52 protein-coding genes and 3 pseudogenes (1 of these 55 cut by a window edge) are annotated in these 57,151 nt (G+C 69.2%); 36 read left to right on the top strand and 19 right to left on the bottom strand.

What is annotated here, in order from left to right; all coding sequences use genetic code 11:
* Positions 1–868, bottom strand: the beginning of a protein-coding gene (locus tag ITI46_RS05220) for a DUF2075 domain-containing protein (RefSeq protein WP_209238188.1). 1,007 nt of this gene lie to the left of the window's left edge; only the first 868 of its 1,875 coding nucleotides appear in the window; it begins with the start codon at positions 866–868; its stop codon lies beyond the left edge, outside the window.
* 1,412 nt (positions 869–2,280) lie between these two features.
* Positions 2,281–3,474, bottom strand: coding sequence for a CdaR family transcriptional regulator (locus tag ITI46_RS05215; protein ID WP_209238187.1), 1,194 nt, complete (start codon positions 3,472–3,474; stop codon positions 2,281–2,283).
* A gap of 143 nt (positions 3,475–3,617) precedes the next feature.
* Between ITI46_RS05215 and ITI46_RS05210 the strand changes: the two genes are divergently transcribed.
* The 3 genes from ITI46_RS05210 to ITI46_RS05200 all read left to right on the top strand — a co-directional run bounded on the left by ITI46_RS05210 (position 3,618) and on the right by ITI46_RS05200 (position 6,584).
* The gene (locus tag ITI46_RS05210; protein WP_209238186.1) at positions 3,618–5,045 is read left to right on the top strand and encodes a sodium:solute symporter family protein; all 1,428 of its coding nucleotides are present in this window, start codon (positions 3,618–3,620) and stop codon (positions 5,043–5,045) included.
* 65 nt (positions 5,046–5,110) lie between these two features.
* Complete coding sequence (locus ITI46_RS05205) at positions 5,111–5,248, top strand: hypothetical protein (protein WP_209238185.1); 138 nt, start codon at positions 5,111–5,113, stop codon at positions 5,246–5,248.
* A gap of 46 nt (positions 5,249–5,294) precedes the next feature.
* Positions 5,295–6,584: an NAD(P)/FAD-dependent oxidoreductase gene (locus tag ITI46_RS05200; RefSeq protein ID WP_209238184.1), complete on the top strand. Its 1,290-nt coding sequence runs from the start codon at positions 5,295–5,297 to the stop codon at positions 6,582–6,584.
* A gap of 354 nt (positions 6,585–6,938) precedes the next feature.
* On the opposite strand, the pseudogene ITI46_RS05195 reads toward ITI46_RS05200, so the two are convergent.
* Positions 6,939–7,096: pseudogene (locus ITI46_RS05195) on the bottom strand (transposase); the annotation flags it as partial.
* Between the two features lie 293 nt (positions 7,097–7,389).
* On the opposite strand from ITI46_RS05195, the gene ITI46_RS05190 reads away from it, so the two are divergent.
* The 7 genes and pseudogenes from ITI46_RS05190 (at position 7,390) to ITI46_RS05160 (ending at position 18,832) form a co-directional block, all read left to right on the top strand.
* Positions 7,390–8,946, top strand: coding sequence for a choice-of-anchor P family protein (locus tag ITI46_RS05190; protein ID WP_209238183.1), 1,557 nt, complete (start codon positions 7,390–7,392; stop codon positions 8,944–8,946).
* Between the two features lie 214 nt (positions 8,947–9,160).
* Positions 9,161–10,075 (top strand): cupin domain-containing protein, encoded by a 915-nt coding sequence (locus tag ITI46_RS05185; protein WP_209238182.1) that lies wholly within the window; start codon positions 9,161–9,163, stop codon positions 10,073–10,075.
* A gap of 327 nt (positions 10,076–10,402) precedes the next feature.
* Positions 10,403–11,168, top strand: a pseudogene (locus ITI46_RS05180) (ISL3 family transposase); the annotation flags it as partial.
* A gap of 658 nt (positions 11,169–11,826) precedes the next feature.
* Positions 11,827–12,165 (top strand): trypco2 family protein, encoded by a 339-nt coding sequence (locus tag ITI46_RS05175; RefSeq protein WP_209238181.1) that lies wholly within the window; start codon positions 11,827–11,829, stop codon positions 12,163–12,165.
* Between the two features lie 75 nt (positions 12,166–12,240).
* Positions 12,241–14,925 (top strand): hypothetical protein, encoded by a 2,685-nt coding sequence (locus ITI46_RS05170; RefSeq protein WP_209238180.1) that lies wholly within the window; start codon positions 12,241–12,243, stop codon positions 14,923–14,925.
* Between the two features lie 1,503 nt (positions 14,926–16,428).
* The gene (locus tag ITI46_RS05165) at positions 16,429–16,674 is read left to right on the top strand and encodes a hypothetical protein (protein ID WP_209238179.1); all 246 of its coding nucleotides are present in this window, start codon (positions 16,429–16,431) and stop codon (positions 16,672–16,674) included.
* Between the two features lie 811 nt (positions 16,675–17,485).
* Entirely contained in the window at positions 17,486–18,832 is a 1,347-nt protein-coding gene (locus ITI46_RS05160) for a hypothetical protein (RefSeq protein ID WP_209238178.1), read from the top strand.
* A gap of 235 nt (positions 18,833–19,067) precedes the next feature.
* Here ITI46_RS05160 and ITI46_RS05155 read toward each other — a convergent pair whose 3' ends face one another.
* Positions 19,068–19,235: a hypothetical protein gene (locus tag ITI46_RS05155; RefSeq protein ID WP_209238177.1), complete on the bottom strand. Its 168-nt coding sequence runs from the start codon at positions 19,233–19,235 to the stop codon at positions 19,068–19,070.
* A 453-nt stretch (positions 19,236–19,688) separates the two neighbouring features.
* Here ITI46_RS05155 and ITI46_RS05150 point away from each other — a divergent pair, with 453 nt between their 5' ends.
* From ITI46_RS05150 to ITI46_RS05140, 3 genes and pseudogenes are all read left to right on the top strand, one after another.
* The gene (locus ITI46_RS05150; RefSeq protein ID WP_209238176.1) at positions 19,689–20,432 is read left to right on the top strand and encodes a hypothetical protein; all 744 of its coding nucleotides are present in this window, start codon (positions 19,689–19,691) and stop codon (positions 20,430–20,432) included.
* A gap of 119 nt (positions 20,433–20,551) precedes the next feature.
* Positions 20,552–20,712, top strand: a pseudogene (locus ITI46_RS34570) (transposase); the annotation flags it as partial.
* 493 nt (positions 20,713–21,205) lie between these two features.
* Positions 21,206–22,426, top strand: coding sequence for a hypothetical protein (locus ITI46_RS05140; protein WP_209238174.1), 1,221 nt, complete (start codon positions 21,206–21,208; stop codon positions 22,424–22,426).
* Between the two features lie 282 nt (positions 22,427–22,708).
* Here ITI46_RS05140 and ITI46_RS05135 read toward each other — a convergent pair whose 3' ends face one another.
* Positions 22,709–23,098, bottom strand: coding sequence for a nuclear transport factor 2 family protein (locus ITI46_RS05135; protein ID WP_209238173.1), 390 nt, complete (start codon positions 23,096–23,098; stop codon positions 22,709–22,711).
* 80 nt (positions 23,099–23,178) lie between these two features.
* Here ITI46_RS05135 and ITI46_RS05130 point away from each other — a divergent pair, with 80 nt between their 5' ends.
* The 3 genes from ITI46_RS05130 to ITI46_RS34565 all read left to right on the top strand — a co-directional run bounded on the left by ITI46_RS05130 (position 23,179) and on the right by ITI46_RS34565 (position 24,705).
* Positions 23,179–23,979, top strand: coding sequence for a helix-turn-helix domain-containing protein (locus ITI46_RS05130; RefSeq protein WP_443742832.1), 801 nt, complete (start codon positions 23,179–23,181; stop codon positions 23,977–23,979).
* Positions 23,980–23,988: 9 nt separating this feature from the next.
* Positions 23,989–24,270 (top strand): hypothetical protein, encoded by a 282-nt coding sequence (locus tag ITI46_RS05125; RefSeq protein ID WP_209238197.1) that lies wholly within the window; start codon positions 23,989–23,991, stop codon positions 24,268–24,270.
* Positions 24,271–24,420: 150 nt separating this feature from the next.
* Positions 24,421–24,705 (top strand): tyrosine-type recombinase/integrase, encoded by a 285-nt coding sequence (locus tag ITI46_RS34565; RefSeq protein WP_247745494.1) that lies wholly within the window; start codon positions 24,421–24,423, stop codon positions 24,703–24,705.
* Here ITI46_RS34565 and ITI46_RS35390 read toward each other — a convergent pair.
* From ITI46_RS35390 to ITI46_RS05080, 9 genes are all read right to left on the bottom strand, one after another.
* Positions 24,665–25,141 (bottom strand): protein kinase domain-containing protein, encoded by a 477-nt coding sequence (locus tag ITI46_RS35390; protein ID WP_307808063.1) that lies wholly within the window; start codon positions 25,139–25,141, stop codon positions 24,665–24,667. The genes ITI46_RS34565 and ITI46_RS35390 overlap by 41 nt on opposite strands.
* A complete protein-coding gene (locus ITI46_RS35385; protein ID WP_280634716.1) occupies positions 25,138–25,602 on the bottom strand; it encodes a serine/threonine-protein kinase in 465 nt (154 codons plus the stop codon). The genes ITI46_RS35390 and ITI46_RS35385 overlap by 4 nt, the downstream gene beginning before the upstream one ends.
* A 482-nt stretch (positions 25,603–26,084) precedes the next feature.
* Complete coding sequence (locus ITI46_RS05110) at positions 26,085–26,858, bottom strand: hypothetical protein (protein WP_209238172.1); 774 nt, start codon at positions 26,856–26,858, stop codon at positions 26,085–26,087.
* Between the two features lie 394 nt (positions 26,859–27,252).
* Complete coding sequence (locus ITI46_RS05105; protein ID WP_209238171.1) at positions 27,253–28,296, bottom strand: LLM class flavin-dependent oxidoreductase; 1,044 nt, start codon at positions 28,294–28,296, stop codon at positions 27,253–27,255.
* Positions 28,293–28,430 carry a hypothetical protein gene (locus ITI46_RS05100; RefSeq protein WP_209238170.1) on the bottom strand — a complete coding sequence of 46 codons (138 nt, stop codon included), beginning with the start codon at positions 28,428–28,430 and terminating at the stop codon, positions 28,293–28,295. The genes ITI46_RS05105 and ITI46_RS05100 overlap by 4 nt, the downstream gene beginning before the upstream one ends.
* Before the next feature lie 5 nt (positions 28,431–28,435).
* Positions 28,436–29,923, bottom strand: a complete 1,488-nt coding sequence (locus tag ITI46_RS05095; protein ID WP_209238169.1) for an aldehyde dehydrogenase — start codon at positions 29,921–29,923, stop codon at positions 28,436–28,438.
* On the bottom strand, positions 29,916–30,647 hold the full coding sequence (locus ITI46_RS05090; RefSeq protein ID WP_209238168.1) for an alpha/beta fold hydrolase: 732 nt from the start codon (positions 30,645–30,647) through the stop codon (positions 29,916–29,918). Before ITI46_RS05090 ends, ITI46_RS05095 begins: the two co-directional genes overlap by 8 nt.
* A 5-nt stretch (positions 30,648–30,652) precedes the next feature.
* The gene (locus ITI46_RS05085; protein WP_209238167.1) at positions 30,653–31,204 is read right to left on the bottom strand and encodes an amino acid synthesis family protein; all 552 of its coding nucleotides are present in this window, start codon (positions 31,202–31,204) and stop codon (positions 30,653–30,655) included.
* The gene (locus ITI46_RS05080; RefSeq protein WP_209238166.1) at positions 31,201–31,830 is read right to left on the bottom strand and encodes an amino acid synthesis family protein; all 630 of its coding nucleotides are present in this window, start codon (positions 31,828–31,830) and stop codon (positions 31,201–31,203) included. Before ITI46_RS05080 ends, ITI46_RS05085 begins: the two co-directional genes overlap by 4 nt.
* Before the next feature lie 278 nt (positions 31,831–32,108).
* Between ITI46_RS05080 and ITI46_RS05075 the strand changes: the two genes are divergently transcribed.
* The 4 genes from ITI46_RS05075 to ITI46_RS05060 are packed head-to-tail and all read left to right on the top strand — an operon-like array spanning position 32,109 to position 35,417.
* Complete coding sequence (locus ITI46_RS05075) at positions 32,109–33,710, top strand: BCCT family transporter (RefSeq protein ID WP_209238165.1); 1,602 nt, start codon at positions 32,109–32,111, stop codon at positions 33,708–33,710.
* Positions 33,697–34,122 (top strand): ester cyclase, encoded by a 426-nt coding sequence (locus ITI46_RS05070; RefSeq protein WP_209238164.1) that lies wholly within the window; start codon positions 33,697–33,699, stop codon positions 34,120–34,122. Before ITI46_RS05075 ends, ITI46_RS05070 begins: the two co-directional genes overlap by 14 nt.
* Positions 34,123–34,173: 51 nt before the next feature.
* Entirely contained in the window at positions 34,174–34,692 is a 519-nt protein-coding gene (locus tag ITI46_RS05065; protein WP_209238163.1) for a flavin reductase family protein, read from the top strand.
* A gap of 20 nt (positions 34,693–34,712) precedes the next feature.
* Complete coding sequence (locus ITI46_RS05060) at positions 34,713–35,417, top strand: GntR family transcriptional regulator (RefSeq protein ID WP_372451846.1); 705 nt, start codon at positions 34,713–34,715, stop codon at positions 35,415–35,417.
* A 42-nt stretch (positions 35,418–35,459) separates the two neighbouring features.
* On the opposite strand, the gene ITI46_RS05055 is transcribed toward ITI46_RS05060, so the two are convergent.
* Positions 35,460–36,221 (bottom strand): hypothetical protein, encoded by a 762-nt coding sequence (locus ITI46_RS05055; RefSeq protein WP_209238162.1) that lies wholly within the window; start codon positions 36,219–36,221, stop codon positions 35,460–35,462.
* 443 nt (positions 36,222–36,664) lie between these two features.
* Between ITI46_RS05055 and ITI46_RS05050 the strand changes: the two genes are divergently transcribed.
* The gene (locus ITI46_RS05050; protein WP_209238161.1) at positions 36,665–37,057 is read left to right on the top strand and encodes a carboxymuconolactone decarboxylase family protein; all 393 of its coding nucleotides are present in this window, start codon (positions 36,665–36,667) and stop codon (positions 37,055–37,057) included.
* Between the two features lie 4 nt (positions 37,058–37,061).
* Positions 37,062–37,277 carry a hypothetical protein gene (locus ITI46_RS05045; RefSeq protein WP_209238160.1) on the top strand — a complete coding sequence of 72 codons (216 nt, stop codon included), beginning with the start codon at positions 37,062–37,064 and terminating at the stop codon, positions 37,275–37,277.
* A gap of 59 nt (positions 37,278–37,336) precedes the next feature.
* Here the strand turns inward: ITI46_RS05045 and ITI46_RS05040 are convergent, their stop codons facing one another.
* Positions 37,337–37,792, bottom strand: a complete 456-nt coding sequence (locus ITI46_RS05040; RefSeq protein WP_247745493.1) for a VOC family protein — start codon at positions 37,790–37,792, stop codon at positions 37,337–37,339.
* A gap of 179 nt (positions 37,793–37,971) precedes the next feature.
* Here ITI46_RS05040 and ITI46_RS05035 point away from each other — a divergent pair, with 179 nt between their 5' ends.
* Positions 37,972–39,282 (top strand): MFS transporter, encoded by a 1,311-nt coding sequence (locus ITI46_RS05035; protein WP_209238158.1) that lies wholly within the window; start codon positions 37,972–37,974, stop codon positions 39,280–39,282.
* Positions 39,283–39,296: 14 nt separating this feature from the next.
* On the top strand, positions 39,297–39,956 hold the full coding sequence (locus tag ITI46_RS05030) for a helix-turn-helix domain-containing protein (RefSeq protein WP_209238157.1): 660 nt from the start codon (positions 39,297–39,299) through the stop codon (positions 39,954–39,956).
* A 49-nt stretch (positions 39,957–40,005) separates the two neighbouring features.
* On the opposite strand, the gene ITI46_RS05025 is transcribed toward ITI46_RS05030, so the two are convergent.
* Entirely contained in the window at positions 40,006–40,590 is a 585-nt protein-coding gene (locus tag ITI46_RS05025; RefSeq protein ID WP_209238156.1) for a hypothetical protein, read from the bottom strand.
* 279 nt (positions 40,591–40,869) lie between these two features.
* Here ITI46_RS05025 and ITI46_RS05020 point away from each other — a divergent pair, with 279 nt between their 5' ends.
* The 5 genes from ITI46_RS05020 (at position 40,870) to ITI46_RS35695 (ending at position 48,049) form a co-directional block, all read left to right on the top strand.
* Entirely contained in the window at positions 40,870–41,622 is a 753-nt protein-coding gene (locus ITI46_RS05020; RefSeq protein WP_209238155.1) for a GntR family transcriptional regulator, read from the top strand.
* A 119-nt stretch (positions 41,623–41,741) separates the two neighbouring features.
* A complete protein-coding gene (locus ITI46_RS05015; RefSeq protein WP_247745492.1) occupies positions 41,742–41,984 on the top strand; it encodes an SPOR domain-containing protein in 243 nt (80 codons plus the stop codon).
* 137 nt (positions 41,985–42,121) lie between these two features.
* Positions 42,122–44,707 carry a SpoIIE family protein phosphatase gene (locus tag ITI46_RS05010; RefSeq protein WP_307808062.1) on the top strand — a complete coding sequence of 862 codons (2,586 nt, stop codon included), beginning with the start codon at positions 42,122–42,124 and terminating at the stop codon, positions 44,705–44,707.
* Positions 44,708–45,022: 315 nt separating this feature from the next.
* Positions 45,023–47,137 carry an ATP-binding SpoIIE family protein phosphatase gene (locus ITI46_RS05005; RefSeq protein ID WP_247745490.1) on the top strand — a complete coding sequence of 705 codons (2,115 nt, stop codon included), beginning with the start codon at positions 45,023–45,025 and terminating at the stop codon, positions 47,135–47,137.
* Between the two features lie 249 nt (positions 47,138–47,386).
* Positions 47,387–48,049 carry a response regulator transcription factor gene (locus tag ITI46_RS35695; protein ID WP_209238153.1) on the top strand — a complete coding sequence of 221 codons (663 nt, stop codon included), beginning with the start codon at positions 47,387–47,389 and terminating at the stop codon, positions 48,047–48,049.
* A gap of 199 nt (positions 48,050–48,248) precedes the next feature.
* On the opposite strand, the gene ITI46_RS04995 is transcribed toward ITI46_RS35695, so the two are convergent.
* Positions 48,249–48,965: a response regulator gene (locus tag ITI46_RS04995; protein WP_247745489.1), complete on the bottom strand. Its 717-nt coding sequence runs from the start codon at positions 48,963–48,965 to the stop codon at positions 48,249–48,251.
* On the bottom strand, positions 48,962–50,338 hold the full coding sequence (locus ITI46_RS04990) for a sensor histidine kinase (RefSeq protein ID WP_307808061.1): 1,377 nt from the start codon (positions 50,336–50,338) through the stop codon (positions 48,962–48,964). Before ITI46_RS04990 ends, ITI46_RS04995 begins: the two co-directional genes overlap by 4 nt.
* Positions 50,339–50,505: 167 nt before the next feature.
* On the opposite strand from ITI46_RS04990, the gene ITI46_RS04985 reads away from it, so the two are divergent.
* The 7 genes from ITI46_RS04985 to ITI46_RS04955 all read left to right on the top strand — a co-directional run bounded on the left by ITI46_RS04985 (position 50,506) and on the right by ITI46_RS04955 (position 57,007).
* Positions 50,506–51,450: an ATP-binding cassette domain-containing protein gene (locus ITI46_RS04985; RefSeq protein WP_307808060.1), complete on the top strand. Its 945-nt coding sequence runs from the start codon at positions 50,506–50,508 to the stop codon at positions 51,448–51,450.
* Between the two features lie 124 nt (positions 51,451–51,574).
* Positions 51,575–52,348 carry a DUF2705 family protein gene (locus ITI46_RS04980; RefSeq protein WP_209238151.1) on the top strand — a complete coding sequence of 258 codons (774 nt, stop codon included), beginning with the start codon at positions 51,575–51,577 and terminating at the stop codon, positions 52,346–52,348.
* A 253-nt stretch (positions 52,349–52,601) separates the two neighbouring features.
* Positions 52,602–52,727 carry a lasso RiPP family leader peptide-containing protein gene (locus ITI46_RS04975; RefSeq protein WP_209238150.1) on the top strand — a complete coding sequence of 42 codons (126 nt, stop codon included), beginning with the start codon at positions 52,602–52,604 and terminating at the stop codon, positions 52,725–52,727.
* A gap of 561 nt (positions 52,728–53,288) precedes the next feature.
* Positions 53,289–55,208, top strand: a complete 1,920-nt coding sequence (locus ITI46_RS04970) for an asparagine synthase-related protein (RefSeq protein ID WP_209238149.1) — start codon at positions 53,289–53,291, stop codon at positions 55,206–55,208.
* Positions 55,205–55,465: a lasso peptide biosynthesis PqqD family chaperone gene (locus ITI46_RS04965; RefSeq protein ID WP_209238148.1), complete on the top strand. Its 261-nt coding sequence runs from the start codon at positions 55,205–55,207 to the stop codon at positions 55,463–55,465. The genes ITI46_RS04970 and ITI46_RS04965 overlap by 4 nt, the downstream gene beginning before the upstream one ends.
* A gap of 11 nt (positions 55,466–55,476) precedes the next feature.
* Positions 55,477–56,043 (top strand): lasso peptide biosynthesis B2 protein, encoded by a 567-nt coding sequence (locus ITI46_RS04960; RefSeq protein WP_307808059.1) that lies wholly within the window; start codon positions 55,477–55,479, stop codon positions 56,041–56,043.
* A complete protein-coding gene (locus ITI46_RS04955; RefSeq protein WP_209238146.1) occupies positions 56,030–57,007 on the top strand; it encodes an ATP-binding cassette domain-containing protein in 978 nt (325 codons plus the stop codon). Before ITI46_RS04960 ends, ITI46_RS04955 begins: the two co-directional genes overlap by 14 nt.
* Positions 57,008–57,151: the final 144 nt, after the last annotated feature.

Genomic DNA, 57,151 nt, shown 5'->3' with positions numbered 1-57,151 from the left:
CAGCGAGGCCACGCCGGTGGAACTCGCCGAGAAGAGCCAGCGCGATAGCGCTCTTGCCGGTCCCCGGGCCCCCTGTGACGATCACTACCTCTTTCTGGCCCGAACGCTGTGTTCTTCGGACCGCATGTAGTACTTGCTGGTAGGCGATGCGCTGCTCGTCGAGGAGCACGAATTGTTCTCGCTGGCGGACCTCATCGGCGGCGACCGCCATGAGCTGCTTCGAGGGGCGGATCTTCCCGGTGAGCAACTCGTCGGCCGCCGCTGCCCCCGCCTCGGGCGCCAGGTAGTCCGTCAGGAAGGCTATGAAGTCTCTGCTGCGCTCCGCGCTGAACAGTCTTCCGTGCGTGCTCTGCCTCCGTCTGTACAAGCCGGCGATGCCGAACTCGGTTGCGTTGTACAGATAGGCTGCACCCGATACCCGATCTGGGTGTTCAGCGAGCGCCTCGTTGAAAGACACCAGGTAGTCGCAATAGCGGCGGACCTGCTCGATCGGGTTGAGCACGGGTCGGGGGAACGAATCGACCCGGCACAGCAGTGATTCCTCGTCCTCCGGCTCCGCGCTGCTCCATTGCTTCAACTCAATGACGACGTATGAGGGCTGTCCGCTCTCCGGATGCACCCCGGCAAGTATCACATCGGCTCGCTTGGAAGTGCGCGGCAGCCCATACTCGATCATCATGTCGACCTTCCCGAGCCCGGCATGCAGCAGCACGCTGGAAAGAACCGGGATGCCCCGCTCCCAGAAGCGTGTCTCAGATACGCCGGGCTCGTAGCCGTACGCGTGGACGAATCGCTCATGCAAGAGAAATAGCAGCGAACCGTCGCGGGCATTGGCGGCCACTTCGTGTGCAGGTGCATGGAACAGCAAGGAGTGCCCCCAGGCGGCGTTCAGGGTCGTGGGCGAGTTCGGAGGGACTTCTGAGCTTCCACTTCGGGGGGAGTGCGTCCGGATGAAGCTGTCAGAAGACCTGCTCAACCTTATCTCCGTAAGTGCTTCCACTTTGCTCGCCGGGAGGCCGTATGCACAGCGTGCTTCGGCAGCCAGGGTGAGACTGGGTACAGCGATTTACTTTCGTCGCCACCACGATGTCAGGAGGTGGCGGAAGATCCTGGCGAGTTCTCGGATGATCTCGGGGCGGTCGGCGGAGCGGCTGCCCCGAAGAGCCGCATTGACGATCCGGCACGTGGTGACACAGATGGCCACGCAGCAAGTGACCAGCGTGAGGGCGGTGATGGAGGCAGCAATGAAAAGGGGGTCGGAGAGCAAGGCAGTCCTTTCGGCGCTGCGCCGAACCCAGACTAGGCGCGTGGCCAGGCTCGTCGCAGCCCATCAGTGGGCGGTCTGAGCGTTAGACCGTGCGGTCGGAACTGGCCGACGACGCCGTGGAGACTGCCCAGTCCCAGCGTGCTGTGCGGTGCGGCACGGGGGAGTCCGTCGCTGCTTGGCGACAGCGGAACGCGCGGAAAGGCATGGAAAAGCTCCGATGGCTGTTGAGGACGTGTCTACAGGAGTAGAAGTCCGATGTTTGCCAGTTGGGGCTGGACTATACATGAGAAACGTCGCTGAATGACAGCGAGTTGGGCCACGAAGCCCCATCCGTTCCGCCCAGAGCGCGCAGCCCCTCACGTGCCCGCGACGAAGAGCACGATCAGTTCTGTGTGGAGGTTGTCGCTGGACCTGCTGCACGTCGATCGACCTTCATCCTGGTGATCGCATTGCACATCGGGGATGGTGCCCGCCAGAGGCGAAGATCCGGCACTTGAAGTGGAGAGCAACGTGGGGGCAGGAACATCGACACTTGACCGAGTGGCTCATGCGTATGCAACGGAGCTGGTCATGCGGGGCGCGCTACATGAACCGCCAGTGTGCTGGATCCGTGCAGGATGTGAGGTCGAGATACACCGTTTCCGCAGGTGACAGTGCTGCGGTCGACGTTCCGCTTCAACGTGTGAGTTGTTGGGGCGGGCGCCCTTTTACTTGCTTTGATGCAGGTCGGGCGGTTTCTCGCCTGCGGATGTGGTTGGAGTTCCTCCGGGACATCAAAACAAGGGTGGTTCGGGGCGTGCGACTTGCGTTTGTGCAGGTCAGCGCTGTGCGGCGGGATGGTTGAATCCGGTCGGGGATTCCGGTTGGTGGATTTGCGCTGGTTGATTTTGATGGGCCGTCACCCAGGGCGTGGTCGGCGGCACTCTGCTGTCGGCAGCGGAACGCACAGGTCGAGCAGGGCCGGTCCCGTCAGGACCGGTCCCGCTCGCCGTTGTTGGCCGCCGGCCGGGGGGTCAGCCCTGGTCGGCGGGTGGCGCCATCTCGTCGATCAGGCAGGCCAGATACAGGGCCAGGTAGTACTGGTGGTGGCGGGTGGGCCGGCCGGTGATCCGGGCGATCTTCTCCAGCCGGTAGACCAGCGTGTTGCGGTGGATGCGCAGAGCCTCCGCGGCCTGGACGAGGCGAAATCCGGTCTCGCACCAGGCGATCAGGGTCTCTCGCAGCGCCGGCCAGTCGTCCTGCCTCCGCAGCGGACCGGCGACAGTGGCCAGGAGGGTGTCACGGGCTCGGTGCCCTGCCGCCGAGAGCAGTTCGTACAGCCGGAAGTGCGAAATATGGTGCACGCGGCCGTCGGGTCCCTGGTGCAACCGCGCGGTGACCCTGCTCGGCAGTCCGGAGCCGAGCCGTACGGCGGTGAGAGCGCCCTGGCACGACTCGTGGATTCCGGCGACCGACGAGGCCGGGTCGCCGATGCCGATCCGCGCGTCGACGCCGTAGTGCGCGTGGAGGGCCTTGCGTGCGCGTGCGCCCAGGTCGAGGGCGGCGGCTGCCGTGTCCTGCGCAGGTGTGTTGCGGGGGATACGGTGCAGCACCACGAACCGCGCGTGGCCGGTGGCGCCGACGACGTCCTGGCTGTCGCGGAAGACTGTGCGCAGCAGCCGGACGACCTCCGAGTGGGGGCAGTCCGACGGCTGCTCGGCCTCTACTACTGCGGCGACCCGGGTGGATGTGAGGTCGAAGCCGAGCTCGCGGGCGGCCGTGACGAGGACCTCGGCCTCGACGACATCGGGGTCGTAGTGGACCAGGTCGCGCAGCAGGTCGGCGACCGCCTTCTCACGCACCATCTGGGAGCGCAGCACCTGTGCCTCGCGCAGGAGGATCTCGGTCTGCCGCCGCACCATCAGGCCGAACCTACGGACGGTCCTGGGCGCTCCGGTGATGCCGACGGTTCCCATGACGTCCCCGTCGAGCAGGAGCGGCAGGGTGACCCCCGGTTTGACGCCCGTGAGCCGGCCGGCCTGCTCGGCGCCGTGCGTGGCGGGGGCGAGTGTCCGGATGACGTCCATCGAGGCCTCGTGGAACGTGCCGACGCGGGTGGGGTCACCGCTGCCGATGATGATGCCGTCCTGGTCCGTCACCACGACGTTGAAACCGATGATCTCGCTTGTCTCGCGGGCGATCTCCTGGGCGAGGGGTTGACTGAGCACGGCTGCCTCCGCGGATGCGTCCTGTACGGAACATACAGACGGGGCGCGGAAATGGCTATGCGGGCTGGGCAGAAGAAACAATGACTTTTCGGCCTTGCCGCGCCTAGCGTGAAGCACTTCACACCCCCGAAAAGGGAGGTCTCGTGTCACTACTCGACTGGGCGATGCTGGCCGTATATTTCGCGCTCCTGATCATCATCGGTGTGCAGACGATCCGACGCGTCAAGACGACCGACGATTTCGCCGTGGCGGGAAACAGAATCATCTGGCCCGTCTTCTTCGGCAGCCTCGCGGCAGCTTTCCTCGGTGGCGGCGCTTCACTCGGCAACTCCGGAGCCGTGTTCCGCGACGGCTACGCCTATATGTTCGCCTTCTTCGCCTTCAGCGTGCAGACCGTGCTCGTCGGGCTGTTCGTCGCACCGCGGCTCAAGCGCTACATGGGTGCCCACACCGTCGGCGATGTCATGGAGCACCACTACGGCCGCGCCAGCAGGCTGCTCACCGGTCTGGTTTCGCTGGGCCTGTGCGCGGGGGTGCTCGGCGCCCAGGCGCTGGCCATCGGAACGATCGTCGACGCGACCCTCGGGCTGCCCCCGGTGCCGTCCATCGTCATCGGAATGGCGGTCGTCGTCCTGTACTCCAGCTTCGGCGGAGCCTGGGCGGTCGTCCAGACCGACATGCTCCAGTTCGTATTCCTGGGCGTCTTCATTCCCGTCACACTGCTTCTGGCGCTCGGCAAGGCGGGAGGTCCGGGCCATGTGCTCGCGGCGGTGCCGGACGCGCATCTGTCGCTCACCGGCGGCTGGACGATCGGCGCTTTCCTCGGTCTCTTTCTGGCTTTCCTGCTCGGCGAAACGCTGGTGCCGCCCTACGCACAGCGCGCGTTTTCGACTCCGGACGCCCGTAACGCCAGGCGCGGGATGGTGCTTGCCGGCATCTTCTCGTTCTTTTTCTTCTTCGTGACGGCCTCGATCGGCATCGTCGCCCGGGTGCTGTATCCCGGCATCAGTCCCGACCTGGTACTGCCGACCGTGGTGATGCGGCTGATCCCGGCCGGTCTGGTCGGCCTGGTGATCGCCGCGCTGCTCGCGGTCGTGATGTCCACCGCGAGTTCCTATCTGAATTCCATAGCGGTGATCTTCGTCAAGGACATCTACCAGCCGTTCATCAATCCCGAGGTGAGCGCGGCGCGGCGGGTCTGGCTGGAGCGGGCGCTCAGCGTCCTGGTCGGGGTGGTGGCCATCGCCTTCGCCGTGAGCGTTCCGTCGATCGTGGACGCGCTGCTGTACGCGTACGGCGTCTGGGCCCCGACGGTGATCATCCCGCTGCTGGCCGCCGTGCTGTTCAAGTCGCGCAACAAGGCCGCGGGGCTGGCGGCCATGGCGGCGGGCGGCACGGTGATGGCGGTGTGGACATGGGTGCTGGACGAGCCGTACGGCGTCACCGGGCTGGTCGCCGGCGTGACCACCAACCTGCTGGCCTTCGTCGTCACCTCGCTGCTCACAGGCGGGCGCCGCACACCTGAGGGCGAGCCGCCCGTACCGTCCGCCGCCGTCACCGCCGAGAACTAGCGCCCGTCCATGGATCGAGCCAGCACCAGACACCACCGGAAGCCAGCCAGCACTAGGGAGACGCCATGTCGGCCCTCTTCACCGCTCTCATGTACGCCGTACCGGCCGTAGTGATCGTTGTGACGGTCTACATCGGGTACCTCGGAGCCCGCTTCTACATCGACGAGGTCATCAAGAGCCCAGGCGACGGCTCCTCGTCCTGACCTGTTCGTCCTGACCCCCCCAGCGCGTGAGCCGGAAGGAATCTTTGTGCGAATCATCGTCATCGGAGGTGGCGTCATCGGCCTCTGCACCGCGCTCGCCCTGTCCCGCGAGGGCGCGGACGTCACCGTTCTCGGCCGCGGAGAGCCGGGCGGCGGAGCCTCGCTGTGCAACGCCGGATGGGTCGTTCCCGTCATGTCCGGGCCGCTCGCGGCGCCGGGCGTGGCCGGTGCGGCGGTTCGGCGGGCACTCGGTTCCGGTGCCTCGCTCGTCGTCCGCCCGAGGCCGTCGGCCGCTCTTTTGCGCTGGTGCCTGGGGTTCCTGCGCAGCTCGAACGCGGCCACGCACCGTGCGGGCCTGGCGGCGATGCTGGGCCTGGGGGCGCGTAGCTGCGAGCAGTACACCCAACTTCGGGACTCCGGAGTCGAGTTCGAGATCCACCCCCGCGGCCTGCTCTTCGTCGCCCGTACGCAGAAGGGCTTGCACGAGGCGGCCGAGCTGGTCGCGAGCGCCGAACGGGCCGGCTACCCCGGTTCCTACCGGCAGTATTCCGCCCAGGAAGCCCGCAGCGTGGAACCCGCGCTGGGGGAGGGGATCGTCGGCGCTGTCCACGCACAGGACGAACTCCACGTGCGCCCCGAGACCCTGGTCGCCGGGCTGCGTGCCGCCCTGAGGTCGAAGGGGGTCGAGATCCGGGAGCGGGCGGAGGTGCACGGCATCGTCTCCGACGGCTCCCGGGGCTGGTCGGTACGGGCAGGCAAGAGCACCGAGACCGCCGACCGCGTCGTCATCGCGGCAGGCACCTGGTCGCGGGAGTTGCTGCGGGGCCTCGGCGTCCGCGTACCGCTTCAAGGAGGGAAGGGCTACAGCATCACCTCGACAGGGGCCGGTACGGCACCGCGGCACCCGATGAAACTCATCGAGGCGAACATCGCGTGCAGCCCCTTCGACGCGGGTCTGCGCGTCTCTGGGATGTTCGAGCTGGGCGCCCGTGACGGCCGGGTCAACCCCCGGCTGATCCGGCGCATCCTGAGCGGCGCTACCCGGTATCTGCACGACTGGCAGCCGGAACAGGCAGGTCTCCGACTGGCGGGAATGCGCCCGTCGACGCCCGACGGGCTCCCGCTGATCGGCTCTGTCCCCGGCCGCGCAGGGGTGTATGTGGCGACCGGGCACGGGACGCTCGGCCTCACCCTTGCCCCGGCCACGGCCGCCGCGCTCGCACCACTCGTACTGCACGGCAGACTCGCCGACGAACTGACCCCCTTCGCCGTGGAACGGTTCGCCACCGGAGGCACCGCGGAGCGCGGCCGGCGAATGGCCGGTGAGCGTACTTGACCTGACCCCCGGTCGGGGACCAAACAGGCTCGTCCGGAGCCTCGCTGGGTCGGCCCTTGGTCATCAAACGTCCAGGCGAGCTCAAGTCATCGGCGTTCCGCCGGGCTTCGGGCGTGCCGTCAACGGCTGCTGGTTGTGCGCTGGTTAAATTTGACAGGGCGTCAGTTATGGGCGGGCGGTCGTCCCCGGAATCCGCCGTCATGAGCCCCCTGTCGACCGCGGTTTCCGCGCCCTGCCCGTCCCGGGCCCCTGTGGCCCCGTAGCCGTAGGTTCGCGCCCCCGGCAGGAGCCACAAACATGGCTGGTCTTGCCCACTACGGTGACCTGCGTATTTGCTGCGGCAGCAGATGAGGGTGCAGGTGATGCTGTGAAGGCGAGGAAGTGCTCCGCCTTGCGCTCGTAGCGGCGGTGGAGGCGGCGGCAGCTGGCGAGCCAGGCCATGCTCCGTTCGACGGTCCAGTGGTGACGGCGAGTCGTTGCGAAGTGTCGGTGCCCTTGCGAGCGATGCGGTGCCTGCGGCTCTGCCCCGTTCCATAGAGCACACAATCGGATGAGTTTAGGCCTCTTGGTGCCCATCAGGCCCGTCATTGTGACCACGGTTGGATCTGACGGCAGGCGCAGGAAGGGGTGGGGCATGGGGCATGTCACAGGGGCACGCTCAGAAGGCCAGCCGTCCCTTCAGTCTCGCGTCCGGAGGAGATTGCCGGCGCCCTTGTCTGGCAGGCCATCCCTGGCCTGAGAACCGACCTGCTCCCTGCAAGACGGTTACGTCAATCCGACATTCGTACGGCGAAGGAATAGGTCCATGCCTGAACCCGCCTCCGAGTCTGGTCTGTTGACCGTGTCCCACACCGCAGCCGTCGCGGCGGCAGATGGTCCCGTCACCCGGGTCGTCGGCGCCGGCAAAGACGGGGAGGGGAACACTCATGCCTCGGACCTGGGGCACAAGACCGCAGGTAAACACATCACCGCCATCTCCGCCGGCCAAAATCACGCCTTGGCGCTGACGGACGACGGCCACATCATCGGCGCCGGTCCGGACCGGCAGCAGCTCGCCGATCTGAGCACCCAGGCTGCAGACAAGCGCATCACCGCCATCGCCGCCGGAGATTCCCACAGTCTGGCGGTGACTGATGACGGCCACATCATCGCCGCTGCGGGCGAGCAGTACCACGAGGCAGGCGACAGCTACAAGAAGTGCATCTCCGAGCTGCTCTCCCAGACCAAGGGCAAACGCGTCACCGCCATCGCCGCCGCCTGGTTTTCCAGCTTGGCGCTGACTGACGACGGCCAGGTCATCGGCGCAGGCGCCGGCCTGTGGGATCAGGCCCCCAGTCTGGCCGACATGGCCAAGGGCAAGCGCGTCACCGCGGTCGCCAACGCGTGGTACCGCAGTTTCGCGCTGACTGACGACGGCCAGGTCATCGGCGCCGGTGATGACAAGTATCGGGCGCTTTCCGGCCTGCTCTCCCAGGCCAAGGGCAAGCGCATCATCGCCGTCTCCTCCGGGCAGTGGCACAGCCTGGCGCTGACTGACGACGGCCAGGTCATCGGTGCCGGCAAGGAGTACTGCGGAGAGATCACCAAGCTGATCGCGGAGACCGCGGGCAAGCGCGTCACCGCCATCGCCGCCAGCAAGGTCTACAGCCTGGCACTCACCGCGGAGGGTCAGGTCATCGCCGTCGGCGACAACGAGCACGAGGTGGTCAGCGAGCTGAAACACAAGACTCAGGGCAAGAAGGCCACCGCCATCACCGCGGGCGATACCTGTGCCCTGGCGCTGGTCAAACAGCCTCCGCGGATGATGGCCGGGCAAGCGACGGTTGCCGGCCTCCCCCAGGCGACCGCCCCCAACGAACTGGGCGCTTCCGGCGCCCGCCCCTCCGCCGCCCCGGCCTCCCAGCACACCTCGCTCACCAGCGACAGCCTGAAGAAGGGCGAAAACCAGTCGATCCAGATCTCCCAGGGTGAAAGCAGCATCACCACCATTCTGAGCGGCGGCGTTCGCACCGTGCACGGGACCGTAACCGCCGCCACCGCCCAAGCCGGCACCAACGCCCCTCTGGTCGCTGCCCTCACGGCCATGAGTCTCGACGTCACGGTCACCTCCACCAACGACGAGGCGCCCTCTCCCACCGTGCATCTGAAGTTCAACGAGATCACGATCAACGGACAGCAACAGCCCACAGCACCCGCCCCCAACACCACCCTCGCACTCGACAACGGCGGCAAGGCCGTCCTCAACCGGCAGCAGCCCAACGACACTGGCATCGACGTCACCGCCGTCGCCCTCTTCGACCACAGCGGCCACGAAGTCATGCGCCTCGGGCACATCAGCGCTCACCTTCCCATCGCCACCTGACCGTCAGAGCCGAAGACGCGGCAGATCAATCCGGATCACTGACTGCTGGCTGAACGGTGTCACCGGTTCAGGGAATGCGGTCACATCTGTTGCTTGGAAGGCGCCGTCACGTGCGCTGAAACCCGTTCGTTCGGTGGGCGTCGCGCACTGCTGCAACCGCGACATGGCGCCTCCATGCACCATGTCCCCGCTCAACAACACCAGGGAGTTCCTCATGAGCATGACCGGCACTCAGCCGTCCGGCGACACCGCGGAGTCCGGCGAGGTCAAACACCCCTTCCACATCACCAAGGAAGAGGAACGCAAGCTGCGCCTCAAGGGCGCCGAAGCTGTACCGTCGCTGGTGATCGGGCAAGCCACCTCCTTCGACGAGTACGCCCGCCAGCTGATGATCCCGCCGGCCGTCATGGACCTGGCGCGCAAGGCCGAGGACCTGCGCTTGTCCGCGTGGGAAGTCGAAGCGATGCGCAAGCATCTCGCCCCCGCAGAACCCGGTCGCAAGGTGGGGCTGCTGCGTCAGATCCTGCAGGAGAAGAAGGGGAACGACGCCTCCCACCCGCCCTACATTCGCGTCGCCTGCACCGGGCGGGGCGACTACGACTACCTGGCAGCCAAGCACGGCCACCTTCACCCCGACGATCACCCCAAGGGTGACATCGGCTCCCCCGTCGTCCTGGAGATCTGGCCGGCCCAGCACTACTCGCCCATCCACTCCCACGGCCACACCACCGGCATCGTCTTCTGCCTCGCCGGCCAGCTCGACGTCATGGTCTACGACCGCCTCGAGTGGGATGCCACCAAGCTCGGCCTGCTCACCCTCACCCCCGGCCAGTGCGCCTGGCTGTCCAAGGACACCTACGCCGTGCACCGGGTGTACTGCCCACTGGACGGCGGCGACGGCATCACCGGTCCTGGCTACATGAATTCCACCGCTGAATTCGGCGCCAGCTTTCACGTCTACCTCAACCCGGACGAGACGGCCGTCCAGCGCGAAGACAACGAAAGCTACTCCCGTGACCGTTTCAAGTACGTCCACGAGATCACCAAGAAGCACGATTTCTTCGAGACCCACTCCGATCTCTCCTGGGGCATCCTCCGCCGCGTCCTGGCCAACACTCCGCTGACCTGAAGCCTCGGGTCAGCTGCGGCCGTGGTGCGGCGGTAAGGGAGTTGGCCGAGGGGGCTGAGGTGTTCGGGCCGCTGCCTTGGGAGCCGATCTGGAAGCGGTCCCGGACACCCAAGTCGAGAGCGCAGAAGAACCAGGAACTGCGCACGCAGCGCATGCGGCTCCAAGCCGCCGTCCGACGCCGCCTCGCCGCCCGGGAATTCCGCCGGCCCCGCCCCGGCCGCACCGGACTATCAGGCTCCTTTCCGGAGCGGCGCGAATGTGGGGTCTGCGCGGTCAAGAGCCCTGTCTCCCTTCGGTGGTGACGGAGCGTCGTGACAGGGCGTTGATATTCGCGTGGAGGATGTCAATGAGCTTGTAGACGGTGTTCTCGGGACTGTCCTCGCTGGTCATCGATGATGTGGTCGATGAAGGTGAGCGGATCGTGGTGCGGGCACGGACTCCGCGAGACACTGCAGTCTGCACGGTGTGCGGGGCCTCGTCGGAACGCGTGCACGGCTATCACTGGCGGACAGTGGCCGAGGTGCCGGTCGGTGAACGACGGGTGGTGGTCCGTGTGCGGGTGCGGCGCCTGGTGTGCCCCACACGCGGCTGCCACCACACCTTCCGCGAGCGGGTGCCCGGAGTGCTGGACCGATACCAGCGGCGAACCGGTCGCCTGTCCAGTCACGTCGAAGCCGTGGTCAGGGAGTTAGCGGGCCGGGCCGGAGCGCGTTTACTGGCGATACTCGCGGTGAGCCTGCCGCACCACACGGCTCTGCGCCCGCTGCTGCAGATCCCGCTGCCCGTCGGGCGGGTGCCCCATGTGATCGGCGTCGACGACTTCGCTCTGCGCCGGCGGCACCGCCACGCCACCATGATCATCAACGCCGAGACCCATGAGCGGATCGACGTGCTGCCCGACCGCACGGCCGACACCCTGGAGACGTGGCCGCGCGAACATCCGGACGTCGGGGTCGTGTGCTGCGACGGCTCCGCCACCTACGCCGAGGCCATCCGTCGTGCTCTGCCTGACGCGGTCCAGGTCGCTGATCGCTGGCATGTCCTCCCTGCCCTGAGCAGCGCAGATCAGGCGACTGAGCGCTGGTCCCGCGTCCAACTGTGTGTGGATAGGCTGGACTGACTGTCTGCTGTACTCACCTCGCTGGATCGACCCTTCGTCATCGAACGCCCAGGTGAGCTCAAGTGATCAGCGGTCCTCCGGACTGCGGGCGGTACCGTCGACGGTTGCTGGTTCTGCGCTGGTTGCCGTCTCGCAGCGGCGCATTTTCGCAGGTGACTGCTGTTTCGTCGACGTTCCGGTTCAATGTGTGAGCTGTTCGAGTAGAGGCTCTTTTACTGGCTTTGATGCAGGTCAGGGGGTTTCCCGTATGCGATGTTGTGGAATTCCGCTGGAACATCAAGCAGGGGCGATTCGGGGTGCGGGGCTTTCGTTTGTGCAGGTCAGCGCTATGTGGCGGGATAGTTGAATCCGGTTGGGGTTTCCGGTTGCTGGATTTGCGCTGACTCGATCTGACGGACAGTCGGAGAGTTGAGGCGCGGTACACGTCCACCAGGAAACCGGCCATGGCGCCTGCTGCACAGCCAGGCTCTTCGCTCGGACCCCGGTCTGACGACCACCGCGACGTTGCTACCCCGCTCCACCTCTGAGCGAGCGCGACCTTGCCGTGCCGCTGACCCCCAAGAAGTGTGGCCGGTGGGGCAGTTCGGGTAAGTGGAAGACTGCGGATCACTGGTGGGAGGGGCGTCGAGGAATGACGGGTGACGGGCGTGCGGCGGGACAAGCGCTGGATCTGGCGGACGCGATCACGCTGCTGCGGGATCAGATCTCTGAGGCCCAGCAGCGGATCGACATGAACGGGGACGGCGGACTGCGCTTCACTCTGGGCGAGATCACCCTCGAACTCGGTCTGGAGCTCGCGCAGGCCAGTGGCGCCGACGGCGGCTTGCGGTTCAGCGTGGTCGGCATGGGAGGCAAGCGCGAGAGCACACGTACCGCCACCCATACCCTGACGGTGCCGATGAGACCGCATCTGTCCGATGGCGGCGCCATCGACGTCAGCGATGATGACAGCGACGAGGATGATGCGTAGCGCGCGCTTCGCAGTCCGACAGGTGCGCTGCGAGTCGGACCGGGCACGTGCCCGAGCAACGGTCACGGGGGCCACGTGGAGTTCGACCGTGTAGTACAGGTCCGGGTCCGTACCCCGTTGCGACCCGACACCATGTCGTTCGCCACCGGCTACCTGGTCGCACCGCGGCTCGTGCTCACCACGGGACACGTCTTCGGGGCAGACGCCGGGCCGGGCGGCGGCCCGGTGACGGTGCGCCGCCCGGAGGCGGGCGGTGAGCGCGTCCCGGCCACCCCTCTGTGGCACCGCCGAGACGCCACCATCGATGCCTCCCTCATCGAGATAGCGGCCACCAGCCCTTGGCGGCCCCCCGAATCCATGCGGGACCTGCGTACTCGCCCGCCACAACGCTGGGGCCAACTTATCGGCGTCCGCCCTCATCCCGTGACCATCTGCGGTTACCCCCGAATGCAGAAGGACGCAGGCTGCCGCCTGGACGAACAGCTCAGCGGCGACATCCACCCCGGCAGCGGTCGTCTCGCCCACCGCTATGAGGTGCTGAGCGGCCAGCCCCTCCCGGCCTTCACGCCGCCTCGCGGGGCAGGGGTGAGCGGATGGTCCGGATTCTCGGGTGCTGCCCTGTTGTGCGGTGACCTGCTGGTCGGCGTGGTTGCCCAGGACCGCCGAGCACAGGTGGGCAGCAGACTGACGGCCACGAGGACCCGCGACCTGCTCGGCGATCCGGTCTTTTGCGAGCTTGTCGCCCGGCACACCGGCTGGGCCCCGGTGCTCGAACCCGTCGAACCCGATCACTTCCTCGCACCCGCCGCCTGCGCCCGCGACCTGTGCTCGCCGGCGATGGTGCTGCGCGCCGACGCCGAAGCCGTCCGTTTTCACGGCCGGGAAAAGGAACTCCGTGCGCTCCTCGACTGGTGCCGGACCGACCCGGACGCCTTCGCGGTGCGGGTGCTCACCGGCCCGGGAGGCCAGGGCAAGACCCGCCTGGCCCGCCAACTGATCACGAACTTGCGCCAGGAGGGCTGGGTTGCCGCCCAACTGCGCGTGGACCTTCCCGACTGCCCCGACGGCCCCGGGCCGGACTGGAGCGTTCTGGATACCTCCTCACCCTTTTTCCTCGTCGTCGACTACGCCGAGACGCTGCCCCACCTGATCCGCCGCTTGATCGAGCACCAACGCACAACCCGTCACCGAGTCCGTCTGCTGCTGATCTCCAGAGCCGAGGGCGAGTGGAAGACCCAGCCACTGGGTGCCGGGCCCGACACCCGGGCCATCCTGCGTACGGCCCCCACTCTGGCGCTCAAGCCCCTGCTGCCGTCGAGGGCCGGTCCCACAGCGCACGCCGTGGCCTTCACCGCTGCCGCGCGAGACCTGGCCAAGCTCCTTGGGCACGTCGCCGGGTTGCCGCAGACGGACTGGCGGGCGCTGGCTGAGACCGTCAGGCCGCCCAAGGTGCCGTCGCACGGCCATGCCCGCTCCCACTCCGTTCTGGAAACGCAGATGGCTGCCCTGGTAGCCCTGCTGGAAAGCGGCCCCGCTCCCGTGGGCAGGAGCCCCGACCAACCGGTGGAGGAGCTTCTCCTCGACCACGAGACGCGGTACTGGGAAGGCATAGCCGCCTCGCCGATGTTCCGGCTCGACGATCTGCGTGCCACCACGCTGCGGCGCGCGGTGGCCGGGGCGGTGCTGTTCGGGGCCACCACCCGCACCGAAGCCCTCACGCTGACCCGGAACGTGCCCGGTCTGCCGCCCACCCGGGCCACGGACGTCGCCGAGTGGCTACGGACGCTGTATCCGCCACCACCGGGCCACTACTGGGGCTCGCTGCACCCCGACCGAGTAGCCGAGCACCACGCCGTCTCCCACCTTGCCGACCCCGACGACGGCACGCTGACGGCCCTGTGGCCCGACGCCACCGACGATCAACGTCTGCGCGCCGTCCTCGTCCTGTCCCGCGCCATCGGCACGCTCGGAGATGGCAGTAGGCCCGCCTCCGACGAAGCGGGGCACGTCCTGGGTGCCCTGGAGGCAGCCCTCAAGAGCGCACCCCCGAGTCTGCGTTTCCTCAGAGCCGCGACAGCGGCGTTTCCCTACCCGCCGCCGAAGCCGCTCGCTCCGCTCGACCTGCTTCTCCACTACCGCCTCGCCGCCGCCTACCGCAAACCGGTCGCAACGGACCCCGCGGGCAACGCCACCGCCTACGCCTTGACACTCAACGAACTGGCCGTCCGCCTCAGGGACTTGGGCCGGAGGGAAGACGCGCTCACGGTCATCGAGCGGGCCGTCGTCCTGGAGCGACGCCTGATACGGGCACATGACAACGCCGAGGCCGAACGCGGCCTGGGTACAGCCCTGTACAACTGGGGGCAGTTGCTCTGCGAGGCAGGCTGCTACGAGGAGGCCCTGACCGTCGCGGAAGAGGCGGTTGCCGTGGAACAACAGTGCGTGCGCACCGACCGGTCGGCCGACGAGTCATACCTAGCCCAGGCCCACTTCCGCCTGTCCGTCGTCCTGCGAAGACTGGAGCGTTACAGCGAGGCCGAAGTCGCGAGCCGAGCAGCTGTCGACGGCTATCTCCGCCTGGCACAGGCCAACCGGGCCTACGCATCCAGCCTGGCCCGCGTCCTGATCGACCTGGGCATCATGCTCGAAGATGACCTGGGCAAGGACAGAGAGGGGTGGGCGGCGTTTGCGAGAGGGCTCGAGATCCAGAACCGCTTCGGACGTCTGGGGACCAGGGACCCGCTGGCGGGACTTCGATGACCCAGCCGCACGACGGCCGAAGCAGAGTGTCGAGCCCGGCGACTGCCATCTTCGCCGGCCTCGCCGCGACCGGGCTACGCCCTCTGTTCACCGACGTCGTCACCCGTGATGACGCCCCTCGGCGCAAACCGGACCCGGTCTGTTCTCTCTCGCCTTGGCCCGCTGCGCCGTCGCACCAGCCCGCTGCCTGGTCTTCGAGGGCTCGACCGAAGGCGTGCAAACGACTGGGTCGGCAGGCGCTGCCCGCCCCGCCGCACAACTGGTCGGGTCTGCGATACATCGCCTTGCGCACACTCCGTCCACCGTTGCTGGTTCTGCGCTGGTTACTGTCCCCCAGCGGTCCGTTTTCGCAGGTGACTGCGGTTTCATCGACGTTCCGCTTCATGTGTGAGTTGTTCGAGCAGCCGCCCTTTTACTTGCTTTGATGCAGGTCAGGGGGTTTCTCGCGTGCGGATGTGGTGGAGTCCTGCCGGAACGTCGAACGGGATGATTCGGGGCGCGAGGCTTTCGTTTGTGCAGGTCAGCGCTACGCGGCGGGATAGTTGAATCCGGTTGGGGTTTCCGGCTGCTGGATGTGCGCTGGTTGATTTTTTGATGGGGCGTCAGCCAGGAGCCGGGGACGGAAACTCCTGGAGTGCGCCGTCATGAGCCACCATTTTCTTTATCGCGATGGACCTGACCGTGTGTACATCGTCGAGCTCGCCTGCGCGAGCTGTGCTGACTGGTCCGCGCCTGTGACTGCGGAGAGTGAACCTGTGGTTCTCGGAGCGGGACAAGAAATCATCAGCAGTTACGAATACCTCGACAACGCTGGTGACGGGCGTCTACTGCGAAGAAGTGCACTGACCATCCTTAACGGATACGGCCTAATTTTCCTCCGCACACGTGCAGGATCGGTGGCGCTCCGATGACTGCCATGCGCAGTGGTGGAGTTGCGCGTCGCGCATGACACGCCCTGGAAGTCACGCAGGGTCTTCGATGCGTGTCGGATCAGGTGGCGGATGGTGATGGTGTCGAGGTCGAAGAACGCGTCGATGACGGTGACGCGTCGCTGTTAGCAGCGGGCGAGCTGGCCGAAGGCGTTCTGTCAGACGTGAGTGCACTCCACGTGCCACAAACGTGACAGCCGGAGATCTCGGTGCCTGAGCCCCGTGCCGGGGCTTCCCCCGCTGCACACGAGGAGCCGGGCCCTCGTGCATGGGCGGACGGCTGAGCCGGCCGGTGGGTGAGGAGGGACCATTTGCATATCGGTTGCACGGTTGTGACAGGCACGGCTTTGCTGACGGCTGGGCACTTGAGAGGCTTTCCCCGACCCCGTGTGCCGAGTGCTCGTAATCGAGGCCGGACAGGGCGACATTTGCGCACCCTGGTGAGCAACCACTTTATCGGGATGCGGTTGCAATTCAGTTAGTTGAACGAGGGGAATAGATGCGTTTTCGTGCGAAGTCCGCTATTGCGTTGGGTGCGGCAGCGGCTGTCCTGAGTCTCGGTGCGGCTCCGGCTGTGGCTGCCTCTGAGGGGAGCACCCGTGACTCCGGTGACCGGGCCTATGTCGACGGGTGCTTCAAGATCAAGATCTTCGACGGCAACTTCTCCGACACGATCTATTACAGCAACCGCTGCGGTCACAAGGAGCAGCTCGCCATCATCTACGGCAGTTCGAAGAAGACCATCAACGTGGGGGCGAAGAAGCAGGGGGACTGGTACAGCTCCACGACCAACATCTCGGATGCCTACGACAACGGCTGAGCCTGCGTAAGCAGGTACCGTGCTCGGCGCCGCCCCTCCTGGTCGTTTTGCCCTGGGGAGGCGGCGCTTCGGCGGGCCGTCGGTCAGCAGCCCCCCGGGCGCGTAGGTGTGCCATCGCCTGAACCAACGTGCCCGTTCTTCACCACTGATCAGTTCCTGTGGTCCGGGGAGCCGCCGGGTCCGCTGCGCTGTCAATGCCTCCCGCCCGGCCCACTGTCATAGGCACGTCACCAGGTCCAGGTCCAGGTCCTCACCGGCCGTAGTCACCATCCGCAGCCGCACACCTCCTGCGGCAGGGTGCAGCCGACGCACCTGCTCAACCTTGATCATGCGCTGCCAACGAGCAGGCAACTCGAAACCACACCTGAGCACTTGAAGCCCTGTCTGTGAGTGGGTGTGATTGAAGAGGTCCTCCGCTCGCTCTTAGGCACGCCGCTCCTCTGGCGCGTCCTCGTTGGCAAGATGCCGCCGGAAGAGGAGATCCCTGCGGTAGTCCATCAGCGCGACAAGGAACGACGCTGACTAAGTCAACCGCTCACGCACGAACAGATCTGCTCGTGCCATCGCCTGGGAACGCTGGTTGGCCTTCCGCTGTAACGCGTACGTCAGTGCCGAGCCCATCAGGGGCCCGGAAACAGCGAGATCGGTGATGCTCTGTGGATGGGTGATCGGGGCCGTCGTTGCTGGTTCGACAGCGTCGAGAGCGGTACCGAGCTGGATGGGGCTGGATGACCGCATGGTGCGTGCGGGAGATGGGGGCAAAGGCAAGGAGGAGGGGCCGAGTGTCAGTCGTATCGTGAACACTTGCCACATGACGAAGCACGCCGACACTCTTCCCCTGGCCCTACCCGGCTGGCTGGTGAATACCTATCAGCTCGACCTCACCGCCAACTACTCGACCGGATGGGCCTTTCGGCACTGCGATGTGTCCTTCTCACCGGACGGGCACATGTACGTGCTCTCCGAGGTGGGGCGCTATGTTCCCGGCGGTGACCACGCCGAGGATCCGGCCGAGCGCACCTTCAGCTGTGATCTGGTCACCCGCTATGGCGCGGACGGAGCTCCACTGGCCACCACGATCACGGGGATACCGGACCCGGAGGGCACACCCTCGGCCATTGCCTGGCGCGGCGTGGACAGTCTGTGTGTCCTGCCCGATGGCACCGTCGCGCTCACCGCGGGAGGAGACGATACGTATCTGCTGGACGCAGAGCTGCGGACGCTGCTCGGTGCCTATACCCGGCCGTCCGTCACCATGGAGGAGTCCGAATTTGACGAACCGTTCGGCGACTCCTTCGCGGGCCGGATACGGGTGACGTCCGGCGGTCGTCTGCTGTGCGCTCTCGACGAGTACGGGCCCAACAGGCGCGGACTACTCAGCCCCAACCTGGTCGCCCTCACCGGCGCCGGTCTCACCCCCACATCCAGGCCCGACGTGGAGGTGATCGCCTCAGTGGACGGGCACCCGCTGCATCAAACGACGGAGCATGTCCGGCCGTTCGCCTTCCACCAGGGCCGTCGCGTCGGCTACGACCACCGCCCCACCCCTGACCTCGCCGAGCTGGCGGAGCGACGTTGGTCCGACGTGGACTGGAACCACTACCCGGCGACGCTGGGATTCTCCCCGGAGCCACTCAGCGACGAGCTCTTCGTCGTTCCCCTGATCGGCCACGAATGGCGCAGTGGCAGCCGGGGACAGCCCTTCGTCTTCATCCTGATCAACGACAGCGGTGAGCTCGTCGGTCGCCTCGGAGGGCTCGACTACTGGAAGGACAGCCCCTTCACCGGCAGGAACTTCACCGTCGTGACCGACCAGGACCGGCAGCTTGCCTTCCACGCCAACCAATACGGCCTGTACGCGTGGAACGCCGAAGGCACGCTGCTCGCAAAGGTGCCCACGGAGGACAAGCCGTTCAAGGTGCTGACCAACTTCGCACTGCTCGGCTGCTCACCTGCCGGGGAGTTGGTGTTCGCCCACCGCAAGCAGCATCTACTGCTGCGCGTCCCTGTGCCGGACACCGTCGGGGAGTTGGCAAGCTCTCTCGAGGTGGCACTGCGGACGTACTCACGGGAGCGGTCCCGGCTCAAGAAGGCCCTCGGGCCGATCAACTGGCACTGGATATACACACCGGGCAGCGTCGGCGTACACCATCTGTGAGACATGACGGCCGATTGGGGCCTCGTGCGTGGTGATCGTGATGGGTGCCTCCCGGAGCCGGATCCGACCTCAAGATCCTGCAACAGCAGCCTCGGCTGGAACACGGCGGGGCGTGTTCGGGCGGCGGCAGCAGATCAGTGCACATGCGAGGTGAGGAAAGCTTCGTGGATGTCGCCGTGGACCTCCCAGCGGATCCGCACACGGGGGAACCAGTGCAGGTGAGCGGACGTGTGCTTCACGACCCAGCGTTGGGTGTCGGTTCGAAGCCGTGCGCGGTGCCCCGTCGGGCGATCACCGGCTCCACTCCGAGCGCCCATCCGAGGCGGCGGTACTTGCCGTGGTCGTAACCGCGGTCACCGAGCACGACGTCGGGGCGGCGCCGGGGCCGGCGCTTGCCCCGCACAGGTGGCACTGCTTGGAGCAGTGATATGACCTGAACGGCGTGGTCCGGAACTGGCTGCTGATCGGCAGCCGAGGTGGGTGACGGGCCAGCGGTCCGCGTAGTCCACGACAAGCAACACCCCGGGTGCGCCGTCCGGCCGGAGATCCAGGCTGCCGGGCGGGGGAACCATCGTGTCACCGTGGGAGGCGGTGGCGACCTTCCATCCGGCAGTGGCGCGGCGTCGGCGAACTCGACCGCGAGCCGGGACTTCCCCTGACCTCCCGGCCCATACAGCCAGCGCACCGCCAGTCTGTGCTTGCCGCCATCGCGCCCTTCCCGCAGCTGCCAGCTCGGACTCACGCCCCGTGAACGGCACAACGCGGTTCTCCGCGCTGAGCGCACGGCTGGGGGGATCACCAGGCTCCGGCGGCCCCGGCACCGGCCGCTTTCCCCACTCTTCAGTAAGCTCCCGTCATGACGCTCGCGTACTGGGAACGGCACCGTTTCGATGACCCGGCGGTGGCGGCCGACCGGGACGAACTGCTCAAGTCGGCGGACCAGAACCCGGACCCGTGCGCCGCCTTCCTCAGGCTGCTGCGCTCCGGGCGGCGGGACGCGGTATGCACGGCGCTGGAGTACTTCCACTACCAGGACCGGCAAGCTCGGTGGGGCTTCGGCAACCCACTGGACGAGTACGCCGCGGAGGTGTTGGACCACGCCCGGTGGGTACTGCGCGGGACACCGCTGCCGGAAGCGCGAGGGGAGGACCGGGCCAGCGCGCTGTGGGCGATCCAGAATCACGCCGAGGCTGCGGACGCCCCGCTGATCACCGCCGCGCTGCGCACTGTGGACGGCGACGTTGTCGATGGCGCCGTGTCCGCCGCCGGACAGTGCCTCTACGCCTGCGATGTCCCTGAGGATCCCGAACTTGTGGCCCAGCTCGGCGCGATGGCCCTGGACGAGGACCGCCCTCTGCGAGTCCGCGCGTCGTGCGCAAGGGCGCTGGCCTCGGCGGAGTCTGACCAGGCCGCCGAACTCGCGGTACTGCTGACCGGCCTCGCGGAACTCGAGCTCCAGATGGCCGGCGCTCTTGTCCTCACCGCCCATCTCGACACGCATCGCCCCCTCCTCGAATGCCTGGTGGCTACCTGGCCCCCCAACGCCCCTGAGGCGAACGACATCCGGGATGCCTTGGAGGAGGACGATGATGACGCGTGACGGGCTCATGGAACTCCCGACGCAATGATCTTCGAGGGGGTTGGATCACTCCAGAATTGGTGATCTGAGGGTGCGGGGTGGCGCAGCCGAAGCCGTGGGAAGTCGATGACGAGCTGTGGATGGTGATCGAACCGCTGCTGCCCAATGTCGAGCGTCGGGTGCGGGATCCGGGGCGCAGCGGTATCCGGACCGGCTGGTGTTCCAGGGCATCCTGTTCGTGCTGCACACCGCGATCTCCTGGGAACACCTGCCGCAGGAACTCGGCTTCGGGCATGATCCGCTGGCGTCGCCTGGCCGACAGGCCCCTTATTCACCAGCTCGGGGAGCACGGCTCCCTCAAGGTCGGGCTTGGAGACGTGCTTGTAGCCGCTTCGCGGCTCGGGGAGACCGCCAAGCTTGCGCCCCTGATTGTCGAAACGGAATTCGGTGAAGCCGGGGATCTTCACCGTCGTCTGCGGATAGACATCCTGTTTCCAGGCCAACTCACCGTGCTGATACAGACGGATTTCGCGGGTGTCAGCGAGCACATCCGAGCCACTGCCGGGCCGGCGCGGCCCTTCGGCGGAGGGCGAGGCGCGCTGGCGCACTGGGGGCACTGTCGAGTGGCGCCCTACGCTCCCCTGCAGTTGGTCACCGATAGCGGCATGCGCGTCGGCCCGGCGCGGTTGAACGGGGACGTTTCCAGATTCGTTGGCCCACCGATGCCTGTCCCTGCCAGCTTCCGGCGACAACCGAGGGGTACGTGCCATCCATTGACAGGGAGGAATCCGCAGATGCCCACCGACCACTTCGGCGTCCGCGTACTGGGTGTCGACCCGACCGAACAGCGCGCTTGTTTCCGAGTGTTCTTCGTCGGCGACAACGACCTGGATCCGGGTGCGGAGGTACTGCCAGACGACGCCGGCTTCTTCCTGCGCGTACTGTGGGAGAGCGCAAGCGGGGTGCATAGTCACCACGGTCCATTGGCGGACCTGATCGGCGCCGACCTGGTGCATGACGACGCGTGGGTGGCCGCCCACACCCCGTTGTTCGTCGCGGAGTACGCGCGACTGACCACCCACCGGCATCCGCTCGACGAGGATTCCTTCGTCGATGCAGCGATTTCCATCCCCGCCCGCGACTGCTGGCAGGACGAGGACGAACTGCCCGGGGCGATTACGAGATACGCGTCACCGACGCGCGCTGGCTTACTTCCCTCCGCCGCGGCCAGAACTGGGGCACCTCCATGGAATCCCCGGCGTGGACCGTCGATGCCTCGGCGGAGGATGCCGAAGCCCGCTACGCCCAACGGGCCGACGGCGCGGGCCGACGGGCGTACGAGGCGGCCCTGCTGCTGGGCTACGTGCGCGAGCGGCGCGGCGGACCTCGCCGCCGAGGCGTACGAGCGGGCTTTCGCGGTGGCGCCCGACCTGGAGAGCGAGGCGAGGGCGCTGCTGTTCGAGCTCGATCTGTTGGCCGCGCGGGGCGGCGACTCCATGGACGCGGTCTTCAGATACCGGCACGCTCTGGAGTGCACCGGGGAGCGGATTCGGGGGCGCGACACGCTGGGCATCGCCGACCTTGTACGGGACATGGGCCATCCCGAGATGGCCAACGGCCCGTACGGGGCCGCCGAACTGCTGCACGCGCGCGCGGGATTGCGGATCGGCTCACTGCTCGCGGACCTGGGCGCCGAGGAGGAGTTCGCGCGTAACGCACTCGCCTCCGCCGAGATGCACGGGGATCCCGGCATGGTGCAGGAGGCCCGTCGGCTGGGCGGAGCGGAGACTCCGGGCGAGCGCGGCTATCGGCTGTACGGCGTGGGCACCGAGGAGCAGGCGCGGCAGGCACTGCTCGACGCCTACGGGTCGGCCGCCGTCGCCGACTTCGGACTCACCCTGTACGACCAGGAGTTCGCGCGCACCGAGGGCCTGTACGGACCGAGGTTCGCCCGCGCCGGGGAATGCCACGCGGCACTCACCGAGCCCGCCGAGCTGTCCGCGGCGGGGAGTTGAGGCCCCCGTACGCTCACCAGTGAAGAGACTGGTTACCTGGTCACGCCGCAGTCGGCGAGCGTTCCAACGCACCTTTTGGTGGCTTGGTGGTGAGCCACACCCGGGCGTCGCGTTGGTACTCCTCGCAGGGGCGATGAGGACGCGGTCGAAACCCGGGACTACGGGAAGTCCAATGGATGCGGCTCTTCTGGAGGAGCCCGGTGGGCTGGGCGGATACCTTCATCCTGGAGAAGGAGTTGCACCCATTCGCTTGTCGTTCGTCGGCGGAAGCGACAGGACCGGTCAGCGCTCAGCAGGCTCCCACCACACCAGATTGGCGGCTGCCTGGGCCACCGGCTCGATGATCTCCCATCCTTCGGCGATCAGCGCATTGTCGATCCGCCAGATATCGACGACCGCGATCTCCGGCCCGTCATCGGGGAGCCGTCGCCGCGAGTGCATCACGACGTGATCGCCGTCGGCCAGCAGGTGGTGGACGTCGACCCGCATATCGGCGAGCGGGATGAGCGCCGTCTGTATGGCGGCGAGCCATTCCGCTTTGTTCGAGGAGGTTGAGTCGGGCCTGTGATGGACGAAGTCATCGCTCAGCAACGGTTCGAGTGCGTCGACGTCGCCCGTCTGGATCAGTTCCGCCAGCGCCCGTTGAACGATGCTCTTGTTGTCTGTGGTCATGGACGCAGTGTTTCCGCGGTCGCAACGGTTGTCGATGAAGTCGGATTTCATGGCGTGCGGCTTCTCGATGAGTACTCTCGATGACCATGCATACGGTTGGGGAGCTGTTGCGGCAGTGGCGGCATCGCCGACGACTCAGCCAACTCGATCTTGCGATCGCGGCCGACGTCTCGGCTCGTCACGTCAGCCTGGTCGAGACGGGCAAGTCCAATCCGAGCGCCGACATGGTCCAGCGGCTCGCGGAGCAGCTCGATGTGCCGTTGCGTGAGCGCAACCGGATGCTGCTCGCGGCCGGCTTCGCACCCCGGTACGCCGAGCGGCCACTTGATGATGACGCGCTGTCGGCGGCCCGGGACGCGGTCGAGAGGGTGCTGCGCGCGCATGAGCCGTACCCGGCGGTGGCCTTCGATCGCCGGTGGAACATCGTGATGACCAACTGCGCGGTCGAGCCGTTCTTCGCGGAGGTCGATCCCGACCTGCTACGGCCGCCGATCAACCTGGTGCGGCTGGGACTGGACCCGCGCGGGTTCGCTCCTCTGGTCGTCAACCTGGCCGATGTGCGTGTGATGTTCCGCTCCCGAATCAGGCGTCAGCTCGCCGTTGCTCCCGACGCTGAGCTCACCGCGCTCTATGAGGAACTGCTGGAGCCCAATTCGGAGGACATGTCGAGCCGATCGGTCGAATCCGATGTCGTGATCCCGATGATCCTTCGCTTCGACGGACGAGAGCTGCGGCTGTTCTCGACCATCACCACATTCGGTACCCCGGTGGACATCACCCTGGACGAGGTCGCGATCGAGTCCTACTACCCGGCGGACGCGGAGAGCGCTGCCTACTTCGAGGAGTCCAACGGTGATGTTCGAACAGCTGCCTGTCCCTGATCTCCTGCCATGACGGTGGAGGAGGCGGTGTCGATGGTGTCGTTGATCGAGGAGTTGGAGGCGCGGGAGGCGGCTGCCCGGGTGCGGGTGGAGGAGCTTGAGTCCCACATCGCGGAGTTGACGGTACGGCTGGAGGTCGAGCGGGAGACGTGGTCTCGGTTGGCACCGCACGGAGCTGCCCAACGTCCGGAACACCTCCCCTACGGTGAAGTGCCGTTGGGAATCGTCGGCCAGCACCTGGGCCACCGGGGCCCGCAGTTCTCCGGGCCGTGCCTTCCCGGTGGAAGTTGATACACCGCGCCGAAGGCGACCACCGCGACATCCTCACCCCGCTCTTTCTCGTCGAAGAGATCGACCACCACCTCAACCAATGGGGCACCCACCTCTATCCCGTCCGGCATCGAGGTCCTCTTCGCGCCCCGCGAGCGCGGCAAGGGCGCCATGCCCACCGCGAACACCTACGGCTACCACTTCCGCAAGGCCGTCAAAGCCGCAGGCATCACCTGCCCCGACGGGAAGCCGAAGTACGCCCCGCACAGCCTCCGCCGCTTCTTCGCTGCCACCGCCCTGGCCGCCGGCATCCCCATCCACGAGGTCTCCCACTGGCGCGGCCACAAAACCATCAAAACCACCGTCGACGTCTACGGCCACCTCATCCCCGCCTCCTGGGACCGCTGCCGGACCGTCATGCACCAAGCCCTACGCCCGAACACCCCCACGCCGTAACAGGTGTGCGTGCCTGGACCAGTCCGGCAACCGGGTCGGGCATCCAGCCGGGCTCGGCCGGCAGCGCGGCGGCGGCCGTCGCACTGTTCTCCGCCGAGGTGAGCCGGTCGAGGAGATCGGCGACCTTGGGGCGCTGGTCAGGGGCTTTGGCCAGACAGGCGGAGACGACTTCACGCAGTTCGGGTGGGAGGGCGTCAAGGCGGGGCGGTTCGTGCACAGTGCGGTAATGCAGGGCGTGCGCGGTGCCGGTGCCGAACGGGGCGGTACCTGTGGCGGTGTACACCAAAACGGCGCTGAGGGCGAAGACGTCACTCGCCGGGCCGGCGTCCTGGTCGGTGAGCTGCTCGGGGGACATGAAGCCGGGAGTGCCGATCGCCATGCCGGTGCGGTTCATGGCGCTGGCATCGCCGGCCGTCGAGATACCGAAGTCGATCACCTCGGACCGTCAGTGGCCAGCAGGATGTTGGAGGGCTTCAAGTCGCGATGGACCACCCCGGCGGCATGAACGGCATCCAGAGCTTCGGCCAGCCCTGCGCCCAGGACGAGCACCGGCCGGGGCGGCCAGGGCCCGTGGCCGGTGATCGCCTGACCGAGGGAGGCGCCGGGGACGTACACAGTGGCCAGCCATGGCGGGGAGCCGTCCGCGTCAGCGTCCACCACCCCGGCGGTGAAGGCCCCGCTGACCCGTCGGGCCGCGGTCACCTCGCGGGCGAAGCGGCGCCTGAACTCACCGTCCCGGGCCAGCCCGGGGTGCACCGTTTTCACGGCGACCGGACGTCCGCTGGGCGAGCGCGCCAGGTACACCTGGCCCATGCCACCCGCGCCGAGCCGGGCCAGGATCAGGTAGCGCCCCACCCGGCGCGGGTCTGCCGGCTCCAGATCCTCGAACACTGCCATTCACGCCCCTCCCCCGACGGCCGCTGCTGTGGGCACCATGAGCCTTCCCACTCCCTCACCAGGCGTGGCCGGTACCAGCCGATCCGGCTGAGCGACCTTATCGGTCAGGCAACGGTCCACGGTCCAGCTGCTTCTCCAACTCCTCTGCTGTCACCACAGCTTGGGACGACCCGGTCTCTGGAGGACCTGAGCTGCGGGATCGCCGGGAAGGCGTTACCGAGGGCTCGCCGTCCGTGGGCCGGGGAGGGCGGGTCCACAGCCCCCTCCAGCGCCGACCAGGCCGAGCAGGAGGGCGCTGACGGCGGCGATGGCCACCACGATGACGAGCGAACCGTGTCGCTCGTGGCGGGCCGCGAGGTGTTTCCCGTATCGAGAGGACCGCGACAGTGGCGCAGGCCATCGCCGATTCGGGGGCCCTTGTGAGCCCGGATTCAGCAAAACCAGTGGGGAGGGTGAGGCCGCAACGAGGGATGGGGGCTGGTTCAGGGTTTGTCGACCTTCACGAGTTCGAGTTCGTCCTTCTCACCCTTGACTGTGGCCTCGCGGACGGAACCGACGCCCTTGGCGTAGAACTTGTGCTCCACCAGATTGGGTTCGAGCGGGGAGTCGTCCCTGGTCTTGAGTACGTTGTGGAAGGTGCCGTAGGGGACCGACACCCTGGCATTCGTGCTCAGGACCTCGGCGCGGTCCTCGGCGACGCCCTTGGCGTGTTCTTGGCGGTACTTGTCGCCCGGCTTCGGGTGGGCCTCCATGACGATCCCCGGACTGGCGCCCTTCTTTCCCGCTTCCCAGGACCCTTCGGTGCTGATGACCTTGCCGTTCTTGACGGTCCTGGAATCCTCACCGAAGTACCAGACGTTGCCCGCGCGGTCCTGGGCGTACCAGTCGGAGGTGACCTCGACGACCTTGCCCAGCTCGGTGGCGGTGTCCCGGACGACGACGGCTCGGACGCCGAGGATCTTCCGGGTCCGGTGGGTCACCTCGACCAGGTCTTCCTGCGGGCCGTCCTTGGTCAGACCCTTGTAGTGGAGCTTCGTGCCCGGCACGAGCGGAAGGTAGGGGTTGTCGATCTTCTTGACGAAGTCGGCAGGGTCCACCTTCGCGGGCTTCCCGACGGGAGCCGCGCGCCCGTTCCCGTTCCCGCTGCCGCTGCCGTGCTGGTCGTCGCTGTCGGCGCACGCGCTCGCCGCCAGTGCGACGACCAGCGCCAGGGAAACCCGGGACAGCCTGCGAGGGCGTACTGCTGTACGGGGCATTGTTCCTCCCGGGGCACAGGTCCGGCTGTCGTGCCGACGCTATGCGTGATCCGGCGGGAGCGAGAGTTCACGGTGCCGTTCGGGTGACCGCAAGTTCTTCCAGGAGCCAGTCCAGCGCCAGACGGGCCGGTGCCCGAGGCTCTGCCGGGCCCTGCCACACGACTTCCTGACCGAAGCGTGTCCGCCCGGGCACGATCACGCCTTCCCCGCCAGCCACAGACCGTCGCCATCGCAGCCACAGACCGTCGCCATCGCAGCCACAGCACCGTCGCCACCGCAGCCGCGCCGCCGTCCTCTTCGTCGGCAGACGCCTGGCCGCGCTCTTCGGCAGGAGCGGCCGGGGCAACAGGCAGCGGGTGGACGTTCGGCGGAGGGTGCCGTTCAGCTGAGCCGTTCAGTGGAAGGCCGGCACCACCTCCTTGGTGAACAGTTCGAGGGACTTGCGCTTCTCCTCGTGCGGCAGGCTGTTGTCGATCCAGAAGCTGTACTCGTCGATGCCCAGCGCTTCGTAGCGGCGCAGCCGCTCGATGAGTTCGTCCGGGGTGCCGATCATCGCGGTCTGGTGCAGTGACTCCGGCTCGAACTCCGGACGGCCCTCGAACTTTGCGGCCGGGCTCGGGTCGAGGAAGCCGTTCTCGGGAGTGCGGTCGTTGCCGAACCAGGCGTCGAAGGTGCGGTAGTAGCGCTGGATCGCCTCGGCTGCCGGGCGCCAGCCGTCCGGGTCCTCCGGGCTGTGCACGTGGGTGTGCCGCAGCACCATGAGCTCGGGCCTGGGCACCTCGGGGTGGTTGCGGACCGCGGTCTCGAACTTGCCGACGAGGTTCTCGACCTCCTCGATGCCCTTCATCAGGGGAGTGACCATGACGTTGCACCCGTTGGCGACGGCGAAGTCGTGGGAGTCGGGGTCACGCGCGGCGATCCACATCGGCGGGGTCGGCTGCTGCACGGGCTTGGGCACACTGGTGGACGTGGGGAACTGCCAGATGTCCCCGTTGTGGGCGTAGTCGCCCTGCCAGAGGGCACGGACTGCCGGCACCAACTCGCGCAGGTGCTTGCCTCCGTCGGCCGCACGCAGACCACCGGCCATCCGGTCGAACTCGAATTGGTGGGCGCCGCGTGCCAGCCCGATCTCTGCCCGGCCACCGCTGATCACATCCAGCAGTGCGGTCTCGCCGGCAGCACGGACCGGGTGCCAGAAGGGTGCGACGATCGTGCCGGCGCCGAGCCGGATGGTCGAGGTGCGCGCTGCCAGGTAGGCGAGCTGTGGCATGGGGCTGGGGGAGGCCACGTACTCCATGGAGTGGTGCTCACCGATCCACACGGTTCCGAAGCCGCCCGCTTCGGCGATCTGCGTGAGTTCGGTGAGGTTCTCGAACTGCTGGGCGGGGCGCACGCTCTCGTCCCAGCGTTCCATGTGCACGAACAAGGAAAATCTCACGGTTGCTCCTCAGGTGCGGTGTTGGGGGCCGGCCGGGCGGCGGTGCGGCCGTCCCGCTGTCCGGTGGTGGGGGCGGCTTCGCTCATGGCATGCGCCGCGTCGGTCTCGGCGGGGGTGATGTCGGCCTGTGGCATGCCGGTCAGCCCCGCATCACGAAGGGGTCGGCCACGGGCTCTTCGCTGGTGTTGATCCAGACGCTCTTGAGCCGGGTGTACTCCTTCATCGTCTCGGTGCCGTGCTCGACCCCGACGCCGCTGGACTTGAAGCCCTGACGTGGGGACATCGGCGACATGGCCCGGTAGGTGTTGACCCACACGGTCCCCGCGTCGAGGCGCGCGGCCATCCGGTGGGCGCGGGCCAGGTTCGAGGTCCACACCCCTGCCGCGAGGCCGTAGTCGGTGTCGTTCGCGAGGCGGATGACTTCCTCCTCGGTCTCGAACGGCATGACCGTGAGGACCGGGCCGAAGATCTCCTCCCGGACGACGCGCATGCCGTTGTCCACGTCGACCAGGATGGTGGGCTCGTAGAAGTAGCCGCCGAGGCCGCCGTCCGAGGGGCGGCCACCTGTCAGAACGCGGGCGCCCTCGCTGCGCCCCAGTTCGACGTATCCGGCGACCTTGTCCCGCTGGCCCTCGAAGGCCAGGGGGCCGAGCTCGGTGCTCTCCTCCATCGGGTCGCCCATACGGATGCGTTCGGCCCGCTCGGACACGCGCTGGAGAAGCTCGTCGTAGACGGAGCGGTGGGCGAACATCCGGCTGCCGGCGATACAGGTCTGGCCCGCGGCGGCGAAGATACCGGCGACCACTCCCATGGCGGCGTTGGCGATGTTCGCGTCCTCGAACACGATGTTGGGCGACTTGCCGCCCAGCTCGAGCGTCGCCCCGATGAACCGCCCGGCCGCGGCAGCGGCGATACGGGATCCGGTGGCGGTGCTTCCGGTGAACGAGATCTTCGCGAGGTGACGGTGGCCGACGAGGGCTTGCCCCGCCTCGCCCCCGAAGCCGGTGACGACGTTGACCGCGCCCGGCGGAAAGCCCGCCTCCAGCGCGAGTTCGGCGAGCCGCAGCAGCGCGGCCGAGGTGTGCTCGGAGGGCTTGACCACCACGGTGTTCCCCGCGCACAGCGCGGGAGCCAGCTTGCTGCTGGTCAGCGTCATCGGAGAGTTCCACGGGGTGATGGCGCCCACCACGCCGAGCGGCTCGCGGCTCGTGTAGTTCAGCACGCTCCGGTCCGAGGTCGGAACGACCTCACCGTGGATCTTGTCGGCCAGCCCGGCGTAGTAATAGTAGTACTCGGGCAGGGCGGCCAACTGCCCTCGCATCTCGCGCAGCAGCTTGCCGTTGTCCTGCGTCTCCATGCGCGCGAGGTCCGCCGCGTTCTCCGCGATCAGATCACCGAGCCGGCGCAGGAGGCGTCCGCGTCCGGACTGGCTCAGATCGCGCCATCGCGGGTCTTCGAACGTCTTCTTCGCCGCGGCCACCGCTCGCCCGATGTCGGCGGCATCACCGCGCGCTGCCCGGTAGAGCGGCCGGCGCGTTGCCGGGTTCGTGCTCTCGAAATAGTCCCCGGAGGCGGGCTCGACCTGCTCGCCGCCGATGAAGTGGTTCAGCTTCTTGAGATCAGCCATGGGTGTTGTCCCTGATGAGGGTGGTGACGCAGTCGACGAGGGGTTCGGGGCTCTGGACGGGGAGCATGTGACGCGCCCCGGGGACGATCACGGCCCGGCAGTTCGGCAGTGTGGCGGCGAGCCGCCGGCTCATCGCGGGTGTCGACCCCGGGTCGTTCTCACCGGTGACCGCCACGGCGGGTGCGGTGATCCGGTGCAGCTCGGGGCCGAGAGCGGCGTCTGCGGTCGCGAACACGCGGTAGCAGGTGAGGAAGGACTCCACGTCGTTGGCGCGCAGAGTCGCCTCCGTGCGGCGTACCCACTCCGCCGGGACGTCGGTGTCCGCGTACCACCGCCGCAGCGACGCGGCGGTTGCGGTCCCGAAGTCGGCCCGTGCGGCATCGAGGCGTTCGAGGACTTTCTCCCGCTCCGCCGGCGTACGCCGGCACACCGAGCTGACCGAGGTCAGCGTCGAGACGAGGTCCGGCCGGTGGAGTGCCAGGTGCTGGGCCACGAGGGCGCCGAGGGAGAAGCCGACGAGGTGGGACCGCTCAGGGATCTCGGCCGCGACGCCGTGCGCCAGGTCCTCGAGAGTGGTGCCCGCCCGAGCCGGCTGGTTCCGGCCGTGTCCGGGGAGGTCGGGCGTCACCAGATGGCAGCGGTCGGCCAGGAGTTCGACGACGGGCTCCCACATCGTGTGGTCGAGCCCGACGCCGTGCAGCAGCACGAGAGTCGGCTTCCTCATGTGCGCTACCGCTCGGTCGAGAGGTCCGCCAGCCGCTGCTGGGGCCGCCCCTGCGCGGCGGCGGCCAGCCCGATGACGATCTCGTCAGGGTGCGGCGCGTCGGCGATCCGGACCTCGACGGACTGGTGGTGGGAGCGGATCGTCGCGTCGGTGATGTGCTTGAGCGGGATGTCGAACACGACACCGGCCGGGCCCCGCTTCTCGACGGCGGGCAGCAGCGTGCCGGCCTGCGCGGCCTTGCGGAAGTGGTCACCGAACCTGAGGGTGTGGATGAGCGCGGAGCCGTGCTCGATCTCGCCGTCGAGGCCGACGATCGCGGCCTTGCCGTACGCCTCGGCGGGGGCTCCCAGCGCTTCGAGCACCGCCGGCGCGAGCAGCGCGCCGAGGTCCGAGGCGTTCGCTTCGATCCCCGGGGCGAGGTCTTCGACGAAGCCCTGGCCCGCCCACGGGTTCTCGATCACCGCCGCGACGACGGCGACGGTGGCCGGCGGGCTGACCGCGCGGCCGCCCTCGGCCCGGATCTCCTCGATGACGGTGACCATCTTGCGGACGTTCATGACGGTGATTCCTCCAGGGTCCGGCTGGTGACGACCGGGTCGGTCCTGCGGTCTCCGATGCGGGAGTGCGGGCGGGGTCCTGTGGACGCTGCGGCGATGACGACGATCTCGTCGGCCCGTGGCGCGTCGGGGACTCGAGCGCTGACGGTCTGGTAGTGGCTGCGCGTCGCGGCGTGTGTCTTGTGCCAGAGCGGCACGGTCAACGAGTCACCTGCCTCGCCCCGTGCGTCGGCGAAGCAGATGATCGACTCACCGTCCAGCAGCTCGCGGACCAGATTGCCGAAGAACGGCGTGTGGATGAGCGCTCCCGCGTGCTCGATCTCCCCGGCGGTGCCGACGACCGCGGCCTTTCCGAAAGCCTCGATCCGGTCCACCCCGCCGAGCACCTTCGCAAGCCGGTCACAGAGCAGCTTCGCCAGTACGGGCCCGATCCGCTCCTGGCCTGCGGAGAGATCGGCGAGTGGCGCTGCGCCGCTCCACGGATTCCGGATGACGGCGGCCACGCTGGCGCGTTGGGCCGGCCGGGCCGGAGCCATGCCGGCCTCGGTGACGACGACGTCCCGGTACGTCACCAGCTTGCGTAGTCCGATCCGCTCAGCGGAGGGATCGGCAGGAGTTTCTTGCATGGCAGAGACCGTAGGTATCCATGTTGCTGGGGTCAAGGGAGGTGCGGGCTTACCGCTCCGCACAGCGGAGACCTGACTCCTGAGGCGGTCTGACATTACTTGGCTGACCTGTGTATTTGCCGGTGCTGTGAGTGAGTGGACGGCCGGATTCCATGCGCGACCCTTGACATGGCTGCTGTGGCCTGACTTACGGTCTCTTGCATGCCAGCGGCCCGATGAGAGCCAGCTTGTATGCCAGTGCGGGCCCGGCCTGAGCGGCATCCGATTCGAGGAGTGCTATGTCCGGACAACTTCAACGCCCCCGGAGAGTCGGTGAGCGCCCCCGGGGAGTCGGTGAACTCGGCTCCGTCTTCTGGACATCGGTCGGTGTTGCCGCGGTCTTCGTCGCCTGGGCGGCCCTCTTCACCAAGAACCTCAACCGTGTCACGGCGGCCTCGCTGAACTGGGTCACCTCGTCGTTCGGCTGGAGCTATCTGGTTGTCACCCTGGGCATTCTGATCTTCCTGGTGTTCCTGGCGTTCAGCCCCGCGGGCAGACTCCGGCTCGGCAAGGACACCGACAGGCCGGAGTTCTCCACCCCGGCCTGGCTGGCGATGCTCCTCGGCGCCGTAATGGGCATCGGCCTGGTCTCCTACGGCGTCGCCGAGCCCATCTCGCACTTGGCCACGCCACCGCACGGCCTCGCCGAACCGAACACCCATGAGGCCGCGGTCCGCGCGCTCCAGTACTCCTACTTCGACTGGGGCCTGCACGCCTGGGCCGTCTTCGCCGTCTTCGGGCTCGCAATCGCCTACTCGACGTACCGCAAGGGCCGCCGCCCTCTGGTGAGTCAGCTGTTCACGCCGTTCCTCGGCGACAAGGTCAACGGGCCGATCGGCAAGGCGATCGACATCCTCGCCGTCTTCGCGACGCTCTTCGGCACGGCAACGTCTCTGGGTCTGGGGGCGCTTCAGATCAACAACGGAGTGGGACGGCTCTTCGGCGTGCCCGTCAACTCCGTCGTCCAGGTGCTGATCATCGCGGCCATCACCGCCGTCTTCACCCTGTCGGCCGTCACCGGCATCAGCAAGGGCATCAAGCTGCTGAGCTACACCAGCAGCGCCCTGTCGATCGCGATGTTCGTCTTCATGGTGATCGTCGGCCCCACGGTCTTCCTCATCAACCTCTACGTCGAGTCAATCGGCGTATGGGCCAGTGATTTCTTCCGGATGAGCCTGCAAGGGACAGCTTTCGGCGGGCTGGAGTGGATGCAGCTGTGGACCTACTTCATGCTGGCGTGGTGGGTCTCGTGGGGCGCTTTCGTCGGAATCTTCCTCGCCCGTATCTCCCGCGGCCGCACCATCCGCGGATTCGTCCTGGGGGTTCTGCTGGTTCCGAGCCTGGCCTTCTTCACCTGGTTCGCGGTGTTCGGCGGCGCGGCCATCCATGTGGACATGTTCCAGGGCGGGGACATCGCCAAGCAGACGGCGGCGGACTTCGGCAACGCCTTCTTCGCCACCCTTGAGCACTTCCCGCTGTCCGGGGTCACATCGGTGATGGCCGTCCTGCTCGCCGTGATCTTCTTTGTGACAAGCGCGGACTCCAACACCTATGTGCTGGGGTCGATGACATCCAACGGCTCACTCACACCGCGCCGTTCGGTGCTCGTCCTCTGGGGGATCCTCACCGGCGTCACCGCGGTCGCACTGATGCTCGCCGGCGGTCTCAGCGCCCTTCAGAACACCGTGATCGTCACCTCGCTGCCCTTCTTGCTCATCATCGCCTGCCTCGCGGTGTCCTTCTGGAAGGAGCTGGCATCGGACTGGCGACACGGAGCCCCAGCCTCCGCCGAGCGAGACAGGACTCCCGACCCGAAGGAGAAGGCCGATGCCGCACGCTGAGTCCCGACGCACACTTATCAAGAACGTCTGGGAAGCCACCTGGAACCAGGGCGACGTCGATGCCCTCGACCACCTCCTCAGCAGCGACTACCTCCGCCACGGCGGCGAGCCGCACCCGCAGGACCTGCGCACGTTCAAGGCGTCGATCCTCACCACCCGTTCCGCCTTCCCCGATCTGTCCACCGTGCTGGACGACGTCGTCATCGAGGGCGACCGGGCCGCCGTCCGCTGGCACAGCACGGGCAGCCACGAAGGCACCCTCATGGGCGTCCCCGCCACGAAGCGGCGCGTGGAGGTCGGCGGCGCGACCTTCGCGCGGTTCGACGGGGACTGCATCGTCGAGGAATTCGTGACGTGGGACCCCCGGGCCCTGCTGTCGGCGCTCGGCATCATCAGCGTCGGGCAGGACTGACCAGCAAGCCGCCATGACCAGTGACCCAGCACAGCGACAAGGAGCACTCTGATGCCCGTGCTTCCGGCGAAGCCCGACACCGGCCTGATGAAGCAGGTCAACCGGCAGTTCGTCACCGGCGTCACCGTGGTGACCGCACTGGACGGCGACACTCCGCGGGGGCTGGCGGTCAACGCCTTCTCCAGCATCTCGCTGGACCCGCCGACGGTCATGGTGTGCGTCCAGCGCACCTCCGTCACCCACGACTGCCTGTTCAGGACGGATCACCTCGCGATCAACGTCCTGTCGACCGAGCAACTCGACGTGGTCACCGGCTTCGCGTCCAAGTCCGACGACAAGTTCCAAGGCATCGACTGGACCGCCGGCCCCTTCGGAAGTCCGCTGCTCGCGCGCAGCAGCGCGCAGATGGAGACCGAGATCCGGGAACGTCTCCAGGCCAGCACACACACGGTCTTCATCTGCCGGGTGGTGCACGCCTCCGTCACGGACAGCGACCCCCTGGTCTACACCGCCGGTAAGTTCTTCGACGGCGGGGCGCTTCCGCCTCTGGGAGGATCAGCCACCGGATGAGATACCAAGGAGCCGGCTCAGTGACTGAAGCAACGGGCGGATCGGCCAGCAGCTCCATCCAGGCCACGGTCATCGCCGAGATGCGCGGGCGCATCATCAGCGGTGAGATCGAACCGGGCCGCCCTCTCTCGGAGCTCGCCCTGGCCGAGGAGTTCGGCGTCAGCCGCACACCGGTCCGCGAAGCGCTCAAACAGCTGCAGACCGAGGGGCTGGTCGAGATCAGGCCCCGGGTGGGCACCTTCGTCACCACTCCCTCGCGGCGCGAGCTCACGGAACTCTTCGAGATGAAGGAGCTGCTCGAGGGAGCCGCCGCCCGGCTGCTGGCCCAGCGCGGCCGGGTGCCCGAAATCGACCGCCTGCAGGAGAACCTCAAGGAGGCCGACGCGGCCGTGGCTCGCGACGACCGCGAACGCTATGCGGAGCTGGTCGGGGAGTTCCACGATCTGCTGATCACCGGCGCCGACAACAACAAACTCGAAGCGCACTACCGGATGCTGATGAACCAACTGGCCTACTCCCGGCTGGTGAAGACCTCGCTGAGCCGGCCCGGCCGGCCTCTGCAGTCCGACCGGGAGCACCACTTGGTCGTCGAGCTGATCACCGAGAAGGACGGCGACAGCGCGGAACAGGTGATGCGGGAACACGTCCGGGCCAGCCGCCGCGCCCTCATGGCCGGCCTGCCAACCCCGGGAGCGCAGCCGTCGGACGGCAAGGAAGGTGCCTGATCGTCGCAGCGCGTTGGAACCACCCCGCCGACGAGCAGCGCCTCAACGGCCGAGCGCTTGCCGCAGGGTGAGACCGTGCCGGGTTTTGAGGCGCCGTAGTTCCCACAGGCTCACCGCTGTGACCGACAGCGGACCGCCGAAGACCGCCGCGATACGCACCGACGCGGGGACGCCGTCGTAGGTGTTCGAAACCAGGTCGGAGATCGCGAGTTCCCAGACCAGGACGATCGCGATGATCGGGGGCAGGACCTCGTGAATGTCGGCGGTGCGGAACACATGCACCAGAGCCAAGGCGGCACCGTAGAACACGAAGACGAGACCCCACACCATCACGAGGGCGAGGAAGACTTCGTACATGAGCCGCATGTAGTCGGCCCTGGACGGATCCTCGGGCATCTGCCCGAAGGGGCCGCCGGTCAGGACGCCGGAGGTGGCCAGAACGAAGTACAGAAGCGTGCCGCACAGAGCCAGCAGCGCCCCGAGCGGCTTCAGCGCCCGGCGCAGATACAGGCGCCGGGTATGCGGGCGGCTTCCGACGATGAACACGCCGACGACGACCGGGAACGTGGCGGCCAGCAGGGTCGCCGACATCACGACCTGGTCGGCCCGCTGCATGGCCAACGATTTGGCGTCCGAGGCGATTTGGTACGACACCAGGATCCACACCATCGCGGCGAGACCGACCACCATGCGCAGGACCTGGATCTTGAGCACCGCCGGATCCTCCACCCGGTCCGGCCGCGACGGCTTGCACACCTGGCGTCCGACCGCGATCGGATTGAGCAGCCGGAGCGCCCGCCGCATCCGCGACGGCGGCCGCGGTGGCCGGGGCTGCGGCCCCCAGCCCGGCTGCGGAGGTCCAGGCGGCGGCCCCCAACCCGGCTGCGGTGGCCCAGGTCGCGGCCCCCAGCCCGGCTGCGGTGGCCCGGGCGGCGGCCCCCAACCCGGCTGCCGACCACCGCCGTACGGTCCCCACGGACCCTGTCCAGTGCTCATCGACGTCCCCCGAATTGGCACCACTGAAATTGTGGACCACGACGATACGCCGTCGGCGCCCGTGGTCGGGGCGGTTGCCCGGGTTCGCTGACGAGGAGGACCACAGGCGGCAGCCCACGGTCGGAATTTCGCTGCGGCGTGTAGCGGAAGCCCCCGCTGTGCCGCAGTGGTTCCGTCTTGCAGGGGGTGAGGCGGCGCGTCTAGCCTGCTAATAGGGCAAATCCGGCCAAAACCGGGAGGAAGTGGTGACGATGGCCGGCCGTAGCCGCGCCGAAGTGGAGGCTGAGATCAAGGAAACCCTGGGTCTCGTTCCGCATTTCTTCGGGGCCATTCCCGATGATCTCCTGGACGCCGAGTGGGAGGTCTTCAAGAAGCTGGAACTCGGCGAGACGCTGATCCCGAACAAGTACAAGGAGCTGATCGGGATCGCGCTGCACTCCGAGACGAAGTGCCGTTACTGCACCCTCTTCCACACCGAGGCGGCGAAGCTCTTCGGGGCAACTGACGAGGAGATCCAGGAGGCGGTGCACTACGCGAAGTCCAGCCTGGGCTGGAGCGCATACCTGAACGGCATGCGCGAGGACTACGACGACTTCGCGCGCGAGATGAGCGAGGTCAAGGACTACCTGTCGGCGAAGGGCTGACCTGATGCAGCTGGAGTGGGCTCGCCCCGGAGTGCTGCGCGCGACCGCGCACATTTACGAGTTCTCGGCGCTGGTGGCCGCCGCCCGCCATGTGGCCGAGTCCGCTCCGCCGGGCATTCCGGCCGAGGCGCTGGACGGCCTGCGGAAGGTCCTTGCCGACTACGACGCGCAGGCGGAACAGCTGAGGGAAGACGCCCCCGCCGAGCCGCGACGGCGGTGACGTCGCGGGGATCGGGCCAGGTCCGACGACGGTCGGCGGCCGGGGACGGCGGTCGGTGATCACGGGTGCTGCGGCGCGGCGGTCTGGCCGAAGACCCACGGGGCCAGGACGACCAGCCAGCCGTCGGGGTCCTCGAAGAGGGTCGCCCCGTGGTCGGGCCAGTAGGGGTTGGCCGCGGGGACGGGGCGGTGGCCGCAGGAGCTGAGGTGAGTAACCGCGCGGTCGTGCGCGGCCCGGTCCGTCAGGTAGAGGACCAGTTGGTTCTCCGGGTGCGGGGCCGGGATGCGGGGCGGGTCGCCGTGCTGGGTGAGCTCCATGTGGACGGGTGTGCCGGGCAGGCCGAGGACGATCCCGTCGTAGCCCGCGTGGTCGCGCCACTCGGCGAGTACGGGCAGGCCCAGGTCGTCGCGGTAGAACGCGCGTACGGCCTCGAAGCGCGCGGTCGGGCGGGCGAAGCGGACCGCGCCGACGGACAGGTGTTCCGGCCAGTGGTGGGGGAGTGGGCTGCTGCTCATCGGGCTGCTCATCTCCTGGGGCCGCTCATCGGGCTGCTCATGGGGCCACGGTGGCACGGGTGAGGGGTGCTGATCCTCAGGCGTACGGCGGAGGACGTCTCCGACTTCCAGACCAGGACCGCCGCTGACCCTCAAAGAAATGTTTGACGGTGGGGTTATCCGTACCGCACACTCGCCCCGTGACTCCTCCTGCCTCCCCCTCTCCCGACGGCGTCGGCCGTGCCGAACTCCGCGGCATCCTGCGCCGCCGCGGCTTCCGGGAGCTCGCGCTGGGCCGGGCGCTGACGTTCTTCGGCAACTCCATGGCGCCGGTGGTCCTCGCGTTCGCCGTGCTCGACCTGGGTGGCTCCGCGGTTGATGTGGGGCTCGTCGTCGGGGCCAGGTCGGTCAGCAACGTGGTGCTGCTGCTGTTCGGCGGATTGCTGGCCGACCGGCTGCCCCGGGCGCTGGTGCTCCAAGGTGCCGCCCTCTCCGCCGCGCTGGTGCAGAGCGGCGTCGGGCTCGCGGTGCTGCTGGACCGCGCGCCGCTGGGCGTACTGCTGGTGCTCAGCGTGGTGCAGGGCGCCGGGGCGGCCGTCTCCATACCGGCCTCAGCGGCGCTGGTACCGCTCACCGTGCCGCCCGGCGAGCTGCGTCCTGCCAACGCGCTGTCCCGGATGGGCGTCAACACCGGGATGATCGCGGGGACTTCGCTGGGCGGGCTGCTCGCCGCCGTCGCCGGGCCCGGGTGGGGGATGGTGCTCGACGGAGCGGCGTTCCTGGGCGCCGCGCTCGCCTACCGCCTCGCCGGGCGTGAGCTTCTGCGACGGGACGCCGGCGCGGAGCCCGGCGCCCCCGCCCGGCCGGTGCGCCCCTGGCGGGAACTGCGCGAGGGCTGGAGGGAGTTCGTGTCCCGCACCTGGGTGTGGGTGGTGGTGCTCCAGTTCTTCGTGGTGAACGCCGTCTCGGCAGGCGGCATCCAGGTGCTGGGGCCGACGGTCGCCGACGCGACGTTCGGCCGTACCGCCTGGGGCTTCGTCCTGGGTACCCAGATGGCCGGGGCGCTGATCGGTGGCCTGCTGGTGGCACGCTCCCGTTCGCGGCACGCGCTGCGGATCGGTGTCGCCGTCGTGGCGCTGGACGCGCTGCCGCTGCTCGCCCTGGCGCAGTCGGCCGATCTAGCGCTCCTGCTGGCGGCGATGTTCGTGAACGGCATCGCCATCGAACAGTTCAGCGTCGCCTGGGATCTCTCCCTCCAGGAGAACGTTCCGCAGGACAAACTGGCCCGCGTCTACTCCTACGACGCGCTCGGCTCCACCCTCGCCCTCCCGCTGGGCGAGATGGCCGCCGGGCCGCTGGCGGAACGCTTCGGGCTGCGCCCGACGCTGCTGTGCGGGGTCGTGCTCGTCGCGCTGGTGACGGTTGGTGCCCTGTACAGCAGTCAGGTGCGGGGGCTGACGACGGGGGAGCCGGTGCGGGGCAGGGGAACTCCGGAAGGCGCCGGCGCTTGAGGCAGACTGGCCGGGTGCCCGCACCCCGCTCCACCGGCTCGTCCGGTCGCCCCGGCCCCGGCCCCTCCGCGGCTTCCGACTCCACCAATCCCTCCAGCTCCGCCAGCCCCTCCAGCTCCGCCAATCCTTCCGGCTCCTCCCACACCTCCGCCGCCTCCGTCGCGGATCTGCGGGTGCTCGCGCATCCGCTGCGGCTGCAGCTGCTCTCGCTGCTGACCGGGCAGGCGTACAGCGCGGCCGAGGCGGCGCGGGTGCTCGGCCAGTCGCAGGCCAACGTCAGCTATCACCTGCGCAGACTGCACTCGGCCGGACTGGTCGAGGCGGTCGGCGAGGTGACCGTACGCGGCGGTACGGCCAAGCGGTACCGTCACGATCCGGACAGCGGCGAACTCCTGGGGCGAGGCGTTCCGCAGGGCGTCGACGCCTACCTCGCTCTCGCCGGCGCGCTGGGCGAGGAGCTGCGGCGGCGTACGGCGCAGCGGGACACCGCCGTACGGGGCGAGATGACGGACGCCGAGGTGTGGCTGGACCCCGAGGTGTGGGCCCGCGTCCGCGAGCGCGCCAAGGAGTTGGGCGAGGACCTGCACCGGCACGCCCTCCCGCCGGGCACGGAGGGTGCCGTGCGGGTGAGCGCCACCATGGTGCTGTTCGCGATGCGGGCGGCGGAGGGCTGAGCCGGCGCCCGGCCGGGCCGCGAGAGGGGTAGGCCGCTCGCCGGCATACCTACCGGTCGGGATCCTCGCTGAGGAACTCGGCAACCAGCTCAGGCGGGTTGGCCGCCTCGGTGAGGGAGAACATCGCGTCCGGGTCGAACATGTTGTAGAGCAGCACGGGCACGGGCCGTCCCAGGGCGCGTACGAGGTGGCCTTCGGCATGGAGGTGCCGCGCCGTGTCGACGCACAGCTCGTGGAAACGGGTGCAGAGGAGCTCCTCCCGCTCGTCCTGTACGTGCTCGGGGTCGTCGTCCTCGTACCAGAGGCCCTCCGCGCGCAGTTCCTGCCGGTGCAACTCGGTACCGCGCGGGTCGTGTTCCTCGTGGTCCCCGATGACGCGGACGCCCTCCAGCCCCGAGGGCGGGAAGTAGGCGTAGTTCCAGCGGGCCTCCCAGGGCTCCGGCGCGCTCGGCCCCGCGAGCAGCCGGGCCACTTCCTCCTCCGTGTTGTAGCCGAGGGCGAGATAGTGGAACCGGCAGTCATCAATGACGCTGTCGATTCGGAACGTGACCGCGTAGACGGTGGATTCCGGCCGACGGGGAAATTCCGCCAGGGCGCTCGCCGTCATCTGCCTCAAGTGCTGCCGGAACGTCATCGAGCGCTCTCCGGGGGCTGTGGTGGCTGGACATCGGGGACGCGGATCGTGGTGTGCATGTGTTCCAAGTGGCTTATGGGGCGGAACTTTAGCGGCCCGCCCGCACGCGGGTGGATGGGCCGGGCGTGCAGCGCCTGAGCAGGTGCTCATCACATCGGGTGAAACTTTGGCCGATTGTTGCGGTCAACAACACTCTGTTGCCAAGCTGTTGCTGACCGTCAGCATCATTCAGCACCAGTCGGCTTCCCTCAGCAGCTGGCCGAAACGGGGAGGGCACACGTGCCATTCGGTGAGCAGCCCGCGTATCTGCGTGTGGCCTCGGATCTCCGCAAGAAGATCGCGGACGGCTCCCTGCCGCCGCACGCCCGCCTCCCCTCGCAGGCCCGCATCCGTGAGGAGTACGGAGTCTCCGACACGGTCGCCCTGGAGGCGCGCAAGGTGCTGATGGCGGAGGGGCTGGTGGAGGGCCGCTCCGGTTCCGGTACGTATGTGCGCGAGCTGCCGGCCGCGCGCCGGGTCTCGCGTACGGGCTACCGCTCGCTCGGCGAGTGCACCCCTTTCCGCCAGGAGCAGTCCGATGAGCGGGTGCGCGGCACCTGGGAGTCGCACAGCGAGCAGGAGGACGCCTCGGCCGACATCGCGGAGCGGCTGTTCATCGAGCGGGGGGACCGGGTGATGCGGACCCGCTATGTCTTCCACGCCGACGGCGCTCCGGTGATGCTCTCCACGTCCTGGGAACCGCTCGCGGTGACGGGACGGACGCCGGTGATGCTCCCGGAGGAGGGCCCGCTGGGCGGCCGGGGGGTGGTCGAGCGCATGGCGGCGATCGACCTGGTGGTGGACAACGTCGCCGAGGAGGTCGGCAGCCGCCCCGGCCGTGCCGAGGAGATGACGGCGCTGGGCGGCGTCCCGGGCCACGCGGTGCTGGTCATCGCGCGTACGTACTTCGCGGGCAAGCGGCCTGTGGAGACGGCAGACGTGGTGGTGCCCGCCGACCGCTTCAAGCTGGCGTACCACCTTCCGGTGAAGTAGCGACCGCGGCACCGCGGCGTCGGCTCACCGTCAGAGAGGGGCGAACATCTGGCCGAAAAAATTCGCCCCATGTGCAAAGCCGAATGCGGTGAGTGAAGGCCGGGCGTAAGCTCCGGCATATGCGAAGTGCGAGCGGCGACAGTGACGCGGTGCTGCCCTGGCAGCTCATCCGCCAGGACTGCCACGGCAACCGCTACCGCGTCGGCAGCTATCCGACCCGGGCCGAGGCGCAGCGTCTCGCCGAAAGGCTGGGCGAACAGGGCGAGGGGTATCTGGTGGAGCACTGCGACCGGCTGGCGGTGCACGGGGAGCGGCAGGGCCGTGCGCCACACGGGGAGCACGCGGAGGACGGTCACGTCTGACGCGGCCATCCCCCGCGCGCGGCGACGCCTCGTGTGAGCCCGACGCTCCGTGTGTGCCCGATCGCGCACAGTGTCGGATATGTGGATAATTGGTCCATCTTGGACGTATCCAGATCCCGACCAGGGGCGTGGGCCGTGTGAGCACCGAACCCGCCGACGAGGCGACCTCGCTCCTGGACACGCTCCGCGTCGGGATCGTCATGCTGGACGGCAACGGCACCGTCCTGGTGTGGAGCCCGACGACCGAGGAGATCCTGGGCTGGCCCGCCGATGACGTCGTGGGGCGTTCGATCGAGGATTTCCTGGAGGGGGACGCGGCCGAGCGCCGCGCACGCCGTAACAGCCTCGGCCGGACCGGCAGCTGGCGCGGCATCCTGCACATCCGCCACCGGGCCGGACGCACCGTCGAGGTCGAAGGGCGCGGCTCGCTGCTGCGGGACACCGACCAGCGCCCGTTCGTGCTGGCGAACATCATGGAGACCAGCAGGCTCCGCGCCGTCGAACACGATCTGGCCGCGCTGGACGCGCTGTTCGCCTCCTCGCCGCTGGGTATCGCGGTCTTCGACACCGAGAAGCGCTTCGTCCGCTTCAACGAAGCGCTCGTCCGGCTGAACAACGCCACCCGCACCGATCTGCTCGGCCACACGGTCGCCGAACTCCTCCCCGCGGAGATGGCCGAGGAGGTGATGAAGATCCAGTCCAGGGTGCTGGAGACGGGGCGCTCCGTCGTGGACGTGGTGACCACCGCACCAGGTGCCCGGGGCGCGCGCTCCGTCTCGTACTCCCGGATCGCCGACCGCAGCGGCAGAGTGCTCGGCGTCAGCTGCACCGTCATGGACATCACCGAGCGGCTGGAGGCGCTCAACAAGGCGGAGGCCGCGCGGCAACGGCTCGCGCTGCTGGACGATGTCGGGGTGGCGCTGGGCAACCTGCTCGATGTCCGCGCCATCTCCCAGGCGCTCGCCGATGTGCTGGTACCGAGGTTCGCCGACTACGCGGGGGTCATGCTGCGCGGCGAGGTCGCCGTCGGGGGCGATCTGCCCGAGCCCGTCATCCCGGTCGGTACGCCGCTGCATCTGTTCGGCTTCGCGGCGCGGGAGGGCGGTGAGCGGGTGGAGCGGCTGCTGCGGCTCGGCGGCGAGATCATCTACGAGCGCGAGTCGCTGCTCGGCCGGGCGCTGGACACCGGGGCGCCCCAAGTCGCCACCACCCCCGAGGAGATCCTGCGCGCGACCCGGCCGGGCGACCCCAAGGTCGAGGCCACGTTCGAGCTGGGGGTGCACTCGCTGATGGCGGTGCCGCTGCGGGCGCGCGGCACGGTGCTCGGGCTGCTGCTGGTGAGCCGGTCGCACGGGGACGAGCCGTACGTGGGCGAGGACCGGGCGCTCGCCATGGAACTGGCCGACCGCGCCGGCACCTTTCTCGACAACGCCCGGTTGTACGCGCGGGAGCGCGAGGGCGCGCTGATGCTCCAGCGCAGTCTGCTGCCGCAGCACATCCCGGAGCCGACCGGGGTCAGCATCGCCTACCGCTATGTGCCCGGCAGCAGCGGCACGGAAGTGGGCGGCGACTGGTTCGACGTCATCCCGCTGCCCGGCGGCCGGGTCGCCTTCGTGGTCGGCGACGTGATGGGCCACGGGCTGCACTCCGCCGTCACCATGGGACGGCTGCGCACCGCCGTCCGTACGCTGGCCGGGCTCGATCTGCCTCCGGACCAGTTGCTCGCCCGGGTCAGTACCGTCGGCGACGACCTGTCGCACGGCCCAGACGACCCGCTGATGGCCACCTGCCTGTACGCCGTCTACGAGCCGGCGCCGACCTCGGCGGGCAAGCGGTGCGGGGTGCTCACCATGGCGAGCGCCGGGCATGTGCCGCCGCTGATCGTCACGCACGAGGACGACGGCGGATGCCGCGCCCAGCCCGTCGACGTCCCCTCGGGCACCCCGCTGGGCGTCGTCGGCCCCGCACCGGACGAGGCGTATCAGCTGGCCGAGGTGGAGGTCGAACAGGGCAGCGTGCTCGTCCTCTACACCGACGGGCTCGTGGAGAGCAGAGGCGAGGACATCACCGAGGGGATCGACCGGGTGTGCGCGCTGCTCGCCGGCCCCGACTGCCACCGCGCCACGGCTCAGGAGGGGTTCACCTGGAACGGCGCGGGCGCGTACGTTTCGCCGGGCCCGGTGGGGGAGACGGGGTGCGGCGGCATCGAGAGCGCGTGCGACGTACTGATCGACTCACTGCGCCGGCACGGCAGCAGCGTCAACGGCCATCTGAGCACCGGGGACGATGTGGCGCTGCTGATGGCGCGGCTCGGCGGACTGCCCGGACACACCGCCGCCTCCTGGTCGTTCACCACCGGGAGCTACGCCGTGCGCCGGGCGCGGGAGGCGGTGCGCCAGACGCTGCGCGAGTGGGGGCTGAGAGAGCTGGAGGAGACCGGTGTGCTGCTGGTGAGCGAACTGGTCACCAACGCGCTGCGGTACGCGCACGGGCCCATCGGCGTGCGGATGGTACGCGACACCGGCCGGGACCCCGCGGGGCACGGCGGTGTGCTGATCGTGGAAGTCTCGGACCCGTTGCCCGAACCGCCGCGCGAACGCGTCGTGACCGAGGAACAGGAAGGTGGCCGGGGCATCCAGATGGTGGCGAGTGAAGCCCGCCGCTGGGGCACCAGGCACGGACCGGAGGGCAAGACGGTGTGGTTCGAACTCCCGCTGCCCTGACCGGAGATGAAGCGAGCCTCAAGGGGACCTGAAGCCCGGCTCAAAGCTGCTCGAAGCAGTTGCTCAGGTGGCGTGGGGTGGCGTGCTGTTGAAGGAGCGGTCCGGCCTGGGGGCCGGTGCACACTCATGGGGTTCGACGCGGCATTACCTGGTTAGGAGTCAGGGGTGACCCCCGTGAACAGCGGGGGTACGCGCATGTTGGCTCGTCGTGACGAGGAAGACTTGTGGCGATCGGGAAGAGCGGGCTCCGGATGGCTCTCCGGGCTGCCACACTGCTCGGACCGGAGGCGAGCACCGGCAGTGGAAGGGGCGGCATTGAGCGACATCCCAGTGGAGGCGGCCGGTAAGCAGGACGACGTGCGTCGTGCCCTGGCCCTGCTGAACGCCGCGGGCGCGCGGATCGGCAACTCACTGGATCTGGAGACCACGGCCCGCGAACTGCTGGACGTGGCGGTGCCCCAGTTCTGCGACCTGGCCTCCGTCGACCTCTACGTAAGTGTGCTGGCCGGGGACGAGCCCCGCCCTGTCGGGCCGATGGCCCCCGCGGACGCCGAGCGCGCCGGATTCCACGATGCGGACACCGTGCGGCGTGAGGGGCCCGAGGTGCGGCTGCCCGGCGAGCTGCCCCGGCGCCGCCGGGGTCCGATCGGCGCGCCGCGCGGCGAACTGCGCCGGGTGGCCTTCGCCAGCGCCGTCTCGAACACCCCCTACGACTACGGCCTTCCGGACGAGGAGGCCAGGACCGACGGGACGGTGGTCGGCCGGCGGGATGCGAGGGAGGGCGGCGCCGGCCCGCAGGGTGGCCCCCTCACGCAGGGTGTTTCCGTCGCGCAGAGTGCTTCCGTTGGGCAGGGCGCCTCCGTTGGGCAGGGCGGTGCCGGCCGGGCCCGCGTCAACGGCGTCCCGTCCGCTGCCGCCGCCGCTGCGGCCGTACAGCCTGGCCAGCCCGCGGAGGTCGGCTCCACGCACTGCTACGCGGAGCACTCCCCGTTCGCCATCGCGCTGCGCACCGGACGGGTGCAGAACATCACCAGTCACGACGGTTCCGTCCCGGCGCAGTTCGGGGCCGTCGTGCAGTCGACGCTCGCCGTGCCCATGGTCGCCCGGGACCGGGTGCTGGGGCTCGCGCAGTTCTCACGGGCCAAGGGCAGCGAGCCGTTCGGGGAACGGGACGGGGCGCTCGCCGCTGAGCTGGCGGCCCGCGCCGCGGTCTGCATCGACAACGCCCGGCTCTACCGCAGGGAGCACGAACGTGCCCTCATCCTGCAGCGCAGCCTGCTGCCGCCGGGCGATCCCGAGGCAGCGGGGCTGGAGATCGCCTGCCGCTATCTGCCGGGCAACCCGGCCACCGAGGTGGGCGGCGACTGGTTCGACGTCATCGAACTGCCCGGCCACCGCACCGCCATCGTCGTCGGCGATGTGATGGGCCGCGGGCTGCGCGCCGCCGTCGCCATGGGCGAACTGCGCACCGCCGTACGCACGCTGGCCCTCACCGACATGGAACCGGCCGAAGTGCTCGGCGCGCTGGACGAGATCGCCCGCGGCCTCGGCGACCCCCGCAGGCAGCACCCGCAGCGTGGCCAACGGGGCAGCGACACCGATCTGTCCGAGGTGTATCTGGCCACCTGTATCTACGCCGTCTACGACCCGGTCTCGCGGCGCTGCACGTTCGCCAACGCCGGGCACCTGCCGCCCATCATGGTCGAGCCGGGCGAGCCCGCGCTGCTGCTGGAGGTGCCGAAGGGGGTGCCGCTGGGGGTGGGCGGCGAGCCGTTCGAGGAGGTCGAGATCGAGCTGCCGGAGGGCGCGATGCTCGCCCTCTACACCGACGGCCTGGTCGAGTCCCGCGACCATCCGCTCGACGAGGGGCTCGACCGGTTCCGCTCGGCGCTCACCGACGCCACCGAGCCCCTGGAGGACACCGCTGACCGGGTGCTGCGCACCCTCAACGTGCACCACGGTGAGGACGACATCGCGCTGCTCGTCGCCCGGGTGCAGGGCCTGGACGCCGGGAACGTCGGTGACTGGACGCTGCCGCCTGAACCGCGCTCCGTCGCCCGTGCCCGCGAACTGACCTGCGAACAGCTCGTCGCCTGGGGTCTGGACGCGCTGAGCGACACCGCTGAGCTGCTGGTGAGCGAGCTGGTCACCAACGCGCTGCGGTACGGCGAGGGCAACATCAGGCTGCGGCTGCTGCTGGAGCGCACGCTGGTGTGCGAGGTGTGGGACGCGGGGCAGGTCCAGCCGCGCAGGCGCCGGGCCCGGGACACCGACGAGGGCGGCCGCGGGCTGCAACTGGTGGATCTGCTCAGCACCGGCTGGGGGAGCCGCCGGGTGCCCTCGGGCAAGGCCGTCTGGTTCCAGCTGCCCCGCCCCGAAGAGGGCAGGGCGGCACCGGATCCGACCGAGGCGTTGCTGAAATTGTTCTGAGTGACGCACTTTCTCAAAGAAAGTGGCCGAAACGCAGCGCCCCTTTTTCGGGGTGTTGCGCGGAACCCTCGCATACGTCTGGATGCCCCTTTTTTCTGGGTCCCTGCCCCGATAAGATTTCCGCTCGGGGATCAGTGATTCTTGAAACGGGGGTGCTGCATGGGTGTGCGGCTCATAATCCTTGACGACGACCCGGTGTATCGCATGGGCGTCAGAGCGGCGGCGGAAACGGACGGCACAATCGCAGTCGTGGCCGAACAGTGCCTCCCGGAACGGCACGCCGGATGGTCGGCACCCAAGTTCGGGGAATTCGCTGGGCAGGCGGACGTGATCCTCGTCGGCGGCCCGAGCCCGGCCCGGCTGGCCGGTGCGGTACGGCTGCTGACGTGCGAGGCCCAGCGGTTGCCCGCGCGCGAGGGGCAGCGGTTGCCCACGCATGAGGGGCAGTCGGCGCGGCAGCGCGCCGGCCCGGCTGCGCGGGTGCTGGTGGCCTCCGACGACGGCAGCACGGCGGCCGTCGTCTCGGTGATCCGCTCCGGTGCCATGGGGTATGTGATGAAGAGCGTGAGCGCCCGTACGCTGCTCAGATCGGTGCATCTGCTCGCCGAGGGCGGTGCCGCCTTCGGCGCCGGGGTGGCCGAGGGGCTGCGCGGTGGACTGGGGATGCTGCCCGAGCTCCCGAGCCGGCTGGCCTTCCCGACGCTGACCGAGCGGGAGCGGGACATCCTGGAACTGCTGGCGCTCGGCTGGGAGAACAAGCGCATCGCCCGTCGCCTGGTTCTCGCGGAGAAGACCGTACGCAACCACATCACGGGCCTCTTCAGAAAGCTGGAAGTCCCCGACCGGAACGCCGCCATGATGCGGGCGCGGGCCGCGGGGATAGGGGTGGAGCAGAAAGCCGCGGAGGTGTGAATTCAGAGGGCGGGATCTCGCGGGCCTTGCCCCGTGGCGCTCCGCGATTCCCGCGGAACCCTCGAATCCCATCGGAACCGCGGATCCATCGGAATCCCGTGCCTGGCATTCACGTTCGGTGAGATGTGTTCCGATGAAAGCTGACTTCGAATCAAAGGCCCCGGAATTACGGGTGGTCACGATTTCCGTGCCGGGGCCGCTATCTGTGCGGAGGGCTGGAGGGGGTGACGAGGCCGTGCTCGTATCCCGTGATCACCAGCTGGACGCGATCCCTGGCGCCGAGCTTGTCGAGCAGCCGGCCGATGTAAGTCTTCACCGTGGCCATGGACACATGGAGTTCGGCGGCGATCTCCGTGTTCGACAGCCCTCTGGTCACCAGCAGCAGCACCTCGCGCTCGCGTGCCGTCAGCGGAGCAAGGCTCTCGGAGACGGCCGGCACGTTCTGCGGCTGGCGGCAGAACTCCTCGATCAGCCGGGAGGTGACGCTGGGCGCCAACAGCCCCTGGCCCGCTGCCACCGTACGGATGGCCCGCACCAGCTCGGCCGGGGCCACGTCCTTGAGGAGGAAGCCGCTGGCCCCGGACCGCAGCGCGGCGAACACATACGAGTCCATGTCGAACATGGTCAGCACCAGCACCCGCACTCCCTCGGCGTCCGGGTTCGCGCGGATCAGCCGCGTCGCCTCGATCCCGTCCAGGCCGGGCATCCGTACATCCATCAGGACCACGTCCGGACGCTCGCTCACCGACAGCTTGACCGCCGCTTCACCGTCCTCGGCCAGTCCGACGACCTCGAGGCCGGGTTCGGCGTTCACCAGCACCCGGAAGCTCTCCCGCAACAGCTCCTGGTCGTCGGCGATCAGCACCCTGACCGTCTCGGGGGCATTGCTCATCTCGGCATCGGGGGCATTGCTCATCTCGACCGTGACGCCTCCTGATTCGTGTCCTGCGCTGCCTGTTGTGCGGCGTCCTCCGGCGGGGACTGCCGGGGGCGCAGCGGGATGCGGGCGCGCACCGCGAAGCCCCCGCCGGGCACCGGAGCCGCCATCAGCTCACCGCCGTACATCGCCACTCGCTCCCGCATGCCGAGCAGCCCGTGCCCCACGGGCTGCTCCGCCGTCCGGCCCGCGCCTCTTCCGGCTCCGGGCCGTGCCGCGTCGTGGTCCGGCTCCGCCTGCGTGCTGCGGGCGGCTTCCGGCGACGGGCGGCGCGCCGCGCCCTTCCCGGTGTAGCTCTGCCAGCGCCCGCCGTCGTCGATGATCTCCAGCTGGAGGTGATCGAGTCCGGCCACCAGGACGAGCCGGCAGTAGCACGGGGCCGCGTGCTTGATGACGTTGGTCAGCGCCTCCTGCACCACCCGATGCCCGGTCCTGGCCACCCCGTCCGGCAGTCTGCCCAGCCCCTCGGTGCTCAGCTCCACCTCGACGCCGGCCTCGCCCGCCCGGCGCAGCAGAGCGTGTACGTCCGCCTTGTGGGCCAGGCTCGGGTCCGGGTGGCGCGGCTCCTCCTCGCCGTTGGACTCGTTGCGCAGCAGGCCCAGGATGCCCCGCATTTCCTGGAGCGCCGTGCGGCTCTCCTGGTCGATGACCCGCAGCGCCTCGGTCGCCTCCTCGGGCGCCACCTCCGCCACATGGCGGGCGACGCCCGCCTTCACGGCGATCACTCCGACGTGGTGCGCGACCACGTCGTGCAGCTCGCGGGCGATCCGCAGTCGCTCCTGCGCCACCGCGTTGACCGCCAGCTGCCGGGCCGCCCGCTCCGCATAGGCCCGCCGCTCCCGGATGGCCTGCCCGGACACCCAGGTCAGCCCGCACACGATGAGGCCGGACAGCCACACGGGCAGCCCAACGCTGACCGCCGCTGACGGTGTGCCACCGGCGACCAGCACGAGCAGGATCAGCGCGCTGCCGCCGCCGACCGCCCACCGCGCGGCACGCCCAGCCCTGGCGCTGGTCACGGCGACCGCGTAGAGCGCGAACGCCACCGCCAGGAACGGCTCCAGGAGGACATCGAGCACCGAGGTCGCCGCCGAGGCCGCGACGACGACCAGCAGCACGGCACGCGGCCACACCCGGCGCACGGCCAGCGGCAGGCTCATCGCGAGGAGCAGCGGCACCCCGAGCGCGGCCGGGGCCGGGGCGCCGTGCTGCACGGGGGACAGCACGGCGTAGAACAGGGCGAAGGCCAGCGCCGCGGCACCGTCCCACGCCAGCAGCTGCCGCCGGGTCAGGCTGCCCTGCACCCAGCTGCGACGCTGCTCTTCCCTGCTCTGCCCACCGTCACCGGTCACTCGCACACCGTAGCCCGCCGACCCCCTTCCGCACGTCCGACCACGGTCGGTCAGACCGCGGTAGGAAGCGCGCCGCGAGCCGCCGGTCGGGTCCACCTCAGGTCCGGCCGGAAAGTTCGGAGCCCGGTCCGATGTCTGCGGCGCCGCTCCGGCGCCATGCTCGATACGTGATTGAAGTGCAGCATCTGACCAAGTCCTACGGCCCGGCGCGGGCCGTCGACGATCTGAGCTTCGCGGTGCGGCCGGGACGGGTCACCGGCTTCCTCGGCCCCAACGGCGCGGGCAAGTCCACCACGCTCCGGCTGCTGCTCGGCCTCGGCGAGCCGGACGCGGGCCGGGCCCTGCTGTTCGGCAAGCCCTACCGGGAGCTGGCCGACCCGCTGCTGCGGGTCGGGGGGCTGCTGGAGGCCAAGTCGACGCAGCGCACCCGCAGTGCCTACCACCACCTGCTGTGGCTGGCCCGCACCCACCGCATCCCACGCTCCCGCGTGCGTGAAGTGCTCGGCATGGTCGGCCTCTCCGACGTGGCCGAACGCAGCTCGGGCGGCTTCTCGCTGGGCATGTCCCAGCGGCTGGGCATAGCTGCCGCGCTGCTGGGCGACCCGGAGGTGCTGTTGCTGGACGAACCGGTCAACGGGCTTGACCCGGAGGGTGTGCACTGGCTCCGCAACCTGCTCAAGGAGCGCGCGGCCGCCGGGCACACGGTGCTGCTCTCCAGCCATCTGATGAACGAGATGGCCGTCACCGCGGATCACCTGGTCATCATCGGGCGCGGCAGGCTGCTGGCCGACACCAGTCTGGCCGACTTCACCGCCGAGCACTGCCGCAGCGTGGTCCGCATCCGCTGCCATGAGCCCGAGCGGCTGCGCGGGCTGCTGCGCGAAGCCGGCGCCGAGGCCGGGCCCGAGCCGGACGGCACGCTGCGTGTGACCGGGATGGAGAGCCGCGAGGTGGCGAAGCTTGCCCGCGCCCACGACATCGGATTCGACGAACTGGCGGGAGAGTCCACCTCGCTGGAGGAGGCGTTCTTGGAGATGACCGCACGCGAGACGCAGTTCACGGCCGGCAGTGGCGCCGGCCCGCGGGGAGGTGCCGGTCATGGTGCCCTCTGAGACCACCGCCGCGGCGTCCTCCGGCCCGTCGGACTCCTCGGACCGCTCAGACTCCTCAGGCTCTTCCGAGCCCTCCCAGGCGTCCGGAGCAGTACGCTCGGCCGGAGGCTCCGCCCTCCCGGCCGTGCGCGGCCGCGCAACGCCTGCGGCGATCCGCGCGGAGTGGACGAAGGTCCGTACGCTGCGCTCCACCCTCGCCGTGCTGGTGGCCACCTTCGCGGTCAGTATCGGCCTGGCACTGATCTCCGGCATCTCGGTCGGCAATGCGCTGGAGGCCGACAACGGCAGGGTACGGCCGGACTTCAACCCGGTGGATTCCGGCTTCAACATCGTCTGGTACACGCAGTTGGGGCTCGTCGCCTTCGGAGTGCTGCTGATCACCGGCGAGTTCGGCAGCGGGATGATCCGGGTGTCTCTCGCGGCGGTGCCCCGGCGCGGTCGGCTGTATCTGGCGAAGGCCGCCGTGTGCACGGCCGTGACGCTTCCCCTCGCGGCCGTCACCGTGGCGCTGTCCTGGCTGCTGGACCAGGAGGGTCTCGGTGAGTACGGCGTCCCGCTGGACGAGCCGGGCGTGCTGCGCGGAATGGCGCTGGGCGCGGTGTATCTGACCCTGCTCGCGCTGCTGGCGTTCGGCGTGGCGACAGCGGTGCGCTCGACGGCCTTCGCGCTGGGGGCGATGTATGTCTTCCTGTTCGCCGTCTCACCCCTCAGCCAGGCCGTTCCCGGGCTGAAGGACGCGGCGCGCTATCTGCCCGACAAGGCGGGTATCCAGGCGCTGAAGGTGGGCGCCGACGCGGACCCGTCCCTCGGCCCCTGGGGCGGCATACTCGTCGTCGCGGGCTGGACGGCGCTGGCCCTGCTCATCGGCTGGCTCTCCTTCCGGCGCAGGGAGGTGTGAGGGCTCGCGAGGTGTGAGGGCTCGCGAGGTGTGAGGGCTCGCGAGGTGTGAGGGCTCGCGTAATGGGTGCAACGGGGTTGTTGAGACGGGGAGCCACGGGAGGAGCCGGGGCTGGGGAACAACGGGACACATTCGGGACCATTGTCCCAAGTCGCAGGGACACAAAGGCCTTTACCTTCGGAGGTGTTCACGGGTTACGGCGGTGCATCGGCCGACATCGCCCGACCGACCGATGACTCTCACGGAGGATCCCATGGAGCACACCTACGAGCCCCCGGCCCTGACCGAGCTCGGCGACTTCGAGGAACTGACGCAGTGCCTGCCGTCGGGCGACTGCCCCGACTTCCTCGGCTGCGGCCGCGCGCTGTGGTGCATCTGACGCCACACAGCCGCACGCCAGAGCCGGCGTAAGCAAGTGCCGGCCTAAGTGAGTGGCCGGGGAGCGACCTTCCCGGCCACTGCCGTTCCCGGCCATCGCCCTCCAGCGACCGGGCCGAGGGCCGCGCCGCACGCCGGTCGTGGTCCCCGGCCATACGCCGACGTCGTACGACGCACGTCTTATGACACGGGGTCCGGAGACCCTTGCGCGCACGACTGCGAGACCCGGCCGCCTACTTCCTGTACCGGTAATTCACACGTCATACGTCACACGCACCCTGCCTGCGAGGGGACCTCAGGTCACTTGCTTGCGCCGGGCGCCTCAGGCGACACGCTTCCGCAGATCGCCTCAGGCGGCACTCCTCCACCAGCCGCCGGACGCCACGCCTACGCCGACCACGGGGCCCCCACGCGTACGCCGGCCGCGAGCCCCGCGCATGGTGCCGATCGCCATCCGCCGCCGCCATACGCCCGCTCCCATACGTCGCCGCCATCCACCTGCCGCCATCCACCCGCCTGCCGCAAATTCGTCTGCCGCCACGCACCAGGAGACGCGCTGGACATGGACTTCCTCATCCTTCCCGACCATCCGGCTGCCCAGGAACTCGTTGCCCGTACGCCTGCGCTCGGGGCCGCGAGCGTGGTCCCGCATGCCTCCGGTCGGCCGTGGCTGCTCGGCTGGTGGGGCGGAGGCGCGGTGCGGGTGTTCGCCTCGGGGGCGCGGCGGCTGGCGGTGGTCGGCAATGCCCGGCCCGCGGCCGACCGGATGCAGCGTGCGCTGGAGCGGGCCGGGTCGCTGTCCGGGCTCGACGCGGCGGCCCGCTCGATGGCGGGCTGCTGCCATCTGGTGGCCAGTTTCGAGGGGCGGGTGCGGGCGCAGGGGGCGCTCTCGACCGCGCGGCAGATCTTCACTGCCCGGGTCGCCGGGGTCACGCTCGCGGCCAGCGGCCCCGCGCCGCTGGCAGCGCTCGCCGAGGCGCCCTGCGACGAAGCCGCGCTGGCGGCCCGGCTGCTGACGCCGTATGTGCCCTGGCCGCTGTGCCGCAGGTCGGTATGGAGCGGGGTCGAGGCCGTCACCCCGGGCCACTGGCTGGAGCTCGCGCCGGACGGCTCCGCGCGGGAGCGGCGCTGGTGGCAGCGGCCCGCACCGGAGGCTCCGCTGCCGCAGGCCGCCGCAGCTGTGCGGGAGGCGCTGCGGGAGGCGGTACGGGTGCGGGCCGAGTCGGCTGGGACGCTCAGCGCGGATCTGTCCGGTGGGCTGGACTCCACCTCGCTCTGCTTCGTCGCGGACGATGTGGCCGCACCCACCCGCACGTACCACGCGGTTCCGCTCGACCCGCGCAACCCCGATCACCGCTGGTCCCGGCTGGCCGCCACCCACTTCGGCCTCACTGTGCACCACACCGAGCTGGCGCACGACCACTCGGCGCGGCTCTTCGGCCTCGCCGGCGACGGCGAGGGCGGGACGGACGAACCCGACGGCGGTGAGGGCCCGCTCAACTGGCGCTGGGGCGGACCGCATCTGCGGGCGCTTTCCCGTACGGCGTACGAGGAGGGCTCCAGGCTGCATCTGATGGGGCTCGGCGGCGACGAACTGTTCGGGCCGCTGCCCAATGGCCTGTGGGCCATGCTCCGCACCGAGCCGCGCGCCGCCCTAGTGCAGATCCGCCGCCGCCAACTTCTCAACCGTTGGCCGCTGTCGGCCACTGTGCGCGGGCTGGCCGACCGCTCCGGCTTCCCCGAGGCCCTGCGCTCCCTGGCCGGGCGGCTGACCGGCCCGCCGCCGCAGCGCTGGCAGGTCGGCTTCGGCTGGACGGGGGAGCTGCGGATGCCCGCATGGAGCACGCCTGAGGCCGTCGACCTGGTCCGCGGGGCGCTGCTGGCCGAGGCCCGTGCGGGCACACCGCCGCTGGACGGCGACCGGTTCGGGCACCAGGTGCTGGAGTACCTCGCGTTCGAGGGCACCACCATCCGGCAGACCGCGCGGGCCATGGCGCCGTACGGCATCGCCTGGGAGGCGCCGTTCCTCGACGACCGGGTGATCGAGGCGGCGCTGTCGGTACGGCTTTCCCAGCGGATGCGCTCCGGCAGCTTCAAGCCGCTGCTGGTGGCGGCCATGCGGGGCATCGTCCCGCAGGACGTCCTCGACCGTACCGACAAGGGCGAGTTCAGCGCCGAGCTGTACGAGGGCCTGGCGCGCGGCAAGGAGGGGGCCGTCGCCATGTGCGCCGGGCTGCGGCTGGGCGCGCGTGGCCTCGCCGACGCCGACGTACTGCGTGCGGCGCTGCTGAGCCCGCCCGAGGAGGGGCGCTACGCGGCGCACTTGGAGAACACCGTCGCCGTCGAGGCATGGCTGCGCTCTGCCTGCACCAGCCCCGGGTTGCCGCAACTCCGCCCCGAGCCGCCGCAGCCCCGCTCCGGGCCGTCGCCGCACACCCCGCCGCTGCCGCCGACCACGACCCCGCTGAAGGAGGCATCATGACGCTCGCCCTGCCCCGCGAGGTCATCCTGACCGAGACCGAATCCGGAGTGGTGCTGCTCAACGAGAAGGACGGCCGTTTCTGGCGGCTGAACGGCTCGGGCGCCACCGCGCTGCGCATGCTGCTGGAGGGCAGCACACCGCAGCAGACGGCCGAGCGGCTGAGCTCGGCCGCCCCCGAGTTCCTGGAGCGGGCCACCGCCGATGTGCGCGGACTGATCGACGCACTCAGGACCGCAGGACTGCTGGTGACGCGATGAGCTTGCCAGGGGTGGGAGAGCGAGCGGTGCGGCTGGCGCCGCACCGGCAGCTGGAGGCGCGGGCGGCGGTCGGAGTGGCCCGGCTGCTGGTGAAGCTGAAGCCCGGCCGACTGCGCCGGGTGCTGACGGTGCTCAGCCGTGGCGCCCGGCCCGCCGGACGGGAGCGCGCGCTGTACGCACGGCAGGCGGCCGTCTCGGTGAGCGCGCGCTGCGCCGGGCTCGGGTGTCTGCAACGTACGGTCGCCGCAGCGCTGTTGTGCCGCCTGCACGGGGAGTGGCCGGACTGGTGCTCGGGGTTTCGTACCAGGCCGTTCGGAGCGCACGCCTGGATCGAGGCAGACGGCGAGCCGGTCGGGGAGGGGGAGGCGATCGACGCCTTCCGCACGATGATCGCCGTACGCGCCCGGCCCGCGCGTGGAACCAAGCCACCCCGCGCCGGGAAGCCGCCGCTGCGCACCAGGGAGTCGCCCCGCGCCGGGATACCGCCCCGCACCGGGGAGTCACCCCGCGCCGGGAAGCCGCCCCGCGCGGCCAGGACGTCCCGCACGCCGAAGGGAGCTCGCCATGGCCACGACTGACGAACTGGCCGTCCGCACCGAGGACCTGGGCAAGACGTACGGCGACACCCCCGCGGTCGTCGGGCTCGACCTGGCCGTGCCCCGCGGGGTGACGTTCGGCTTTCTCGGGCCGAACGGCGCGGGCAAGACGACGACCATCAACATGCTGTGCACACTGCTGCGGCCCACCGCGGGGCGGGCCTTCGTGGCCGGGCACGACGTGGTGGCCGAGCCGCACGCGGTACGCGAACGCCTCGGGCTCGTCTTCCAGGAGACGACGCTCGACATGGACCTCACGGCGCAGGAGGCGCTGCGCTTCCACGCGGAGCTGTTCGGCGTTCCCTGGCGGCAGAGCCGCCGCACGGTGGCGGCACTGCTCGAACTGGTGGGCCTGACCGAGTGCCGGAGCCGCCCGGTGCGGGAGTTCTCCGGCGGCATGCGGCGGCGGCTGGAAATCGCGAGGGGGCTGCTGACGGCCCCGCAGGTGCTCTTCCTGGACGAGCCGACCACCGGTCTTGACCCGCAGACGCGCACCGTCATCTGGGAACATCTGCACCGGCTGCGCCAGGAGCGCGGCATCACCCTCTTCCTGACCACGCACCACCTGGAGGAGGCCGAGCACTGCGACCTGCTGGCCATCATGGACAACGGCCAGGTCGAGGTGGAGGGCACCCCCGCCGAGCTGAAGGCGGAGGTGGCCGGCGACACGGTGCTGCTGCGCACCCGCGACGACGTGGCGGCGGCGCGTGTCGTGGGGGAGCGCTTCGGTATCGAGGCGTCATCCGGTCCGGAGGGGGTGCGGCTGAGCGTCGCGGACGGCGCGGCGTTCGTCCCGAAGTTCTGTGCGGAGGCGGGCATTCCGGTGGTCTCGGCGACCGTGACCCCGCCCTCGCTCGACGATGTGTTCCTGCACCACACCGGCCGCACCATCCGTGCCGAACGCAGCGGTCCGCTGACCGTCGAGGACGTGGGGAGGCGGCGATGAGCGCCGTAGAGGCAGGACCGCAGGGGGCCGAGGGCGTACCGCAGGGAACCGGGGCCGGGGCCGTACCGCAGAAAGCCGGAGCCGCACCCCAGGGAACCGGGGCCGAGGCCCCGCCGCCGGGGCAGCCAGGTGCCCCGTCCGCCC

Origin of the sequence: Streptomyces oryzae (assembly GCF_017676365.1) — a bacterium.
Taxonomy (GTDB): domain Bacteria; phylum Actinomycetota; class Actinomycetes; order Streptomycetales; family Streptomycetaceae; genus Streptomyces; species Streptomyces oryzae.
This window is presented reverse-complemented; position numbering and strand designations above follow the sequence as displayed.

Bases quoted from the DNA above. Each gene is read 5' to 3' on its own strand.
- ITI46_RS05205 (WP_209238185.1), top strand. From the start codon at position 5,111: ATGTCGGCCCTCTTCACCGCTCTCATGTACGCCGTACCGGCCGTAGTG.
- ITI46_RS05190 (WP_209238183.1), top strand. From the start codon at position 7,390: ATGCCTGAACCCGCCTCCGAGTCTGGTCTGTTGACCGTGTCCCACACC.
- ITI46_RS05185 (WP_209238182.1), top strand. From the start codon at position 9,161: ATGAGCATGACCGGCACTCAGCCGTCCGGCGACACCGCGGAGTCCGGC.
- ITI46_RS05175 (WP_209238181.1), top strand. From the start codon at position 11,827: ATGACGGGTGACGGGCGTGCGGCGGGACAAGCGCTGGATCTGGCGGAC.
- ITI46_RS05160 (WP_209238178.1), top strand. From the start codon at position 17,486: ATGACGAAGCACGCCGACACTCTTCCCCTGGCCCTACCCGGCTGGCTG.
- ITI46_RS05150 (WP_209238176.1), top strand. From the start codon at position 19,689: ATGACGCTCGCGTACTGGGAACGGCACCGTTTCGATGACCCGGCGGTG.
- ITI46_RS05140 (WP_209238174.1), top strand. From the start codon at position 21,206: ATGCCCACCGACCACTTCGGCGTCCGCGTACTGGGTGTCGACCCGACC.
- ITI46_RS05135 (WP_209238173.1), bottom strand. From the start codon at position 23,098: ATGACCACAGACAACAAGAGCATCGTTCAACGGGCGCTGGCGGAACTG.
- ITI46_RS05130 (WP_443742832.1), top strand. From the start codon at position 23,179: ATGACCATGCATACGGTTGGGGAGCTGTTGCGGCAGTGGCGGCATCGC.
- ITI46_RS05125 (WP_209238197.1), top strand. From the start codon at position 23,989: ATGACGGTGGAGGAGGCGGTGTCGATGGTGTCGTTGATCGAGGAGTTG.
- ITI46_RS34565 (WP_247745494.1), top strand. From the start codon at position 24,421: ATGCCCACCGCGAACACCTACGGCTACCACTTCCGCAAGGCCGTCAAA.
- ITI46_RS35385 (WP_280634716.1), bottom strand. From the start codon at position 25,602: ATGGCAGTGTTCGAGGATCTGGAGCCGGCAGACCCGCGCCGGGTGGGG.
- ITI46_RS05110 (WP_209238172.1), bottom strand. From the start codon at position 26,858: ATGCCCCGTACAGCAGTACGCCCTCGCAGGCTGTCCCGGGTTTCCCTG.
- ITI46_RS05100 (WP_209238170.1), bottom strand. From the start codon at position 28,430: ATGCCACAGGCCGACATCACCCCCGCCGAGACCGACGCGGCGCATGCC.
- ITI46_RS05095 (WP_209238169.1), bottom strand. From the start codon at position 29,923: ATGGCTGATCTCAAGAAGCTGAACCACTTCATCGGCGGCGAGCAGGTC.
- ITI46_RS05090 (WP_209238168.1), bottom strand. From the start codon at position 30,647: ATGAGGAAGCCGACTCTCGTGCTGCTGCACGGCGTCGGGCTCGACCAC.
- ITI46_RS05085 (WP_209238167.1), bottom strand. From the start codon at position 31,204: ATGAACGTCCGCAAGATGGTCACCGTCATCGAGGAGATCCGGGCCGAG.
- ITI46_RS05080 (WP_209238166.1), bottom strand. From the start codon at position 31,830: ATGCAAGAAACTCCTGCCGATCCCTCCGCTGAGCGGATCGGACTACGC.
- ITI46_RS05075 (WP_209238165.1), top strand. From the start codon at position 32,109: ATGTCCGGACAACTTCAACGCCCCCGGAGAGTCGGTGAGCGCCCCCGG.
- ITI46_RS05070 (WP_209238164.1), top strand. From the start codon at position 33,697: ATGCCGCACGCTGAGTCCCGACGCACACTTATCAAGAACGTCTGGGAA.
- ITI46_RS05065 (WP_209238163.1), top strand. From the start codon at position 34,174: ATGCCCGTGCTTCCGGCGAAGCCCGACACCGGCCTGATGAAGCAGGTC.
- ITI46_RS05055 (WP_209238162.1), bottom strand. From the start codon at position 36,221: ATGCGGCGGGCGCTCCGGCTGCTCAATCCGATCGCGGTCGGACGCCAG.
- ITI46_RS05050 (WP_209238161.1), top strand. From the start codon at position 36,665: ATGGCCGGCCGTAGCCGCGCCGAAGTGGAGGCTGAGATCAAGGAAACC.
- ITI46_RS05045 (WP_209238160.1), top strand. From the start codon at position 37,062: ATGCAGCTGGAGTGGGCTCGCCCCGGAGTGCTGCGCGCGACCGCGCAC.
- ITI46_RS05040 (WP_247745493.1), bottom strand. From the start codon at position 37,792: ATGAGCAGCAGCCCACTCCCCCACCACTGGCCGGAACACCTGTCCGTC.
- ITI46_RS05025 (WP_209238156.1), bottom strand. From the start codon at position 40,590: ATGACGTTCCGGCAGCACTTGAGGCAGATGACGGCGAGCGCCCTGGCG.
- ITI46_RS05015 (WP_247745492.1), top strand. From the start codon at position 41,742: ATGCGAAGTGCGAGCGGCGACAGTGACGCGGTGCTGCCCTGGCAGCTC.
- ITI46_RS04995 (WP_247745489.1), bottom strand. From the start codon at position 48,965: ATGAGCAATGCCCCCGATGCCGAGATGAGCAATGCCCCCGAGACGGTC.
- ITI46_RS04975 (WP_209238150.1), top strand. From the start codon at position 52,602: ATGGAGCACACCTACGAGCCCCCGGCCCTGACCGAGCTCGGCGACTTC.
- ITI46_RS04970 (WP_209238149.1), top strand. From the start codon at position 53,289: ATGGACTTCCTCATCCTTCCCGACCATCCGGCTGCCCAGGAACTCGTT.
- ITI46_RS04965 (WP_209238148.1), top strand. From the start codon at position 55,205: ATGACGCTCGCCCTGCCCCGCGAGGTCATCCTGACCGAGACCGAATCC.
- ITI46_RS04955 (WP_209238146.1), top strand. From the start codon at position 56,030: ATGGCCACGACTGACGAACTGGCCGTCCGCACCGAGGACCTGGGCAAG.